Origin of the sequence: Streptomyces sp. SID14515 (assembly GCF_010548505.1) — a bacterium.
Lineage (GTDB): Bacteria > Actinomycetota > Actinomycetes > Streptomycetales > Streptomycetaceae > Streptomyces > Streptomyces caviscabies.
Window position 1 is genome coordinate 1 of record NZ_JAAGMH010000038.1, and the last position, 56,649, is coordinate 56,649.

Sequence of the window (56,649 nt, forward strand, 5' to 3'; positions counted from 1 at the left end):
GGTCCGGTGGCCGGCCGCCCACCGTGGCCACCGCCGCAGCGCCCGCCCGGCAGCCCTCGGCCGCCGCGGTCAGGTCGTCCGCCCCCGCCAGCAGGGCCGCGAGGAACCCGCCGGTGAACGCGTCGCCCGCCCCCGTCGAGTCGACCGGCTCGCGCACCGGTGGGGCGGGTACGCGGCCGATGACCTCGCCCCGGGCGGCCACCACGGCTCCCCGCGCGCCCAGGGTGACGACGACGCGCGGGAACCACCGGCTCAACTCCGCCGCCGCGGACTCGGGTCCGGGCAGCCCGGTGAGGAGCCGGGCCTCGTCCGCGTTCGGCAGCAGCAGCTCCGTCCCCTCCGCGAACTCCAGGAACCGCTTCGGCCCCAGCTCGCCGAGGAACCCGGCCGACGCCGGATCCACGCTCACCGGAACGCCCCGCTCCACGGCGGTGCGCAGGGCGAGGAGCGCGGCGGCCCGGCTCGTCGCGGCGAACAGGAGATACCCGGAGAGGTGCAGCCGCCCGACGCCGTCGAGCATCGAGGGCGCGAAGTCCTCGGCGGCGAGCCGCAGCACCGCCCCGCCGTCCGTCAGGAACGTACGCTCGGCCGCCGCGTCGACCAGCGCGATGACGGTCGCCGTCGGAAGCTCGTCGTCCACCGCCAGGAACGCCCGCACCCCCGCCCGCTCCAGCGCCCGACGGTGCCAGTCGGCGGACTCCGCACCCGCCCTGGCCAGCAGCCGCACGTCCGGACACCCCGAACGCACCGCCCAGCAGGCGACATTGGCCCCCGCGCCGCCCGGCACCGTACGGATCCGGGCCGCCGTGTCCGTGCCGTGGGCGAGCGCCGATCCGTACCGCGCCACCACGTCCGTGACCACGTCGCCCACCACCAACAGCCCACCGCCCGCCGCCGGACGGCTCACCGGGCGCCCGCCGCCGCGACGGCGATCCGCGCCGCGAGAGCCACGTTTCCGCGTACGGCCGCGAGGTTCGCCTCCAGCGACGCGCCCCCGGTCCGCCGCATCAGCTGATCCAGCAGGAACGGTGTGACGCCCTGCCCCGAGATGCCCCGCTCCCGGCACGCGTCCAGCGCCTCCGCCAGCACCCGGTCGTGCTGCGCCGGATCCAACTGATCACGCTCCGGTACGGGGTTGGCGACGATCAGCGCGGCCGCCGGGCCGCCCAGCGCCTCCTTCGCCCGGATCACCTCCACCACCTCCTCGGGGCTGTGCACCGTCCAGTCGACCGGTTCGCCCGAGCTGCTCAGGTAGAAGCCGGGGAAGTGGCCGGTGCCGTAGCCGACGATGCCGACGCCGAGGGTCTCCAGCCGCTGGAGGGTCGCCGGGACGTCGAGGATCGACTTCACCCCCGCGCAGACCACGGTGATCCCGGTGCGGGCGAGCAGCCGCAGATCGGCCGACTCGTCCTGGTTCGCGGCCCATTCCCGGTGTACGCCGCCGAGCCCGCCCGTCGCGAAGACGCCGATGCCCGCCCGTGCCGCCAGGAACGCCGTCGCGGACACCGTCGTCGCCCCGCTCGCCCCGGAGGCGAGCGCCGGGGCGAGATCGCGGTGCCCGAGCTTGCGTACCGTCGGATCACCGGCGACCCGCTCCAACAGGCCCTCGCTCAGGCCGACATGGGCCACCCCGTCCAGCACGGCGACGGTGGCCGGCACTGCTCCGGCGGACCGGACGAGGCCTTCCAGCTCCAGGGCCACGGACAGGTTGCGGGGGCGCGGCAGACCGTGCGCGATGATCGTCGACTCCAGCGCCACGACGGGCAGACCGGCGCTCAGGGCGGCGCGCACCTCCGCCGAGAGCACCGGCTCGTAGGGTTCTGGTGAGTTCTGAGGCATGCCCCATCCCTGTCGCGGGCGGCAGGGGCGCAAACCACGGACAGCGGTCCGACGGCGGACCCTAGCCACCCGGTGGCCGGAAGCGGTCGCTAAGGTGACCGGCCATGACGACAAACGACCAGGTCCCCGCTTCCTTCGCCGTGCACATCCCGGACGCCGAGCTCGTACCGGAACCGCTCGATCCGGCGCAGATCGTCTCGGGCGAGCCCGTGGTGACGGGGAAGGTGCTGTGGGAATCGCCCGACGGCAAGCAGATCCGGGGCATCTGGCAGATCACGCCCGGCGTGGTCACCGACACCGAGGCGAACGAGCTGTTCGTGGTCGTCAGCGGCCGGGCGACGGTCGCGGTCGAGGGCGGGGCGACGCTGGAGATCGGCCCGGGGGACGCCTGCGTCCTGCGCGAGGGCGACCGGACGACCTGGACCGTTCACGAGACGCTCCGCAAGGCGTACCACATCAGCCTCTGACGGCTGGTCCTGCTTCTGGTTCTGCGGAGTCGGCCGCGGCCGCGGCCCGGTGGCGCGTCAGCCGCCGACCGCTCCCGGCCGTCGCAGACCCCGGCGCAGGGCGAGCGCGGCGACCGGCAGCAGCAGGGCGGCGCCGATCGCGTTCAGCGGGCCGTAGCCCCACTGGGCCACGACCACTCCGGCCGCCGCCCCGCCGACCCCCGCCGCCGCGCTCATCGTCAGGTCCGACAGCCCCTGCACGGCCGCCTGGGCGGACTGCGGCACCGCGTCGGTGAGCAGCGCCGAACCGGCGATCATGCCGGCCGACCAGCCGAGGCCCAGCACGAACAGGCCCGCGGCGGTCTGCCCGTGCCGGGGCCCGGCGGTGCCCGCGAGCAGCGCGGCGAGGCTCAGCAGCCCGACGGCCAGCCCGATCACGGACAGCCGGCCGAACCGGTCGGCCAGCCACCCCATCACCGGCGAGAACGCGTACATGCCGGCGATGTGCCCGCTGATGACGAGCCCGATCAGCTGGAGGTCGGCGCCGTGCCGGCCCAGGTCGACCGGGGTCATGACCATGATCGACACCATGGCGGTGTGCGACACGGTGACCGTCGCCAGGGCCAGCCGCGCCATCGGCGACTCCCGCACCGCCTCGAACCCGGCGCGCAGCGACCGCTTCGGCGGACCCACCGGGCCCTCCGGGGCCAGGGCGCGGGCGGTGAGCAGCGGATCCGGGCGCAGCGCGAGCGCCACGACGAGCCCGGCCAGCAGGAACACGGCGGCCGAGCAGAGGAACGGCCCGGCCGCCTCGGGCACCGGCGTACCGCGGAACAGCCGGCTCGCCGGGGCCGAGATGTTGGGCCCCAGCACCGAGCCGATCGTGGTGGCCCAGACGACGGTGGAGATCGCCCGCCCCCGCCGCTCCGGCCCCACCAGGTCGGCCGCCGCGAACCGGGCCTGGAGACCGGCCAGGGACCCCGCGCCGAATCCGGCCATGCCGAGCAGCAGCAGCGGGAAGCTGGGCAGCATCGTGGCCAGGACCACCAGGCCACCGCCCAGCGCACCGATCAGATAGGCGAGCACCAGGCCGGACCGGCGGCCCCGGGAGGTCATCAGGGCGGCCAGCGGCAGCGACAGCAGCGCCGTGCCGACGACGGAAGCGGTCGGCGCCAGCCCGGACAGCGCCTCGGATCCGCTCACCTCGACGGCCAGCATCGGGGCCAGGGCGATACCGATGGCCACGCCGAGGCCGCCGAGTATCTGGCTGACGATGAGCACGGCCGACGTCCGGCGCTGGAGCGCGGGCAGCCCGGCGGCCGGGACCTGGGGGAGGGAGAGGGGTCGCGTCACCGGCGCAGTGTGCCACCGCCCGGCCGCAGCCGTGCACCCGGGCGAGTGAATCAAGCCCTCGCGCCGACCGGCCGGACGCTCTCCTGCGCGCCCATCCCAGCCCCTAGGGGGTGTCTTGCCGATCACGCCGGGCTCGCGTGCCCTGGCACCGCGCCTCGCCGCGTTGTCGTTGGTCGGCATGGCTCCGCCATGACTCCCTCCTCCGCCTTGCGATGCACGGCACCAGACCCCGCTCCCTGATCCGGCCTGATCGGCAAGACACCCCCTAGAACAGCGGCTCCGGCAGGACCCCCTCCAGCGCCAGCAGCTGTCGCTTGGTCTCCAGACCGCCGCCGAACCCGCCCAGGCCGCCGTCGCTCTCCACCACCCGGTGGCACGGCACCACCACCGGCAGCGGGTTGGCCCCCATGGCCGCGCCCACCGCCTGCGCCCCCTCCGGCCGGCCGACGCGCGCCGCCAGCTCCCCGTATCCGACGACCGTCCCGTAGGGCACCCCGGACGCCAGCTCGCGAAGCACCTCACGGTGGAACCCCGAGGTCAGCGACCAGTCCAGAGCGAGGTCGAAGTCCTGCCGCTCGCCCGCGAAATACGCCGCGAGCCCGCGTATGGGCTCGGCGAGCCGCGCCGAGCCGGGGGCCTCCACCGGCTCCGCGCCGAACCTGGTCCGCAACCGGTCCAGCATCCCGTCCCGTACGTCGGGACGGGCGTGGAAGGACACGCTCACCAGGCCGGTCCCGGTCGCGGCGAGCAGCAGCGGGCCGATGCCGCTGTCCACGACGGACCACTCGACGGCCGGTCCGTCACCGGTCCCGTAATCGTTCATGCCGACCACCGTACGACCGGCCACTGACAGTGCTGGTCCCGTCGGCGGAAAACCGACGGGACCGCCGACGGGGCGCCGCTGCGCCCCGGCAGGCCCGTGCGCCGGCTCAGCTCGTGGCGTCGCGCACCACGTCGGGGAAGTTGGTGATGATGCCGTCGACCCCGAAGTCACGGGCCTTCACCGCGTCCGCCGCCTTGTTGACCGTCCAGGTGTTCACCCGCAGCCGCTTGCCGTGCGGGCCCTTCAGCCGCTGGACGGCCGCCACGTAGTCGGCGCCGATCGTCGCGTACGAGGGGTTGATCTGATCGGTGAACGCCGCGTACGAGGGCAGGTCGGCCACCGCCGGGGTGCCCAGGAAGCCGGTCGTGATGTCGGGGCGCAGGGTGTGCACCTTCTTCACGCTGTCGGCGCCGAAGCTCTGGATGACCAGCCGGTCCCGTACGTGGGAGCGGTCCAGCCACCCCGACCGGCCCAGCTCCCGGATGATGTCGCGTTCGATGCCCGGGTAGGTCGCCGGGCTCTTGATCTCCAGGAGCAGCTTCTGCCGGTTGCGCTCCAGGCGGTTCAGGAACTGGGTGAGGGTCGGCACCCGGGCCCCGGTGAACTGCGCTCCGAACCAGCTGCCCGCGTCGAGCTTCGCCAGCTCCGCCGCGGTGAAGTCCTTGACCGCCCAGGGCGCCCGGTCGGGGAAGACCTGCTCGGCGTCCGTCGTGCGCTTCAGATCGGTGTCGTGCAGCACGACGAGCACGCCGTCGCGGGTGCGGTGGACGTCGTTCTCCACCCAGTCGATGCCGAGGGCGTCCGCGGCGTCGACGGCGGCGAGGGTGTTCTCCGGCGCGTAGCCCGATGCCCCCCGGTGAGCCACGACGACCGGGGCCGTCTGCCGCTCCGGGGCCTCGGGCCGCTCGGCGGGCAGCAGCAGGGCGCCGGCGCCGAGCAGGGCGGCGGCCGTGGTGGAGGCGGTTGCGGTGCGGACGAACACGGGGACTCCTCACGTCGGGAGTGTGCGGACACGCAGAGAGTGACAGCGGCCCGCCAACGCCCGGCGGGGCTGCGGTGGCCGCGGAATGAACGGAACCTTCGGTCCCGGGGACCACCGCCGGAGCACGGCAGGACACCGTGCCGATAAAATGTGCTTTCTTTGTCTGCCTGCCGGGACTCGCCCCTTGGGGACCCTCCTCGACCCCGGGCTTTCTCGAAGGGCGTGCGCGCATGCGGGGAACAGTCGACGGATTCACCTACGGCCTGGTGACTCCGGTCGCGGCCTTCCTCATGGCCGCCCTGGGAGCCGCCCTCGGACTCCGTTGCACCACCCGGTCCCTCCGTACGGCACGCTCCTGCCGGGCCGGCTGGCTGGCGCTGGGCTCGCTGTCCATCGGCTCCGGGGTGTGGACCATGCACTTCGTCGCGATGACGGGCTTCACCGTCCAGGAGGCTCCGATCTCCTACGACAAGCCCCTCACCTTCTCCGGCCTGGCCGTGGCCGTGGTGATGATCGGCATCGGCATCTTCATTGTCGGGTACCGGGGCGCGACCCGCATGGCGTTGATCACCGGGGGCACCATCACCGGCCTCGGCATCGCCTCGATGCACTATCTCGGCATGGCGGGCATGCGCATGGACGCCCGGTTCGCGTACGACACACCGCTCGTCGTCCTCTCGGTGCTGATCGCCGGAGTCGCCGCCACGGGCGCGCTGTGGGCGGCCGTCACCCTCCGGGGAGCTCTCTCCGGCCTCGGCGCGAGCATCCTGATGGCCGTCGCGGTCACCGGGATGCACTACACCGGCATGGCCGCGCTCGACGTGCACCTGCATCTTCCGCCCACCCTGCCGTCCGACCTGGCCGACGTGCTGCCCGGCGACCGGCCCGCCGAGATGATCGGCCCGATGCTGGTCGGCCCCGCCTGCTTCCTGCTCCTCGCCGCAGTCGTGCTCCTGTTCGACCCCAGGGTCATGGCGGGCGGATCCGACCCGGACCCGCGGGCCGGACACCGGCCACGGAGCCTGGTCCGCGAGGGTGCGGGAGGGGCGCGGTACCGCTGACGGGAGGGGTGCGGTACGCGTGATCCGGGGCCGTTGTCAGTGGCGGGTCGTACGGTGGTTGCATGCGGCCCGTTTCGAAGATCGAACGTTCGGTGGCGCCTTTCGAGGTCGTCAGTCCCTACCAGCCCAGCGGCGACCAGCCGGCGGCCATCGCCGAGCTCGAGCGGCGTATCCGCGCCGATGAGAAGGACGTCGTCCTGCTCGGCGCGACCGGCACCGGCAAGTCGGCGACCACCGCCTGGATGATCGAGAAGCTGCAGCGCCCCACCCTGGTGATGGCGCCGAACAAAACCCTCGCCGCCCAGCTGGCCAACGAGTTCCGAGAGCTCCTCCCGAACAACGCGGTGGAGTATTTCGTCTCGTACTACGACTACTACCAGCCCGAGGCGTACGTCCCGCAGTCGGACACCTACATCGAGAAGGACTCCTCCATCAACGAGGAGGTCGAACGGCTGCGCCACTCGGCGACGAATTCGCTGCTCACCCGGCGCGACGTCGTCGTGGTCGCCTCCGTCTCCTGCATCTACGGCCTCGGTACGCCCCAGGAGTACGTGGACCGCATGGTCCAGCTCAAGGTCGGCGAGGAGATCGACCGCGACCAGCTGCTGCGCCGCTTCGTCGAGATGCAGTACAGCCGCAACGACCTGGCGTTCACCCGCGGCACCTTCCGGGTCCGCGGCGACACCATCGAGATCTTCCCGGTCTACGAGGAGCTCGCCGTCCGCATCGAGATGTTCGGCGACGAGATCGAGGCCCTGTCCACGCTCCACCCGCTGACCGGCGAGATCATCAGCGAGGACCCCACGGTCCACGTCTTCCCCGCCAGCCACTACGTCGCCGGGCCCGAGCGCATGGAGAAGGCCGTCAGCGGCATCGAGCGGGAGCTGGAGCAGCGCCTGGCCGAGCTGGAGAAGCAGGGCAAGATGCTGGAGGCCCAGCGGCTGCGCATGCGCACCACGTACGACATCGAGATGCTCCGCCAGATCGGCACCTGCTCCGGCGTCGAGAACTACTCGATGCACTTCGACGACCGCGCCCCCGGCACCGCCCCCAACACCCTCCTCGACTACTTCCCGGACGACTTCCTCCTCGTCCTGGACGAGTCCCACGTCACCGTCCCGCAGATCGGCGCGATGTACGAGGGCGACGCCTCCCGCAAGCGGACCCTCGTCGACCACGGCTTCCGGCTGCCGTCCGCCATGGACAACCGGCCGCTGAAGTGGGAGGAGTTCCTCAAGCGGATCGACCAGACGGTCTATCTCTCCGCCACCCCGGGGAAGTACGAGCTCTCGCGCGGCGACGGGTTCGTCGAGCAGATCATCCGCCCCACCGGCCTCGTCGACCCCGAGGTCGTGGTCAAGCCCACCGAGGGCCAGATCGACGACCTGGTCCACGAGATCCGCAAGCGCACCGAGCGCGACGAGCGGGTCCTGGTCACCACGCTCACCAAGAAGATGTCGGAGGACCTCACCGACTACTTCCTGGAGCTCGGCATCCAGGTCCGCTATCTGCACAGCGACGTCGACACCCTGCGCCGCATCGAGCTGCTGCGCGAGCTGCGCTCCGGCGAGTACGACGTGCTCGTCGGCATCAACCTCCTGCGCGAGGGCCTCGACCTGCCCGAGGTGTCCCTGGTGGCCATCCTCGACGCCGACAAGCAGGGCTTCCTGCGCTCCGGCACCTCGCTCATCCAGACCATCGGCCGCGCCGCCCGTAACGTCTCCGGCCAGGTCCATATGTACGCCGACAAGGTCACCCCGGCCATGGCGCAGGCGATCGACGAGACGAACCGCCGCCGCGAGAAGCAGATCGCCTACAACACCGAGCGCGGCCTCGACCCGCAGCCGCTGCGCAAGAAGATCAACGACATCGTCGCGACCATCGCCCGCGAGGAGGTCGACACCGAGCAGCTCCTCGGCACCGGCTACCGGCAGGGCAAGGAGACGAAGACTCCGGTGCCCACGCTCGGCGCCAAGGCCGCCAAGGGCGGGGCGAAGGGCAGGGCGGCCTCGCCCGGCGCGGTGCTCAGCGACCGGCCCGCGACCGAACTGGCCGGGATCATCGAGGAGATGACCGACCGGATGCGGGCCGCCGCGGCGGACCTGCAGTTCGAGGTGGCCGCCAGGCTGCGCGACGAGGTCGGTGAACTGAAGAAGGAACTGCGTCAGATGAAGGAAGCGGGCCTCGCCTGATTTCCGGCATCGCGGCCGGCTTCGCTGCCGATTCCCGCACCGGTCCCGCCACGGGTTCGGGCGCCTCTTCCGCCGCACCGGGCAGGCCGCGCCCGGTGTGTTGCAAGACCGACACAAAAACGGACCGAGCCTGCTGCCGCCCGGGGTGGAATGCGTAGGGTGCGGGGAAACCGCACACGGATGGTTGCGGGGCAATGCCGAGAGGGGACAGCGCGTGACGGTCAATATGACCAAGGGTCAGGCCATCAGCCTGCAGAAGAGCGACGGGGGGACCCTGACCGCGGTACGGATGGGGCTCGGCTGGCAGGCGGCTCCGCGCCGTGGCCTGTTCGGCTCGCGCACCCGCGAGGTCGACCTGGACGCCTCGGCGGTGCTCTTCGCCGACAAGCAGCCGGTCGACGTCGTGTTCTTCCGCCACCTCGTCAGCGATGACGGCTCGGTCAAGCACACCGGCGACAACCTGGTCGGCGGCGCGGGCTCCGGCGGCGACGACGAGGCGATCCTCGTCGACCTCCAGCGCGTGCCGGTCCACATCGACCAGATCGTCTTCACGGTGAACTCCTTCACCGGGCAGACGTTCCAGGAGGTCCAGAACGCCTTCTGCCGCATCGTCGACGAGACCAACGGCCAGGAGCTCGCCCGGTACACGCTCGACGGTGGCGGCCAGTACACCGCCCAGATCATGGCGAAGGTGCACCGCGCGGGCAACGGTTGGCAGATGACGGCCCTCGGGAACCCGGCCAACGGCCGCACCTTCCAGGACCTGATGCCGTCGATCCTCCCGCACCTGTAGGACCCGGACCGGTCGGAAAGGACCGGCGCCGAAACGGGCGGGAGCAGCTCCCGGAGGCACCGGCCGCCGGGAGCTGCCCCACGCACAGCACGAACACGGCACGCACACACGGCACAGCACGAACACCGCACGCACGCACACGGCCGGGCACGCCGCGGCACACGGCCACGCGGGGCACCGCACGAACGCGGCATCGCACGGCACCGCGCCCACAGGCGCGCGGGCCATCGTCGAGGGGGACAGGGCAATGACGGCCGAACTGGTCCGGGGGCAGAACCACACCTTGCCCCAGACCCGTCTGGAGATCCGGGTATCGGCGGGCACGCCCGTCGTGGCCGGAGCCACCCTCGGCGACGAACGGGGCACGGTGCGCGGCGTCGAGTGGATCGCCCACCCCGGCTCGCCCCAGCTCCCCGGCCTGGAGGTCTCCCAGCAGGCGGCGGCCGACCACCGGCTCGCCGTCGACCTGGAGGCCCTGCCCGACGGAGCCCACCGGGTCACCGTGCTGCTCGCGCTCCCCGTCGGAGTCGGCGGCCCGGCGCGGTTCGGCGCGGTCCCCGCCCCGTTCGTCGCCGTCACCGGGCTCGACGGCGCCGAGATCGCCACCTTCACGCTGACCGGCCTGGACGCCGAGTCCGCCGTCTCCGCCCTGGAGCTCTACCGCCGCCAGGACGCCTGGAAGGTCCGCGCCGTCGGCCAGGGGTATGCCGGCGGGCTCGCCGAGATGCTCGCCGACCAGGGTGTGGCCGAGGCCGCCGGACTGGCCGGATCCATCCATGAGGCCGTCACCCGGAGCCTGGCCCGCTCGGTGGCCCCGCCGCCGCCCCGGACCCCGGGCGGCGACCGCGTACGGCATGCGACGGGCTCGGCGGACCACCGACCGTCCGCGCCGCCCCCGGCCCCTGAGCCGCCCGAGCCGCTGACCGACCCGGCCACCGCGGGACCGGCGCACACCGCCCAGCCGCACCCCGCCCCGGGACCGGCCGCCGCGGGGTCCACCGGTGACGGCCCCATCAACTACGCGCACCCGAGGCGGCAGCACGCCGCGCCTCCGACGCCGCCGCCCACCGCGCCCCCGGCCCAGCCAGGACAGCCCGCGCAGCCGGTCGCCGGCGACGCCACCGGCTGGTCGATGGACGAGCGCCTCTACAACCAGATCTGGGGCATGTTCGAGGACCTGGCCCGCGCCGTCGCCGCCTATCGCAGCGCCGTCGACTTCGCCGAGTCCCGGATGGACCAGGAGCTCGACCGGGCCCTGTCCGACCCGCGCAACCGGATCGGCGGCGCGGGCGACCGCGCCCGCGAGACGGCCCGCGCCAAGCGCGACGAGCTGACCTCCCGGGCCCGGGAGGCCCTCGACCGCGATCTGGCCCAGCTGGCCGCCGAGTCGGCCGTCGTCGAACCCGCGCTGCCGGCCGCGTACGCCGGGTGGGGCAACCCCGTCTGGCACGCCCATCGGGTCCCCATGGAGATACCGATGGCCCTGCGCATCGGCGACCTCCATCTTCCCGAGCGCACCGACCTGCGCATCCCGCTGCTCGTCCGGCTGCCGCTGGAGCGCGGGATCTGGGTGGACAGCGGCCGGGTGGCGTCCGAGGCGGCCGCCCTGATCGACACGGACCGGCTGCGCCGGCTGGCCATGGAGACCGCGGTCGCCCACGCGGCGCGGCTGCTCGCGGTCTATCCGCCCGGGGAGTTCGCGGTGCACGTCATCGACCCGGCGGGTTCGGCGGCCGGTCCGCTCGCGCCGCTGGTCGAGGCGGGCGTCCTCGCCGGACCGCCCGCCGCCGGACCCGGGGGAGTGGCCTCGGTCCTCGCCCATCTCACCCGGCGGGTGGACCTGGTGCAGATGGCGGTGCGGGCCGGGGCGGCCGACTCGCTGCCGCCCGACCTGGACACCGGCGAGCAGCTCCTGGTGGTCAACGACTTCCCGCACGGGTTCGACGACCGGGCCGTCACCCAGCTCCGCTATCTCGCCGACGAGGGCCCCTCGGTCGGGGTGCATCTCCTGATGGTCGCGGACCGCGAGGAGGCCAGTGCGTACGGGCCGATCCTCGACCCGCTGTGGCGTTCGCTGCTGCGGATCACCCCGGTCGCCGACAGCCATCTCGCCGACCCCTGGGTCGGGCATGCCTGGACGTACGAGCCGCTGGCGATTCCGCCGGGCAGCCGCGTCCTGGAGCAGGTCCTCGCGGCGGTGGCCGCCGCCCGCCGAGCCGCCGGACGCTGACGAGAGTCCACTCTGACCTGCGGTTTTGACGAGTTCTTTACTCTTCTCTTTACCTTTTCTTGGTGATTCCTGTACTGTTCGGGGCACGGAGGGGAGTACTCCTTACGCGACGTCCCGTCAATACGGACCGTTATCGGTCCCGGGGCGCCGGTCCAGGCGCGCACACCGTGCGCAGGGATGGAAGAGACCTCCGGCAGCGACGACGCTGATCCAGTTGCCGTAGCGAACTGCCGGAGGCGCAGTGGACGTTTCATGGACCGTTTGGGCCCTGACCATCTTTGGTCTGTCGGCCTTGATCGCCGTCGACTTCTTCATCGGGCGCAAGCCCCATGACGTGTCGACCAAGGAAGCCGGAATCTGGACGATCGTCTGGATCGCGCTGGCCGTCCTCTTCGGAGCCGGCCTCATGGTCTTCGGCGAGAGCCAGGCCTCCGGCGAATTCTTCGCGGGATTCATCACCGAGAAGTCGCTGAGCGTCGACAATCTCTTCGTCTTCGTCCTGATCATGGCGAAGTTCTCGGTGCCCTCACACCTCCAGCAGCGCGTGCTGCTGATCGGTGTGCTCATCGCCCTGGTGCTCCGGGCGATCTTCATCGCCGCCGGCGCCGCCGTGATCGCGAACTTCTCGTGGGTGTTCTACATCTTCGGCGCGTTCCTGATCTACACCGCCTGGAAGCTCATCCAGGAGGCCCGGGCCGACGAGGACGAGGAGGACTGGGAAGAGAACCGCCTCCTCAAGAAGATCGAGCACCGCTTCGGTGTCGCCGACCAGTACCACGGCACGAAGCTCTTCATCCAGAAGAACGGCAAGCGCATCCTGACCCCGCTGATGGTGGTCATGCTCGCCATCGGTATGACGGACGTGCTGTTCGCACTGGACTCCATCCCGGCGATCTTCGGCCTGACGCAGGACCCGTACATCGTGTTCACGGCCAACGCGTTCGCGCTGATGGGTCTGCGCCAGCTGTACTTCCTCATCGGCGGTCTGCTGAAGAAGCTGGTCCACCTCAGCTACGGCCTGTCGGTGATCCTCGGCTTCATCGGCGTCAAGCTGGTGCTGCACGCCATGCACGAGTCCGGGGTGAACACACCCGAGATCTCCATCCCCTTCTCGCTCAGCGTCATCGGCGGCGTCCTGGTGATCACCACGATCACCAGCCTCATCGCCAGCAAGAAGCAGGCGGCGGCCGAGGCGGAGGAGGCCGCGAAGGCCGAGACCTCCGGCCCGGCCGACGAGGAGAGCAAGAGCATCAGCGGCTGACCCGGGGCCGCCCGGAGCGGCACAGGGACACACCGGCAGCGGCCGGGGTGGAAAACGGCGAAGGCCGTCCACCCCGGCCGCTTTCGCGTGTGTACGCGGGAGAGCACGGGCGTGCGTACGCGGAAGGCGCGGGCCTGCGCACGCGGAGGGTACGGGGGTGGGTGCGCGGGCTACCAGCCGCGGGCGCGCCACTCGGGCAGCTGGGGCCGCTCGTCGCCGAGCGTCGTGTCGTGCCCGTGGCCCGGATAGACCCACGTCTCGTCGGGCAGCCGGTCGAACAGCTTCGTCTCGACGTCGCGCAGGAGGCTCGCGAACGCCTCCGGATCCTGGTGCGTGTTCCCGACCCCGCCGGGGAAGAGGCAGTCCCCGGTGAACAGATGCGGGGCGCCGTGCGGGTCGTCGTAGACCAGGGCGATCGAGCCCGGGGTGTGACCGGTCAGATGGCGGGCGGTCAGCTCGACCCGGCCGACGGTGACGGTGTCGCCGTCCTCGACCAGGACATCGGTCGGGACCGGGATGCCCTCGGCGTCGTAGCGGCCCGCGTACGTACGGGCGCCGGTCGCCCCGACCACCTCGGCCAGCGCCTGCCAGTGGTCCCCGTGCCGGTGGGTGGTGACGACGGACGCGATGCCGTCGTCACCGATCAGCGCGAGCAGGGTCTCCGGCTCGGCGGCCGCGTCGATCAGCAGCTGCTCGCCGGTCGCCCGGCAGCGCAGCAGATAGGCGTTGTTGTTCATCCCGCCGACGGCGACCTTCGAGATCATCAGATCCGTCAGTTCGTGCACGCTCGCCGGTCCGCCGACCTTCACCGCTCCGCTGTACGTCATACGGCTCAGCCTATAGCGGGGGCAGGACGGGCAGAGGGCCTCCGGCCACGGTCAGGGCGGAGCCGTCACGGCGGCCGCAGAGCCAGCCCATCAGCTCGACGGCGGGCCCCTGCACCGTCACCAGGGCGCTCGGCGGGCCGCCGCCCGTGCTCCAGGTGCGGCCGTCCCGGTCGGTCAGCGCGGTCGCGGGCACGTCCTGGTTGCCCGAGAAGCGATCCGTCAGGAACGCGATCTCCCGCGACACGAACTCCGCGGGCAGGTCCTCCAGCTCGTAGCCGATGCCGAGGTCGACGTGGTGGATCTCCACCTCGATCAGCCGCCGGAAGGGCACCCGGGCCGCGGAGTCCGTCACGCCGTTGCGCAGGGTGACCGTACGGGACCAGTCGGCCGGTTCGGCGGCGACCGCCAGGAAGCCCTCCGCGCTCTCCCGCAGGTCGGCCAGCTGCTCGGCCGCCGGGCGGGGGGCGCCGTCGGCGATGTCCGCGTCCCGGGTTTCGCTGCTCGCGTACATCGGGAGGCCCCGGAGAACATTTCCGAGCGCGTCGGCGTTACGTGACAGGTGGGCCAGAACATGGCCCCGACTCCATCCGGGCAACCGTGACGCCCCGGCGACCGAGGCGTTGTCCAGTTTGCCGACTGCGTCGAGCAGCCGTTCGGTAGCCCCGCGTACAGCTCCCAGGTCGTGCGCATGATCAATCATGCGACCGAGCCTAGCTCCGCCACTCATTCGGGTGAAGGAGTCGAAGGCCGGCCGTAAATCGAATGTGCGTGCTATACGCTCGGAATCGAAAGCTTCCTACACCGCTGTGGCGCCCCCCATACCCTGGGAGAGGGGCTCAGTTCCCCCGCTTCTCTCTAGAAAGGTGCGGACCGGCGTGGCCGACCGTCTCATCGTCCGTGGCGCGCGCGAGCACAACCTGAAGAACGTCTCGCTCGACCTGCCCCGCGACTCCCTCATCGTCTTCACCGGGCTCTCCGGGTCGGGCAAGTCGTCCCTCGCGTTCGACACGATCTTCGCCGAGGGCCAGCGCCGGTACGTGGAGTCGCTCTCCTCGTACGCCCGGCAGTTCCTCGGCCAGATGGACAAGCCGGACGTCGATTTCATCGAAGGCCTCTCCCCGGCGGTCTCCATCGACCAGAAGTCGACCTCGCGCAACCCGCGCTCGACGGTCGGCACCATCACCGAGGTCTACGACTACCTCCGGCTGCTCTTCGCCCGGATCGGCAAGCCGCACTGCCCCGAGTGCCACCGCCCCATCTCCCGCCAGTCGCCGCAGGCCATCGTCGACAAGGTCCTCGGCCTGCCCGAGGGCAGCCGCTTCCAGGTCCTCTCGCCGCTGGTGCGCGAGCGCAAGGGCGAGTTCGTCGACCTCTTCGCCGACCTCCAGACCAAGGGCTACAGCCGGGCCCGGGTCGACGGCGCCACCATCCAGCTCGCCGAGCCGCCCACGCTCAAGAAGCAGGAGAAGCACACCATCGAGGTGGTCGTCGACCGCCTCACCGTCAAGGACAGCGCCAAGCGCCGGCTGACCGACTCGGTCGAGACCGCGCTCGGCCTCTCCGGCGGCATGGTCGTGCTCGACTTCGTCGACCTCCCCGAGGACGACCCCGAGCGCGAGCGGATGTATTCCGAGCACCTCTACTGCCCCTACGACGACCTCTCCTTCGAGGAGCTGGAGCCGCGCTCCTTCTCCTTCAACTCGCCCTTCGGCGCCTGCCCCGACTGCACCGGCATCGGCACCCGCATGGAGGTCGACCCGGAGCTGATCGTCCCGGACGAGGAGAAGTCACTCGACGAGGGCGCCATCCACCCCTGGTCCCACGGCCACACCAAGGAGTACTTCGGCCGCCTGATCGGCGCGCTCTCCGAAGCCCTCGGCTTCCGTACGGACATCCCCTGGGCCGGGCTGCCGCAGCGGGCCAAGAAGGCCCTGCTCTTCGGCCACAAGATCCAGACCGAGGTCCGCTACCGCAACCGCTACGGGCGCGAGCGCGCCTACACCACCCCCGCCTTCGAGGGCGCGGTGCAGTTCGTCAAGCGGCGGCACACCGAGGCCGAGAGCGACTCCAGCCGGGAGCGCTTCGAGGGCTACATGCGCGAGGTGCCCTGCCCGACCTGTGAGGGCACCCGGCTCAAGCCGATCATCCTCGCGGTGACGGTGATGGAGAAGTCCATCGCCGAGGTCGCCGCCATGTCGATCAGCGAGTGCGCCGAGTTCCTGGGCCGCCTCAAGCTGAACGCCCGCGACAAGAAGATCGCCGAGCGGGTGCTCAAGGAGGTCAACGAGCGGCTGAAGTTCCTCGTCGACGTCGGCCTCGACTATCTGTCGCTGAACCGCGCGGCCGGCACCCTGTCCGGCGGCGAGGCCCAGCGCATCCGGCTCGCCACCCAGATCGGCTCCGGCCTGGTCGGCGTGCTGTACGTCCTGGACGAGCCGTCCATCGGCCTGCACCAGCGCGACAACCACCGGCTGATCGAGACCCTGGTCCGGCTCCGCGACATGGGCAACACGCTCATCGTCGTCGAGCACGACGAGGACACCATCAAGGTCGCCGACTGGGTCGTCGACATCGGCCCCGGCGCCGGCGAGCACGGCGGCAAGGTCGTCCACTCCGGCTCGCTCAAGGAGCTGCTGGCCAACAAGGAGTCGATCACCGGCCAGTATCTGGCGGGCAAACGGTCCATCCCGACGCCGGACATCCGCCGCCCGGTCGACCCGGCCCGCAGCCTCACGGTGCACGGCGCCCGGGAGAACAACCTCCAGGACATCGACGTCTCCTTCCCGCTCGGCGTCCTCACCGCCGTCACCGGCGTCTCCGGGTCCGGGAAGTCGACCCTGGTCAACGACATCCTCTACACCCACCTGGCCCGCGAGCTGAACGGCGCCAAGTCGGTCCCCGGCCGCCACACCCGGGTCGACGGCGACGACCTCGTCGACAAGGTAGTGCACGTCGACCAGTCGCCGATCGGCCGGACGCCCCGGTCCAACCCGGCGACGTACACCGGAGTCTTCGACCACGTCCGCAGGCTCTTCGCCGAGACGATGGAGGCGAAGGTGCGCGGCTATCTGCCGGGCCGCTTCTCCTTCAACGTCAAGGGCGGCCGCTGCGAGAACTGCTCCGGCGACGGCACCATCAAGATCGAGATGAACTTCCTGCCCGACGTGTACGTCCCGTGCGAGGTCTGCCACGGAGCGCGCTACAACCGGGAGACCCTGGAGGTCCACTACAAGGGCAAGTCCATCGCCGAGGTGCTGGACATGCCGATCGAGGAGGGCCTGGAGTTCTTCGAGGCCGTCCCGACGATCGCCCGCCACCTCCGTACGCTCAATGAGGTCGGCCTCGGGTATGTGCGGCTGGGCCAGTCCGCGCCGACCCTCTCCGGCGGTGAGGCGCAGCGCGTCAAGCTGGCGAGCGAGCTCCAGAAGCGCTCCACCGGCCGCACGGTCTACGTCCTGGACGAGCCGACCACCGGTCTGCACTTCGAGGACATCAGCAAGCTGATCACCGTGCTCTCCGGCCTGGTGGACAAGGGCAACTCGGTGATCGTCATCGAGCACAACCTCGATGTCATCAAGACCGCCGACTGGGTCGTCGACATGGGCCCCGAGGGCGGCAACGGCGGTGGCCTGGTGGTCGCCGAGGGAACGCCGGAGCAGGTCGCCTCTGTGCCCGCCAGCCACACCGGGAAGTTCCTCCAGTCCATCCTGGACGCGGACCGGATCAGCGAGGCGGCGGTGCCCTCCGGACGCGGGACGGCCCGCAAGACGGCCGCCCGCAGGACGGCCCCGGCGAAGAAGACGGCCGCAGCGGCCAAGAAGGCCACGACGGCCAGGGCGAACGCCACGACGGCCAAGGCGGCCACCGGCAAGAAGGCCGCCGCGAAGAAGACCACCCGCGCTCGCAAGGCCTGAGCGAAGGAGCGACGACGGCGGCCCCCGCAGGACGAAGGGGGTCGCCGTCGCGCGTCGGCGGGAGGCGGTCCGGCCCGGTCGCAGGGGATCCGGTCCCCGCCGGTATCGTCGGTTCTGTCACCGGCACGCGGGGCCGCCGTCGCCGCCCCGCCCGTCCGGCGACCCGATCCACCCTGGGATCCGCCGTGATCCACCCCGAACAACGACCCGTGGAGTCCGCATGCCCGGTCTGCCCGCCGCCCGCCGTACCGTGCTGAAGGGTGCCGCGCTCGCCGGTGCCGCAGGGCTGGGAGCGGCCGCCTGCTCCACCGATTCCAAGCTCGGCCACGCCAAGAACCCCACCCCCACCGCGCCCGTCGACCTCGGGGCCGCGTCCGAGGTGCCCGTCGGCGGAGCCAAGCTCTACCGCGAGCAGCGCCTGGTCGTCGTCTGCCCGGCGAAGGGCGAGTACAAGGCGTTCTCCGCCCAGTGCACCCACGGCGGCTGTGTCCTGGACAAGGTCGAGGGCACCGAGGGCCACTGCCCGTGCCACGGCAGCCGCTTCGACATGACCACCGGCCAGCCGGTGAAGGGCCCGGCCACCGTGCCGCTGCCCGCCGTCCCGGTCACCGCCGAGGGCGGAAAGCTCGTCGCGGGCCCCGACGCCTGACGGACCGCGACGCCCGGGACCCGCGCGCCGTGGCGCTCACTCCCAGTCCCAGTCGATCCCGATCAGGCCCGGCCGTACGCCCTCCTCCACCAGGTGCACGGTCCGGTGCCGCCCGGTCAGCGTGAGGTCCCCGCGGGCCCCGCGCACCGCCCCCGCCGACGCCTGGGCGAACCGGCGGCACCGCACCGGGAGCGCCCCCTCGTCGAAGCCGACCTGAAGCACGTACTGGCCGCCCCCGAAGGTGAAGCCGCGCACGTACTCGCCGCTGGCCCCACCCGTACCGTCCTCGAAGCCGTAGCCGAAGAGATACGTCTCGCCGGACCGCAGCCGGGTGTCGAAGAGCAGCTCCGCCACCAGCACCCCCGCCTCCCGGTCCCAGCGGACCCGGCCCGTCCGGCAGTTCTCCAGGGCCCGCACCACGATCCGTGACGGGTCGCAGCCGGGGTCGCCCCGGTGCACGGCGAGATAGCGGTCGACGCCGTCGCGGTGCGCCCGCACCACATGCCGCGACGAGCGGCCCGCCAGCTCGCGCCGCGCCCCGATCCGTACCCGCTCCTGGTGCCCCACGGTGTGCAGCCCGCCGTCCACGGGTGACTCCATCGCCGCGAGAAGCCGCTCCACCGAGCCCGACGCCTCCATCAGCGAGCGGTACGAACGGGCCGCCGGACGGTCGCCCTCCGCCGGGGCGTCGCCGTCGCGCAGCAGCCGCAGCAGCGAGTCGCCCGGCAGCGCGAGCACCTCCTCCAGCGCCCGCACCGCCCGCAGCGACTCGGCCCGCCGGGGGCGGCGCACCCCCTGCTGCCAGTAGCTGAGGCTGGTCACCCCGAGCTTGACGCCCCGGTGCGCCAGATGGTGCTGCACCCGCTGGAGCGGCAGCCCGCGCACGGACAGGGCGGTGCGCAACGCCAGATGGAACGGTCCGGTCCGCAGTACCTGCGTCAGTTCGGTCTCGGTCTGCCGCATGGCGGGCCTCCGGTGAACGTTCACGTGGGGAGTGGCGACACCGCCCCCGGGGGATGCGGGGGAGCAGGTGACCGGGGCGGGGCCGTTCACACGGACGCCGTGCCGTTCACACCGTGATGTCACCTCGCATTGAAGCGTGTTGACCTGCTCCGGACAACGCCGGATGCTCATCGTCAGCGTCCGGACGCGCTCCTCCGATCCCCACCCCCCCGCCTTGGGAGGAACGCCATGCGCAACCGAAGAGTCAGGCCCGGAAGGTTCTCGTTCACCGCCCTTCTGGCCGCCCTCCTGCTCGCCGTCCCCGCGGGCACCGCCACCGCCGCCCAGTCGCCCGACGGAGCCGGCTCCGCCGTCGCCGCCGCCCAGCGGCTCAACATCACCATGCAGGCACAACAGCAGAGCAACTGGTGCTGGGCCGCCGCGGGCAACACCATCGCCGCCTGGTTCGGCCGCAACTACTCCCAGAACCAGTTCTGCAACGCCTCCTTCAACCGCAACCAGAACACCCAGTGCCCCAACTGGCAGGCCACGCTCGGCAACGCCCAGACTGGTCTGTCCTGGGCCGGGGTCAGCCCCGGCAGTTACGTCACCGGCTGGCTGCGCTACCCGACCGTGCAGGCCGAGATATCCGCCCAGCGCCCCATCGAGACCCGTATCCAGTGGTCGTCCGGCGGCGGCCACATGCATGTCGTCTACGGGTACGACGACGCCAACAGCTGGGTCTACTGGGGCGATCCGTGGCCCTCCAGCAACCGCTACAACTGGGCCTCGCACGCCTGGTACGTCAACAACAACGAGTTCTCCTGGACCCACTCGCTCTACCGGATCGGGGCGTGAGGACATGAACTCCACCACCCGGCGCATCGCCGTCGCCGCCGCCCTCACCGGCGCAGCCCTGTTCACCGCCGCCGCCCCCGCCCTCGCCGACGACGGCCCGGCGGCCGCACCGAAGCTCACCGCGTCGACCCTCGAAGCGGCTCACGAGGCCGCCACCGAGCCGGCCACGCTGGACACCCTGTCCCGCTTCTTCGCCCGGGAGTCCGCGGTGAGCAGGGCGGAGGCGGCCCCCCGGATCACGGGGAAGGCGGTTCCCGTCCGTACGCTCTCCGCCGCGTTCGTCGCCGGAAAGCCCGGGGCCGCCCCGAGCACCCTGGACTACCTCGCCACCACCGCCGTCTCCGCCGACGGACAGAAGGCCTCCCTGTGGACCGTCCCGGCCGGAGCCGACAGCGGCGGCGACTGGCAGGTGGTCAACATCGCCACCGGCGACGACGAGGCCCGCTACACCGCACAGGGAGCCCGCGCCCTCCCCGGCGGCACCGTGTTCCGCGAACCGCAGATCGACGCCTGGTACGTCCACGACGGCTCCCGGGTCCTCCCGCTCGACGAGGACGCGACGACCGCCGTCGGAGCGAAGGGCACCACGCTCGACGCCTACCGGACCCGGGTGCGGAAGGCCTACGGCGACAAGCTGCCCGGCTCCGAGTACGCCCGCTCCGGCAAGGCGGGCGGCTACGGCCCCGAGGCGGTCGGCGGTCAGGCCCCCGCACCCGCCCCCGGCCCGGTCCAGGGCCCGGCCCCCGGTCAGGCGCCGGACACCGCCGCGGGCCCCGCGCTCGCCGGGGCGGCGTCCGGTTCGCCGGACACGGCCCTGACCGTCGTCTCCACCACCGCCGGAGCCGGGGCGCTCCTCGCCCTGGTGCTGTGCGGGGCGGCCGCCGTACGCCGCCGGAGCCGTACCGGGCGATCCCCGGCCACGGACGCCTGAGCGGACGGCTCCACCGGACCGCGGGCCCGCGCTCCGGGGTGCGCACACCCCACGGCACTCCGGAGCGCGGCACCGCCCCCGGTGACATCCGAGGACGACGCACTGTCACAGCCCGCAAGTAGGGTGTGAGACATGGCAGACCCCTCCAGCTACCGCCCCAAGCCGGGACAGATCCCCGACTCCCCGGGGGTCTACAAATTCCGCGACGAGCACCGCCGGGTGATCTACGTCGGGAAGGCCAAGAACCTGCGCCAGCGCGTGGCCAACTACTTCCAGGACCTGGCGAACCTCCATCCGCGTACGCGCACGATGGTCACCACCGCCGCCTCCGTCGAATGGACGGTCGTCTCCACCGAGGTCGAGGCGCTCCAGCTGGAGTATTCCTGGATCAAGGAGTTCGACCCCCGGTTCAACGTCAAGTACCGCGACGACAAGAGCTATCCCTATCTCGCGGTCACGCTGAACGAGGAGTTCCCCCGCGTCCAGGTCATGCGCGGCGCCAAGAAGAAGGGCGTGCGCTACTTCGGTCCGTACGGCCACGCCTGGGCGATCCGCGAGACCGTCGACCTGATGCTCCGCGTCTTCCCCGTCCGCACCTGCTCCGCCGGGGTGTTCAAGAACGCCGCGCGCACCGGCCGCCCCTGCCTGCTGGGTTACATCGGCAAGTGCTCGGCCCCCTGCGTCGGCCGGGTCACCCCCGAGGAACACCGCGAGCTGGCCGAGGACTTCTGCGACTTCATGGCCGGCCGCACCGGCACCTACATCCGCCGCCTGGAGAAGGACATGATGCAGGCGGCCGAGGAGATGGAGTACGAGCGGGCCGCCCGCCTCCGCGACGACGCCGAGGCCCTCAAGCGGGCCATGGAGAAGAGTGCCGTCGTCCTGGCCGACGCCACCGACGCCGACCTGATCGCCGTCGCCGAGGACGAGCTGGAGGCCGCCCTCCAGATCTTCCACGTACGCGGCGGCCGGGTCCGCGGCCAGCGCGGCTGGGTCACCGACAAGGTCGAGGCCGTCGACACCTCCGGCCTCGTCGAGCACGCACTTCAGCAGCTGTACGGGGAGGAGCGCGGCGACGCCGTGCCCAAGGAGGTCCTGGTTCCCGCCCTGCCCGAGGACACCGAAGCGGTCTCCCAGTGGCTCGCCGAGCGCCGGGGCTCCCAGGTCAGCCTGCGCATCCCGCAGCGCGGCGACAAGAAGGACCTGATGGCCACCGTCCAGCGCAACGCCCAGCAGGCGCTCGGACTGCACAAGACCAAGCGCGCCTCCGACCTGACCACCCGCTCCCGCGCCCTGGAGGAGATCGCCGAGGCGCTCGGCCTGGACACCGCCCCGCTGCGCATCGAGTGCTACGACATCTCCCACCTCCAGGGCGACGACGTGGTGGCCTCCATGGTGGTCTTCGAGGACGGCCTCGCCCGCAAGAGCGAGTATCGCCGGTTCCAGATCAAGGGCTTCGAGGGCCAGGACGACGTCCGCTCGATGCACGAGGTGATCGGCCGCCGCTTCAAGCGCTACCTCCAGGACAAGGAGCGCATGGGGGAGTGGGAGGAGCAGCCCGCGGCCGCCGGGCCCGCCGCCACCGGCCCGGTTCCCGCCGTCGCCCCGGCCGCCGACGACGGCGAGCCCCGGGAGGACGACGGCCGGCCCAAGCGGTTCGCCTACCCGCCGCAGCTCGTCGTCGTCGACGGCGGGCAGCCGCAGGTCGCCGCCGCCCAGCGCGCCCTGGACGAGCTGGGCATCGACGACATCGCCGTCTGCGGTCTCGCCAAGCGCCTCGAAGAGGTCTGGCTCCCCGGTGACGACGACCCCGTGGTCCTGCCGCGCTCCAGCGAGGGCCTCTACCTCCTCCAGCGCGTCCGGGACGAGGCCCACCGCTTCGCCATCACCTACCAGCGCGCCAAACGCGCCAAGCGCGTCCGCTCCAGCCCCCTCGACGACGTGGCCGGCCTCGGCGAGACCCGGAAGCAGGCTCTGATCAAGCATTTCGGCTCGGTGAAGAAGCTCCGGCAGGCGACAATCGACGAGATCTGCGAGGTCCCCGGGATAGGGCGAAGGACGGCGGAAGCGGTGGCCGCGGCCCTCGCCTCGACCGCTCCCGCGGCGCCTGCCGTGAACACGGCCACAGGAGAGATCATTGAAGAGGACGACGGGGGCAGCTCATGACCGAGAACAGCCACGAGACCGCACGGAACACCACGGACCCGAACGCCACAGACCTGAGCACCACAGCACCAGCAGACACCGCAGACCGAGCAGCGGACCGAGCAGACGGAGCAGCAGACGTGAGTACGAACACCCCGAACGAGACGGGTGACGCGGCCATCCCCGAGCTGGTGATCATCTCCGGGATGTCGGGCGCCGGCCGCAGCACCGCCGCCAAGTGTCTGGAGGACCTCGGCTGGTTCGTCGTCGACAACCTGCCGCCCGCGCTGATCCCCACCATGGTGGAGCTCGGCGCCCGCTCGCAGGGCAACGTGGCCCGGATCGCCGTCGTCGTCGACGTGCGCGGCCGGCGCTTCTTCGACAACCTCCGCGAATCCCTCGCGGACCTGGAGGCCAAGCACGTCACCCGGCGGATCGTCTTCCTGGAGTCCTCCGACGACGCCCTCGTGCGCCGCTTCGAGTCCGTCCGCCGCCCGCACCCCCTCCAGGGCGACGGCCGCATCGTCGACGGCATCGCGGCCGAGCGCGACCTGCTGCGCGAGCTGCGCGGCGACGCCGACCTGGTCATCGACACCTCCAGCCTCAACGTGCACGAGCTGCGGGCCAAGATGGACGCCCAGTTCGCGGGCGAGTCGGAGCCGGAGCTGCGGGCCACGGTGATGTCCTTCGGCTACAAGTACGGCCTGCCGGTCGACGCCGACCTGGTCGTCGACTGCCGCTTCCTGCCCAACCCGCACTGGGTCCCCGAGCTGCGCCCCTTCACCGGCGTCAACGAGGAGGTGTCCGACTACGTCTTCGACCAGCCGGGCGCCAAGGAGTTCCTCAACCAGTACACGGAGCTGCTCCAGCTGATCGCCGCCGGCTACCGCCGCGAGGGCAAGCGCTACGTCACCATCGCGGTGGGCTGCACCGGCGGCAAGCACCGTTCCGTCGCCATGTCGGAGAAGCTCTCGGCCCGCCTCGCGGCCGAAGGCGTCGAGACCGTCCTCGTGCACCGGGACATGGGGCGAGAGTGACCGGACGCAATCTGCGGATGCGGCGCCTGAGCCGCGCCACCTCGGCGCTCTCCGGCCGCAAGCGCGGTGCTCAGCCCAAGGTCGTCGCGCTCGGCGGCGGGATGGGCCTCTCGGCGTCCCTGGCGGCGCTGCGCCGGATCACCGGCGACCTCACGGCCGTGGTCACGGTCGCCGACGACGGCGGCTCCAGCGGCCGGCTGCGCGAGGAGCTGGGCGTGCTGCCCCCCGGCGACCTGCGCAAGGCGCTCGCCGCGCTGTGCGGCGACGACGACTGGGGCCGCACCTGGTCCCGGGTCATCCAGCACCGCTTCGAGTCCAAGGGCGACCTCCACGAGCACGCGGTCGGCAATCTGCTGATCGTGGCCCTGTGGGAACAGCTCGGCGACCATGTCCAGGCGCTCGACCTGGTCGGCAAGCTGCTCGGCGCGCAGGGGCGGGTGCTGCCGATGTCGGCCGTCCCGCTGGAGCTCCAGGCGCTGGTCAAGGGCCATGACCCCGACCTGCCCGACGCGATCGTCACCGTGCGCGGCCAGGCCACCGTCGCGCTCACGCCCGGCGAGGTGCAGTCCGTGCACGTGGTCCCGCCCGACCCGCCGGCCGTCCCGGAGGCTGTGGAAGCGGTCCTGGACGCCGACTGGGTGGTGCTCGGTCCCGGCTCCTGGTTCTCCTCCGTGATCCCGCACCTGCTCGTGCCGGAACTGCTCGACGCCCTGGTCACCACGAAGGCCCGCAAGGTCCTCTCGTTGAACCTCGCGCCCCAGCCCGGTGAAACAGAAGGCTTCTCACCGCAGCGTCATTTGGAGGTTTTGGGACGACACGCCCCTAAACTCGCCTTGGACGTGGTGCTGGCCGATGAGGCCGCCGTGCCCGACCGTGAGTCCCTCGCCGATGCCGCACAACGGCTCGGAGCCGCGGTCGAGCTGGCGCCGGTGGCATCGCCCGACGGCGTTCCGGTCCATGATCAGGAGCTGTTGGCCGCCGCGTACGACCGTATTTTTCGGATGCATGGAAGGATCGGCCCATGGCGATGACGCCAGCGGTGAAGAACGAAATCTCTCATCTTCCCGTCACCCGGACCTGCTGCAGGAAAGCAGAGGTCTCGGCGATTCTTCGGTTCGCGGGCGGGCTGCACCTGGTGAGCGGCCGGATTGTGATCGAGGCGGAGCTGGACACCGGCAACGCCGCCCGCCGTCTCAAGCGCGACATCCTGGAGATCTTCGGGCACAGCTCGGAGCTGATCGTGATGGCCCCCGGCGGGCTGCGGCGCGGCTCGCGCTATGTCGTACGGGTGGTGGCGGGCGGCGACCAGCTGGCCCGCCAGACCGGCCTGGTGGACGGCCGCGGCCGGCCGATCCGGGGGCTGCCCCCGCAGGTGGTCTCGGGGGCCACCTGCGACGCAGAGGCCGCCTGGCGCGGAGCCTTCCTCGCCCACGGTTCGCTCACCGAGCCCGGCCGCTCCTCCTCGCTGGAGGTCACCTGCCCGGGCCCGGAGGCGGCCCTCGCCCTGGTCGGGGCGGCGCGTCGGCTCTCCATCGCCGCCAAGGCCCGTGAGGTGCGCGGTGTGGACCGGGTGGTGGTCCGCGACGGCGACGCGATCGGCGCCCTGCTGACCCGGCTCGGCGCGCACGACGCGGTGCTCGCCTGGGAGGAGCGGCGGATGCGGCGCGAGGTCCGCGCCACGGCCAACCGGCTCGCCAACTTCGACGACGCCAACCTGCGCCGCTCGGCCCGCGCGGCGGTCGCCGCCGGGGCCCGGGTGGGGCGCGCGCTGGAGATCCTCGGCGAGGAGGTCCCCGAGCACCTGGCCGCCGCCGGACGGCTGCGTATGGAGCACAAGCAGGCTTCGCTGGAGGAGCTGGGCGCGCTCGCCGACCCGCCGCTGACCAAGGACGCGGTCGCCGGCCGGATCCGCCGGCTGCTGGCGATGGCCGACAAGCGGGCCCAGGACCTGGGCATCCCCGGCACCGAGTCGACGCTCAGCGAGGAGCTCGCCGACGGCCTGGTCGGCTGACCGGCCGACTCGGCGGCGCGTGCGGGACGTCGGTCCCGGACCCGCCGGGACCCAGGTCCCGGCAGGCGTGACGGAGGTCCGTGCTCCTACTGGCGAGTACGGGCCTCCGGCCGTATCCGGTGGCGTGCGGTGGCCCTCTCGATGTCACTCCCGGGCCCTTGGAGAGGTAGGGTCGGAAGCGGTCGGGGACATCCCTATACAACTCGCCGGCGTCGAAAACCGGCGTACCTAACGAGGAGATCGGTTCGTGACGATCCGCGTAGGCATCAACGGCTTCGGCCGCATCGGTCGCAACTACTTCCGCGCGCTGCTCGAGCAGGGTGCGGACATCGAGATCGTGGCTGTCAACGACCTGGGTGACACTGCGACCACGGCCCACCTGCTGAAGTACGACACCATTCTGGGTCGTCTCAAGGCAGAGGTCAGCCACACCGCCGACACCATCACCGTCGATGGTCACACCGTCAAGGTGCTCTCCGAGCGCAACCCGGCCGACATCCCCTGGGGTGAGCTGGGCGTCGACATCGTCATCGAGTCGACCGGCATCTTCACCAAGAAGGCCGACGCCGAGAAGCACATCGCGGGCGGCGCCAAGAAGGTCCTCATCTCGGCTCCGGCCAAGGACGAGGACATCACCATCGTGATGGGCGTCAACCAGGACCAGTACGACGCGGCCAACCACAACGTCATCTCCAACGCCTCCTGCACCACCAACTGTGTGGCGCCGATGGCCAAGGTTCTCGACGAGAACTTCGGCATCGTCAAGGGCCTGATGACGACGGTCCACGCGTACACCAACGACCAGCGGATCCTGGACTTCCCGCACTCGGACCTGCGTCGCGCCCGCGCCGCCGCCGAGAACATCATCCCGACCACCACCGGTGCCGCCAAGGCCACCGCCCTGGTCCTCCCGCAGCTCAAGGGCAAGCTCGACGGCATCGCGATGCGCGTCCCGGTCCCGACCGGCTCCGCCACCGACCTGGTCGTCACCCTCCAGCGCGAGGTCACCAAGGACGAGGTCAACGCCGCGTTCAAGAAGGCCTCCGACGACGGCGCCCTCAAGGGCTTCCTGACGTACACCGAGGACCCGATCGTCTCCTCGGACATCGTCGGCGACCCGTCGTCCTGCACCTTCGACTCCTCCCTGACCATGGTCCAGGAGGGCAACACGGTGAAGATCCTCGGCTGGTACGACAACGAGTGGGGCTACTCCAACCGCCTCGTGGACCTCACGGTCTTCGTCGGCGAGCAGCTCTGATCCTCGGATCGGCAGGCACATCGATGTGAGCTGAGGGGCTCGACCGGCGCAACGAAGCGCAGGTCGAGCCCCTTAGCATGTTCATCCGTCCTTGCAAGGAGTAACGGAAGACCAGATGAAGACGATCGACGAACTTCTCGCCGAAGGGGTCGCGGGCAAGCGGGTATTCGTCCGCGCCGACCTCAATGTGCCGCTGGACGGCACCACGATCACCGACGACGGCCGTATCCGCGCCGTCGTCCCGACGGTCGCCAAGCTCGCCGAGGCCGGCGCGCGCGTCGTCGTCGCCTCGCACCTCGGCCGCCCCAAGGGCGCCCCGGACCCGGCCTACTCGCTGGCGCCCGCCGCCGCCCGCCTGGGCGAACTCCTCGGCGCCGAGGTCGCCTTCGCCACCGACACGGTCGGCGAGTCCGCCCGCGCCACGGTCGCCGGCCTCGCCGACGGCCAGGTCGCCGTCATCGAGAACCTCCGCTTCAACGCCGGCGAGACCTCCAAGGACGACGCCGAGCGCGGCGCCTTCGCCGACCGGCTGGCCGAGCTCGCCGACGTCTACGTGGGCGACGGCTTCGGCGCGGTGCACCGCAAGCACGCCTCGGTCTTCGACCTCCCGGCGCGGCTCCCGCACTACGCGGGCTACCTCATCGCCACCGAGGTCGGCGTCCTGAAGAAGCTCACCACCGATGTGAAGCGGCCGTACGCGGTCGTCCTCGGCGGCGCCAAGGTCTCCGACAAGCTCGGTGTGATCGACCACCTGCTGGAGCGGGCCGACCGCATCCTGATCGGCGGCGGCATGGCGTACACCTTCCTCAAGGCCCAGGGCCACGAGGTCGGCAGCTCGCTGCTCCAGGAGGACCAGATCCCGGCCGTGCAGGAGTACCTGCGGCGTGCCGAGGACAAGGGCGTGGAGTTCGTCCTGCCCGTCGACGTCGTGGTCGCCCCCGCCTTCCCCGACCTGAAGACCAAGGCCCCGGCCAACCCCACCACCGTCGCCGCCGACGCCATTCCGGCCGGTCAGATGGGGCTGGACAACGGACCGGAGACCAACAAGCTGTACGCCTCGAAGCTCGCCGACGCGGCCACCGTCTTCTGGAACGGCCCGATGGGCGTCTTCGAGCACCCCGACTTCGCCGACGGCACCCGCGCGGTCGCCCAGGCGCTCGTCGACTCCCCGGCCTTCAGCGTCGTCGGCGGTGGCGACTCCGCCGCGGCCGTCCGCATCCTGGGCTTCGACGAGAATGCTTTCGGACATATTTCGACCGGTGGCGGTGCGAGCCTCGAATACCTCGAGGGCAAGACGCTTCCCGGGCTCGCCGCACTGGAGGACTGACCTTTCATGACCACCCGCACCCCGCTGATGGCGGGCAACTGGAAGATGAACCTCAACCACCTCGAGGCCATCGCCCACCTCCAGAAGCTCTCCTTCGCGCTGGCCGACAAGGACTTCGAGGACGTCGAGGTCGCCGTCCTCCCGCCCTTCACCGATCTGCGCACCGTGCAGACCCTGGTCGACGGCGACAAGCTGAAGATCAAGTACGGCGCCCAGGACATCTCGGCGCACGACTCCGGCGCGTACACCGGTGAGATCTCCGGCCCCATGCTCGCCAAGCTGCGCTGCACCTACGTGGCCATCGGCCACAGCGAGCGCCGCCAGTACCACGGCGAGAGCGACGAGATCTGCAACGCCAAGGTGAAGGCCGCCTTCAAGCACGGCCTGACCCCGATCCTCTGCGTCGGCGAGGGCCTGGACATCCGCAAGGCCGGTGACCAGGTCTCCTACACGCTCGCGCAGCTCGACGGCGCCCTGAAGGACATCCCGGCCGAGCAGGCCGAGTCCATCGTGATCGCCTACGAGCCGGTCTGGGCCATCGGGACCGGCGAGGTCGCCACCCCCGAGGACGCCCAGGAAGTCTGCGGCGCGATCCGCGGCCGGCTGGCCGAGCTGTACTCGCAGGAGCTGGCCGACGCCGTCCGTATCCAGTACGGCGGTTCGGTGAAGTCCGGCAACGTCGCGGCCATCATGGCCAAGCCCGACGTGGACGGCGCCCTGATCGGCGGCGCCGCACTGGACGCCGACGAGTTCGTCAAGATCGTCCGCTTCCGCGACCAGTGAGTATGCGGTAGCGCCGATCCGTCGTACCCTTGCGGGGGCCGAGGGGGTTGTCACCCTCCGGCCCCCGCTGTACGTACAGGCAGTAATCGAGAAATCCGGAAAGTAGGGACCAGCCGTGATTCTGGCGTTCCAGATCGCCCTGATCGTCTTCAGCCTGCTGCTGATGCTGCTGGTGCTCATGCACAAGGGCAAGGGCGGCGGCCTCTCCGACATGTTCGGTGGCGGAATGCAGTCCTCCGTCGGTGGCTCCTCGGTCGCCGAACGTAACCTCGACCGGATCACCGTGGTGGTCGGTCTGGTCTGGTTCGCGTGCATTGTCGTCCTCGGTCTGCTCATCAAGCTGGACAACTGACCCGTCGTCCGCGATTCCCGGTAAGGGTGTAACTCCTTTCACTGGACGCGCGTTGGGCCTTACGTAGACTGGGGCATCCTTCGAGCACCATCACGCAGGGAGTTACGACCGTGGCAAGTGGCAACGCGATCCGGGGAAGCCGGGTCGGAGCGGGGCCGATGGGGGAGGCGGAGCGGGGCGAGTCCGCGCCGCGCGCCCGCATCTCCTTCTGGTGCTCGAACGGGCACGAGACGCAGCCGAGCTTCGCCCATGACGCGCAGGTGCCGGACATCTGGGACTGCCCGCGCTGCGGCTTCCCGGCCGGCCAGGACAAGGACAGCCCGCCCGACCCGCCCCGCACCGAGCCGTACAAGACGCATCTGGCGTACGTACGCGAGCGGCGCAGCGACGAGGACGGCGAGGCGATCCTCGCCGAGGCGCTGGCCAAGCTCCGCGGCGAGATCTGAGACTCCCCCGCGGCACGGCTCCACGGACCACCCAGTCGTTTCACCGGCCGGACACCCCACGGGTGTCCGGCCGTATCGCGTTCCCGCGCCACCGCCCTCCTCCACGCCGTCCGGCTCCTCGATCAATTAGGTTTGTGGGGCAGCGGGGAAGCTGAGTGACGAGAAGAAGTGGGCTGATATCCGGGATGAACGCAGCAAGCCGAACCAAGCTCAACCAGACGCCCGAGTGGACGGCTCTCGCCGAGCACCGTGAGGGGCTCGGCGCCCCCCAGCTGCGCGAGTTGTTCGCACGGCAGCCGGACCGCGGCACCGCCTACACCCTCCGGGTCGGCGACCTCCACCTCGACTACTCCAAGCACCTGGTCACCGACGAGACGCTGCGCCTGCTGCGCGAGCTCGCCGCCGCCACCGGGGTCGCGGAGCTGCGGGACGCGATGTTCCGCGGCGAGAAGATCAACACCACCGAGGACCGGGCGGTCCTGCACACCGCGCTCCGCGCCCCGCGCGACGCGGTCGTCGAGGTCGACGGCGAGAACGTCGTGCCCGCCGTGCACGCCGTCCTCGACAGGATGGCCGGCTTCGCCGAGAAGATCCGGTCGGGGCAGTGGACCGGCCACACCGGCAAGCCGATCAAGAACATCGTCAACATCGGCATCGGCGGCTCCGACCTCGGCCCCGCCATGGCGTACGAGGTGCTGCGCTCCTTCACGGACCGCGCGCTCACCGTCCGCTTCGTCTCCAACGTCGACGGCGCTGACCTGCACGAGGCCGTCCGCGACCTCGACCCGGCCGAGACGCTGTTCGTCATCGCCTCGAAGACGTTCACGACGATCGAGACCATCACCAACGCCACCTCCGCCCGGGACTGGCTGCTGACCGAGCTGAAGGCCGGTCAGGAAGCCGTCGCCCGGCACTTCGTGGCCCTGTCGACGAATGCCGAGAAGGTCGAGGAGTTCGGCATCGACACGGCCAACATGTTCGAGTTCTGGGACTGGGTCGGCGGCCGCTACTCCTTCGACTCGGCGATCGGCCTCTCGCTGATGGTCGCCATCGGCCCGGACCGCTTCCGCGAGATGCTCGACGGCTTCCACCTCGTCGACGAGCACTTCCGCACCGCCCCGCCCGAGGAGAACGCCCCGCTCCTCCTCGGTCTCCTCGGCGTCTGGTACGGCAACTTCTTCGACGCCCAGTCGCACGCGGTGCTGCCCTACAGCCACTACCTGTCCCGGTTCACCGCGTATCTCCAGCAGCTCGACATGGAGTCCAACGGCAAGTCCGTCGACCGCGACGGCGACCCGGTGGACTGGCAGACCGGGCCGGTCGTCTGGGGCACGCCCGGCACCAACGGGCAGCACGCCTACTACCAGTTGATCCACCAGGGCACCAAGCTGATCCCCGCGGACTTCATCGGCTTCGCCGCCCCGGTCCACGACCTGCTGCCCGGGCTGATCGCCCAGCACGACCTGCTGATGGCCAACTTCTTCGCGCAGACCCAGGCCCTGGCCTTCGGCAAGACGCCCGACGAGGTCCGGGCGGAGGGCGTGCCCGAGGAGCTGGTCCCGCACAAGACGTTCCGCGGCAACCACCCCACGACGACGATCCTCGCCGACAAGCTGACCCCCTCGGTCCTCGGCCAGCTCATCGCGCTGTACGAGCACAAGGTCTTCGTCCAGGGCGCCATCTGGAACATCGACTCCTTCGACCAGTGGGGCGTCGAGCTCGGCAAGGTCCTCGCCAAGAAGATCGAACCGCTCCTGACCGGTGACGGGGGCGCGGACGCCGGGCAGCTGGACAGCTCCACCGCCGCCCTGGTCGACGCCTACCGCACCCTGCGCGGGCGCTGAGCCGATGCCACAGGGGGAGGGGACGGCGGTACGGCTGCGGCCGCCGCGCAACACGCTGAACGAGCGCGCCGTCGGCTGGTGGCGCGTCCAGTGGCTGCTGATGGCGGCTGTGCCCGTCGTGTCGCTCGCGGTACTGGGCGCGCTCATCTCCCCGGCCCGCTTCTGGCTGCTGCTGCCCGCCGCGGTCCTGGCCGCGGCGGGCACGGCGGCCGCCGTCCTCTTCCCCCTGTGGTGGTTCCGTACGCACCGCTGGGAGGTCACCGAGGACGCGGTGTACGTCCGCACCGGGTTCTTCTGGCAGGAGTGGCGGATCGCCCCGATGTCCCGGATCCAGACCGTGGACACCGTGCGCGGCCCGCTGGAGCAGCTCTTCCGGCTCGCCACCGTCACGGTCACCACCGCCTCCGCCAAGGGCGCGGTACGGATCGCGGGCCTGGACCACGAGGTCGCCGCCGACCTCGCCCAGCGGCTCACCCGCATCACCCGCGACACCCCCGGCGACGCCACATGAGCACCGTCGCCCCGCCCGCCGACTGGCACCGCCTCGACCCCCGTACGGTCCTGGTCACCGCCCTCGTCGTGGCGGGGGTCGTCGCGGGCGCGGCCATCCCGGTCACGCTCGGGCTCACCCGATGGTTCAGCCTCCCCGTCGCCGTGCTCCAGGTGCTGGCCGGAGCCGTCCTGGTCATCGGGGTCGCGGCGGGCGCCGACCGGGTCCGCTGGCACCGCACCCGCTACCGCGTCGGCGAGGAGCGCGTCGACCTTCACACCGGCCTCCTGCTCGTCAAGCGCCGCTCCCTGGCCCGCAGCCGCATCCGCACGGTCGACCTCACCGCCAACCTGCTGCTCCGCCTCCTCGGCCTGGTCACCGTCAGGATCGGCACCGGCGAACAGGGCTCCGAGTCCACCCTCGAACTGGACCCGGTCACCCGCACCGAGGGCGAACGACTGCGCCGCCTCCTCCTGGAGCGCGCCGCCACCGCACCGCCCGGCGTCCACCGCGAGGGCGAACTGGCCGTCCTGGACCCCCGCTGGATCCGTTACGCCCCGGTCTCCTTCGTCGCCCCCATGCTCGGCGGGGCCGCCGCCGGAGCCGTGATGCAGGTCAGCGACTGGATCGGGGCCCAGGGCGAGGTCATCGAGTGGGTCGGCGACCGCTTCCGGGAGACACCGGTGCTCTGGATGATCGTCATCCTGGTCCTCGCCGCCCTGGTCGCGGGCGTCGTCGGAGCGCTCGGCCTCTGGATCGAGATGTGGTGGAACTACCGCCTGGAGCGTGAACCGGGCGGCACCCTGCGGGTGCGGCGCGGACTGTTCACCTCCCGGTCCATCTCCGTCGAGGAGGCCCGGCTGCGCGGCGTCGACCTCGTCGAGCCACTGGGCGTACGGCTGCTCGGCGCGGCCCGGCTGGACGCCATCACCACCGGCCTCGCCAAGGACCACGAGGCCAAGAACGCCGACCACAACACCCTGCTCCCGGCCGCGCCCCGGACCCGGGCCGACGCCGTCGCCGCCGACGTCCTGCGCGAGGCGGACACCCCGACCGGCGCCGCGCTCACCCCGCACCCGCCCGCCGCCCGGGGCCGCCGACTGCGCTGGTCGCTCGCCGCGGTCCTGATCCTGACCCTCCTCGGGGCCCTGCTCACGCCCGTGCTGCTGTGGATCGCGCTCGGCTGCGCGCTGGTGGCCGCCCCCGTGGCGGTGGTGCTGGCCCTGGACGCGTACCGGGCGCTCGGGCACGCGCTCTCCGGGCGCTATCTGGTCACCCGCTCCGGCACGGTCCGCCGCTCCACGGCCGCCCTGGAGCGGGCCGGGGTGATCGGCTGGACGGTCAAGCAGTCGGTCTTCCAGCGGCGGGCCGGGCTGCTGAACATCACGGCCACCACGGCCGCCGGAGGGGGCGCGTACACGGCGTACGACACCGACGCGTCCGAGGGCCTCGCCTTCGCCGCCGAGGCCGTCCCCGGCCTGCTGGAGCCCTTCCTGGAGCGCTCCCCGAAGGACGCCTGAGGCCGGTCAGCCGCCGTGCGTCGTGTCGATGACGCAGAAGCGGTTGCCCTCGGGGTCGGCGAGCACCACGAAGTCCGGGTCCGGGGGGTACAGCTCCCACGCGACCCTTTCGGCGCCGAGCCCGATCAGCCGCTCCACCTCGGCCTCCTGGGTGTCGGAGTAGAGGTCGAGGTGGACCCGGGGGACCTCCTGCACGGGCGAGGTGGAGCGACCCAACGCCACGCCGACGCCGGGCCCTTCGACCGGGACCAGCACCACCCAGTCGTCCGTGCCCGGCTCGCGCTCGGTATAGGTGAGCGCCGCCTTCCAGAAGGCGGCGGCCCTGCTCACGTCGGTCGCGCCCATCACCACGGTTCCGATATGCACCATAGGGCGAGCCTTTCACGACGAAGGCCCGGACCGCCAAGGAAAAGCGGGCCGGGCCTTCGGGCGTGAACGCTCAGGCGGAGGCGGGCGGATACAGTGCGCGCGGCAGCCGCGAGGCCGCCGCCGCGTCCAGCAGCCACAGCGTGCGGCTACGGCCGTACGCGCCCGCCGCCGGGGCCTGGATCTCCCCGGCCCCGGACAGCGCGATGGCCGCGGCCTCCGCCTTGTCCTCGCCCGCCGCCAGCAGCCACACCTCGCGCGCCGCGCGGATCGCCGGCAGCGTGAGCGAGACGCGCACCGGCGGCGGCTTCGGAGCCCCGTGCACACCGACGACGGTGCGCTCGGTCTCCCGTACCGCGGGCAGCTCCGGGAAGAGCGAGGCCACATGCGTGTCCGGGCCGACGCCCAGCATCAGCACGTCGAACGTGGGCACCGGGCCGTGGTCCTCAGGACCCGCGGCGGCGGCCAGCTCGTCGGCGTAACCGGCCGCCGCGGCATCCGCGTCGTCGCCGTACGGTCCGTCCGACGCGGGCATCGCGTGCACCCGGGCCGGGTCCAGCGGCACCGCGTCGAGCAGCGCCGCACGGGCCTGGGTGACGTTCCGCTCGGGGTCGCCCTCGGGCAGGAACCGCTCGTCGCCCCACCACAGGTCGAGCCGCGCCCAGTCGACCGCGTCCCGGGCGGGCGCGGCGGCGAGCGCGGCCAGCAGGCCGTTGCCGTTGCGCCCGCCGGTCAGCACCACCGAGGCATGGCCCCGGGAGGCCTGGGCGTCCACGATCTTCGTGATCAGCCGGGCCGCCGCGGCCTGGGCCATCAGCTCCTTGTCACGGTGGACGACCAGTTGAGGAGGCGTCACTTGGCGGCCGCCTTCTTGGCCGGAGCCTTCTTCGCGGCGGGCGCCTTCGGCTCGGCGGCCTTGTCCGCCCTCTCCGCGGCGCCCGCGACCGGCGCGGCCTTGACCTCGCCGCCCGCGTGCAGCCGGTCGACGCCGAACTTCACCGCCGAGGCGTAGGTGTTGTCCGGGTCGAGCCGGCGCAACTCCTCCGCCAGCAGCTCGGCGGTGTCCCGGCGCTTGAGCGCCACCGCGCGGTCCGGCTGGTTCTGCATGGAGAGCGTGGCCAGCGAGCCGTCGGCCCGGTCCAGGACGATGACGCCGTTCTTCGTCTCCATCCGGACCGCGGTGAGACCGGGCCCTTCGGAGTACGTGCGCTCCACCGGGACGCCGAGCCGGTCCGCCAGCCACATGGCGAGCAGTTCGCAGCTCGGGTTGTCGCTCTCGCCCTCGACGGTCGCGCCGATGACCTCGGCCGGCTGCTGGTCCAGCGCGGCGGCCAGCATCGAGCGCCACGGCGTGATCCGGGTCCAGGCCAGGTCGGTGCTGCCGGGGCTGTACGTCGCCGCCCGCACCGCCAGCTCCTCGATCGGGTGCTCGGCGGAGTAGGTGTCGGTGATCCGCCGCTGGGCCAGCGCCCCGAGCGGGTCCTTCGCCGGGTCGGCGGGCGCGCCCTCGGGCCACCACACCACGACCGGGGCGTCCGGCAGCAGCAGCGGAAGGACCACCGACTGGGCGTGGTTGGCCAGCTCGCCGTGGAGGCGCAGCACGACGGTCTCGCCGGTGCCCGCGTCGGAACCGACCCGGACCTCGGCGTCGAGCCGTGCGTCGCGGCGGGCCCGCGGCGAGCGGCTGACCCGCTTGATCACCGCGATGATCCGCGAGGGGTGCTCGCGCGAGGCGTCGCCGGCCGACTTGAGCGCGTCGTACGCGTTCTCCTCGTCGGTGACGATGACCAGCGTGAGCACCATGCCGATGGCGGGGGTGCCGATGGCCCGGCGGGCCGAGACCAGCGCCTGGTTGATCTTGCTGGACGTGGTTTCCGTGAGATCGATCTTCATGGCCGCCTCCAGCTCCGTCCGTCACGTGCGAGCATCTCGTCGGCCTCGGCCGGACCCCAGGTGCCGGCCGCGTACTGCGCGGGCTTGCCGTGCTTGTCCCAGTACTCCTCGATCGGGTCGAGGATGTTCCAGGAGAGTTCGACCTCCTGGTGGCGCGGGAAGAGGTTGGCGTCGCCGAGCAGGACGTCCAGGAGGAGCCGCTCGTACGCCTCCGGGCTGGACTCCGTGAACGACTCGCCGTACGCGAAGTCCATCGTGACGTCCCGGACCTCCATCGAGGTGCCGGGCACCTTGGAGCCGAAGCGCACGGTGACGCCCTCGTCCGGCTGGACCCGGATGACCAGGGCGTTGCCGCCCAGCTCCTCGGTGGCGCCGGACTCGAAGGGCAGATACGGGGCGCGCTTGAAGACGACCGCGATCTCCGTGACCCGGCGGCCGAGCCGCTTTCCGGTCCGGAGGTAGAACGGCACACCCGCCCAGCGGCGGTTGTTGATCGTCAGCTTGATCGCGGCGAAGGTGTCGGTCGTCGACTTGGGGTCGATGCCGTCCTCCTCCAGATAGCCGAGGACCTCTTCGCCGCCCTGCCAGGCGTGCGCGTACTGGCCGCGCACGGTGTGCTTGCCGAGGTCGTCGGGCAGCTCGACGGCGGTGAGCACCTTGAGCTTCTCGGCGACCAGCGCCTTCGGGTGGAAGGAGCCGGGCTCCTCCATCGCGGTCAGCGCCAGCAGCTGGAGCAGGTGGTTCTGGATGACGTCACGGGCGGCACCGATGCCGTCGTAGTAGCCGGCCCGGCCGCCGATGCCGATGTCCTCGGCCATCGTGATCTGTACGTGGTCGACGTAGGACCGGTTCCAGATCGGCTCGAACATCGTGTTGGCGAACCGCAGCGCCAGGATGTTCTGGACCGTCTCCTTGCCCAGGTAGTGGTCGATCCGGAAGACCTCGTTGGGCGGGAAGACGGCGTGCACGAGCTGGTTGAGCTCCTGCGCGCTGGCCAGGTCGTGACCGAACGGCTTCTCGATGACGGCGCGCCGCCAGGAGCCCTCGCTCTGGTCGGCCAGGCCGTGCTTCTTCAGCTGCTGGACGACCTTGGGGAAGAACTTCGGCGGCACGGAGAGGTAGAAGGCGAAGTTGCCGCCCGTCCCCTGCGCCTTGTCGAGCTCCTCGATGGTCGCCTTCAGGGTCTCGAACGCCTCGTCGTCGTCGAAGTTGCCCTGGACGAAGCGCATCCCCTGGATGAGCTGCTGCCAGACCTCCTCGCGGAACGGCGTACGGGCGTGCTCCTTGACGGCGTCGTGGACGACCTGCGCGAAGTCCTCGTCCTCCCAGTCGCGGCGCGCGAAACCGATGAGCGAGAAGCCCGGCGGAAGCAGGCCGCGATTGGCCAGGTCGTAGACGGCAGGCATCAGCTTTTTACGGGACAAATCGCCCGTGACGCCAAAGATGACCAGGCCCGACGGCCCCGCGATACGCGGGAGCCGTCGGTCCTGTGCGTCACGGAGCGGGTTGGCTCCGGGAACAGCAGACAAAGTGGTCAGCCCTCCGAGGGGGCGAGGCGCGAAAGCTCCGCCTCGGTCGACTTGAGCAGGTCGTTCCAGGACGCCTCGAACTTCTCCACGCCCTCGTCCTCCAGCACCTGCACGACGTCGTCGTACGAGATGCCGAGCTTCTTGATCGCGTCGAGGTCCGCGCGCGCCTGGTCGTAGCCGCCGGTGACGGTGTCACCGGTGATCTCGCCATGATCGGCCACCGCGTCCAGCGTCGCCTCCGGCATGGTGTTCACCGTGTTCGGCGCCACCAGGTCGTCGACGTACAGCGTGTCCTTGAGGGCCGGGTCCTTGACGCCGGTCGAGGCCCACAGCGGACGCTGCTTGTTGGCCCGCGCCTTGTCCAGGGCCGCCCAGCGGTCGGAGGAGAAGACCTCCTCGTACGCCTCGTAGGCCAGCCGGGCGTTGGCCAGCGCGGACTTGCCCTTGGCCGCCTTCGCCTCGTCGGAGCCGATGGCGTCCAGACGCTTGTCGATCTCGGTGTCCACGCGGGACACGAAGAACGAGGCCACCGAGTGGATCTTGGAGAGGTCCAGGCCCGCGGCCTTCGCCTTCTCCAGGCCCGCCAGGTAGGCGTCCATGACCGCGCGGTAGCGCTCCAGCGAGAAGATCAGCGTCACGTTCACGCTGATGCCCCGGCCGATCGTCTCGGTGATCGCCGGCAGACCGGCCTTGGTCGCCGGGATCTTGATGAGCGTGTTCGGGCGGTCCACCAGCCAGGCCAGCTGCTTGGCCTCGGCGGTGGTGGCCAGGGTGTTGTGCGCCAGGCGCGGGTCCACCTCGATGGAGACCCGGCCGTCCTGGCCGCCCGTCGCGTCGAAGACCGGGCGCAGGATGTCGGCGGCGTCGCGGACGTCCGCCGTCGTGATCATGCGGAGCGCTTCCTCGACGGTGACCTTGCGGGCGGCGAGGTCGGTGAGCTGCTGCTCGTAACCGTCGCCCGAGGAGATCGCCTTCTGGAAGATCGACGGATTGGTGGTGACGCCGACGACATGGCTCTGGTCGATCAGCTCGGCCAGATTGCCGGACGTGATCCGCTTGCGCGACAGGTCGTCGAGCCAGATCGCCACGCCCTCGTCGGAGAGGCGCTTGAGTGCGTCTGTCATGAGTTGCATCTCCTACTAGTCGTATATACCGGCGTCAGCGCGTGGCGGCGGCGAGAGATTCCCGCGCGGCGGCGGCCACGTTCTCGGCGGTGAAGCCGAACTCGCGGAACAGCACCTTCGCGTCGGCCGAGGCCCCGAAGTGCTCCAGCGAGATGATCCGGCCCGCGTCGCCCACGTACCGGTACCAGGTCAGGCCGATGCCCGCCTCGACGGCGACCCGCGCCTTGACCGACGGCGGCAGCACGCTGTCCTTGTACGCCTGGTCCTGCTCCTCGAACCACTCGACCGACGGCATCGAGACCACCCGGGTCGGCACCCCGGCCGCCTGGAGCTGCTCGCGCGCCTCGACGGCGACATGGACCTCGGAACCGGTCGCGATGAGCAGCACCTGCGGCTTGCCGCCTTCGGCCTCGAACAGGACGTAACCGCCCTTGGCCGCGTCCTCGTTCGCCTCGTACGTCGGCACACCCTGCCGGGTCAGCGCCAGACCGTGCGGGGCGCCCTCGCCGAACACCTTGGTGTAGCGGCGCAGGATCTCGCGCCAGGCGATGGCGGTCTCGTTCGCGTCGGCCGGGCGCACGATGTTCAGGCCCGGGATGGCGCGGAGCGCGGCCAGGTGCTCGACCGGCTGGTGCGTCGGACCGTCCTCGCCGAGACCGATCGAGTCGTGCGTCCACACGTACGTCACCGGCAGGTGCATCAGCGCGGAGAGCCGCACCGCGTTGCGCATGTAGTCGGAGAACACCAGGAAGGTGCCGCCGTAGACGCGGGTGTTGCCGTGCAGCGCGATGCCGTTCATGGCGGCGGCCATCGCGTGCTCACGGATACCGAAGTGGATCGTCCGGCCGTACGGGTCGGCCTCCGGCAGCGGGTTGCCCGCCGGGAGGAACGACGACGTCTTGTCGATCGTGGTGTTGTTCGAGCCCGCGAGGTCGGCGGAGCCGCCCCACAGCTCGGGCACGATCTCGCCGAGCGCCTGGAGCACCTTGCCGGACGCGGCACGCGTGGCCAGACCCTTGCCGGGCTCGAAGACGGGAAGCTTCTCCTCCCAGCCCTCGGGCAGCTCGCCCGCGGCGATCCGGTCGAAGGAGGCGGCGCGCTCCGGGTTGGCCGTGCGCCACGCGGCGAACGACTTGTCCCACTCGGCGCGGGCCTCGCGGCCGCGGTCCAGGGCCTCACGGGTGTGGCCGATGACCTCGTCGGAGACCTCGAAGGTCTGCTCCGGGTCGAAGCCGAGGACCCGCTTGGTCGCCGCGACCTCGTCGTCGCCGAGCGCCGAGCCGTGCGCGGCCTCGGTGTTCTGGGCGTTCGGGGCGGGCCAGGCGATGATCGAGCGGGCCGCGATGAACGACGGACGCTCGGTCTCGGCCTTGGCCGCCTGGAGCGCCGCGTACAGACCCGCCGGGTCCAGGTCGCCGCTGGGCAGCTGGTCGACGCGCTGGACGTGCCAGCCGTACGCCTCGTACCGCTTGATGGTGTCCTCGGAGACCGCGGTCTCCGTGTCGCCCTCGATGGAGATGTGGTTGTCGTCCCAGAGCAGGACCAGGTTGCCCAGCTTCTGGTGCCCGGCCAGCGAGGACGCCTCGGCCGAGATGCCCTCCTGGAGGCAGCCGTCACCCGCGACGACCCACACCATGTGGTCGAACGGGGAGGTGCCGGGGGCCGCCTCGGGGTCGAAGAGGCCGCGCTCGTAGCGGGCGGCCATCGCCATGCCCACCGCGTTGGCGACACCCTGGCCCAGCGGCCCGGTGGTCGTCTCGACGCCGGTGGTGTGGCCGTACTCCGGGTGGCCCGGGGTCTTCGAGCCCCAGGTGCGGAAGGCCTTGAGGTCGTCCAGCTCCAGGCCGTATCCGGCGAGGTAGAGCTGGATGTAGAGGGTCAGGCTGGAGTGGCCGGCGGAGAGGACGAACCGGTCGCGACCGGTCCACTCGGCGTCCGCGGGGTCATGCCGCATCACCTTCTGGAACAGGGTGTACGCGGCAGGAGCCAGGCTCATCGCCGTGCCCGGGTGGCCGTTTCCGACTTTCTGTACGGCGTCCGCGGCGAGGACGCGGGCGGTGTCCACGGCCCGCTGGTCCAAATCGGTCCACTGGAGGTCTGTGGTGGTCGGCTTGATGCTCACCCTGAGTCAGGGCTCCTCTCCACTGTCGTAAACCGGTGACTGTTACCGCACCGGGCGCTGTCGAGCCTACCCCCGTTGCCAGGCACACTTTCCGAGCACTTTCCAGGGTGTGGGCGACCCGTGGAGTTCGCCTCCCGGTGGAATGAGCGTCCGGCGAACAGTCACCCTCAACACGACCCCACCCCCGCGAAGGACGGCGTATCCGCAACGTCTAGAGTGAACGGGTTCGCGCAAGTCTTCACCGGGCCTCTCCGCCCGGAGCTTGCTGGGATTTCTCTGTCAGGGGTGTGCGTGACGGCCGTCGAGTCCCGACCCGCAGGGGTCGCCTTGACTCCCAGCCCAGGGGGCCATCGCCCGTTCGGGGCCCGTGTCAAGGCATTCGTGGCGCTTACCAAGCCACGGATCATCGAGCTGTTGCTCATCACCACCGTTCCGGTGATGTTCCTCGCCGCCCAGGGTGTACCCGACCTGTGGCTCGTTCTCACGACCACCATCGGGGGATATCTCTCCGCCGGCGGGGCCAACGCGCTCAACATGTACATCGACCGTGACATCGACGCGCTGATGGACCGTACGTCGCAGCGCCCGCTGGTCACGGGCATGGTCAGCCCCCGCGAGTGCCTCGCCTTCGGCATCGCCCTCGCGGTGGTCTCCACGCTCTGGTTCGGGCTGCTGGTCAACTGGCTCTCGGCCGCTCTCGCACTCGGCGCACTGCTCTTCTACGTCGTCGTCTACACGATGCTGCTGAAGCGCCGCACCTCCCAGAACATCGTCTGGGGCGGTATCGCCGGTTGCATGCCGGTCCTGATCGGCTGGTCCGCCGTGACGAACTCGCTCTCCTGGGCGGCCGTCATCCTCTTCGCCGTCATCTTCTTCTGGACGCCGCCGCACTATTGGCCGCTGTCCATGAAGGTCAAGGAGGACTACGCCCGGGTCGGCGTCCCGATGCTCCCGGTCGTCGCCACCAACCGGGTGGTCGCCAAGCAGATCGTCCTCTACAGCTGGGTGATGGTCGCGGTCTCGCTGCTGCTCACCCCGCTGGGCTACACCGGCTGGTTCTACACCGCGGTGGCGCTGCTGTCCGGCGGCGCCTGGCTCTGGGAGGCGCACGGCCTGCAGAACCGGGCCAAGGCCGGGGTGACCGGGGCCAAGCTCAAGGAGATGCGGCTGTTCCACTGGTCCATCACCTACGTCTCGCTCCTCTTCCTCGCCGTCGCGGTGGACCCCTTCCTCCGCTGACCCCCGCTTCCGGCGCACGGGCGGGTCGCGTGGCACAAGCCACGTGACCCGCCCGTCGCCAGTTCGGCTACCCGTCGGTAGCATCCTGTTCATGGCAGAGACGGCAGCAGACGCAGCAGAGACCGGGCAGACCTCGCGGACGGACGCCAGGAAGGCGGCGCGCGCCGATCGCAGGGCGACGAAGCTCGCCCACCAGATCGGCGCCTTCGCCAAGGAGCACGGCGGAGCGGAGGGGCAGCTCGCCTACATCGGCGAGGCCGGCGCCCGTATCGTCCTGGTCGGCCAGGACGGCGCCTGGGGCGATCTGGTGGCCCCGACCTACGCGGTGGCCGAGAGCGCGGCCGCGAAGTCCGGCATCACGATGCACGAGGAGTTCGACGGCGAGTTCGCCCTGAAGGTCCGCACCGGCCCGTACGAGTGGTCCCGGATGGCCGGGATCCAGGTCGGCGGCCCCTCCAACGACCGCTGAGGCTTCCACCCGAGACGGTGTCCCGCCGGGGGCTCACCCGTTAGGCCGTGCATACGCACGCCGTCCCAGGGAGCCCCGGATGACCGACACCGTGCCCGTGGCCGACCTGGTCGACCAGAACTGCCACGGCGTCCTGCGCACCGAGCTGGGCCTCGGCACCTTCGAGGCCCGGCTCACCGCCGCCGACGGCGCTCCGCCCGCCCCCGGCACCACCTTCTTCGACACCCAGACCGGCTTTGCCGTGCGCCGCTGGTGCCCGCCGCTGCTCGGGCTCGAAGCGCACTGCCCGCCCGCCCACTACCTGGCCCGCCGCCGGGAACTGGGCGTCGCCGAGACCTCCCGCCGCCTGCTGCGCGCCTCCGGGGTCTCCGCCCACCTCGTCGACACCGGCCTGACCGGCGACCTCACGGGACCGGCCGAGTTGGCCTCGGCCGCCGGGTCCGAGGCCCGGGAGATCGTCCGGCTCGAAGTCCTCGCCGAGCAGGTCGCCGACACCTCGGGCACCGTCGACACCTTCCTCGTCAACCTGGGCGAGGCCGTGCACACCGCCGCATCCTCCGCCGCCGCGTTCACCTCCGACGGCGCCGGCGGCCCCTTCACCGCCTCCTTCGTCGCACCCGCGCCGCCGGGCCCGGTCCGGGTGCGGGCGGCGGCCGGACGGTGGCTGGCCCGGCGGGAGGCGGAGCGCCGGGCCGCCCGCCGGGGCGCGGGGGACCGGGACCGCGGTTCGGCGCCCGTCGAGCCGGAGCTGCTGGACCATCTGCGCTGGTCCGCGGTGGCGTGCGGGCTGCCGCTCCAACTGCGCCTGGGCACCGCGGACCCGGCCCGCCTCGCCGACTTCGCCGCCGCGACCGAGGGGCACGGCTGCGACCTGGTGCTCCTGCACGGCTACCCGTACCACCGGCAGGTCGCCGCGCTGGCGGGCCGGCATCCGCACGTCTACGCCGATCTGGGGGCCGTACCGGCGCGGACCGGGGCGCGGGCGGCGGGCGTCCTGGCGGAGATCATGGAGCTCGCGCCGTTCGGCAAGCTGCTGTTCTCCAGCGGGGCGCGGGGGCTGCCCGAGCTGCATCTGGTGGGCGCGCGGCAGTTCCGCGAGGCGCTCGGACGGGTGCTGGGCGACTGGGTCGAGGACGGCGCCTGGACCCGGAAGGACGCGGCCCGGGTCGCCACGATGATCGGGTCGGGCAACGCGCGCCGGGTGTACGGGCTGCGAGAACGGTGAAGGGGCGGCGGGCCCACCGGCCCACCGCCCCTTCACCCGTCGTACGTCAGTCCGTCAGACGGCCTGCGCCGATGCCGTCTCCGGCCGCTCGGCGGACGGGCCGGGCAGCGGAGCGGGCGCGTCGTCGCCGCGCTCGCGCATGCTCAGCACCAGCCGGACCACGGCGATCAACAGGATGGCCGAGCCGAACATGTGGATGCCGACCAGGATCTCGGGGACGTCGCTGAAGTACTGGACGTATCCGATCGCGCCCTGGGCGAGCAGGACGAGCAGCAGGTCACGGGCGCGGGCCCGGGCGTCGGCGGGGGCGTCGACCACCCGCAGGGCCAGCCACATGGCGATGGCCAGGGCGCAGACCACCCAGGCCGCGATGGCGTGCACATGGGCGGCGGCCGACCAGTCCCACGGCATGCGCGGTACGTCGCTGCTGTCGCCGGCGTGCTTGCCGGAACCGGTCACCGAGGTGCCCAGCACTATCAGGACCACCGTGGTCGCCACGATCGCCCAGGCCAGGCGCCGCACCGGCAGCGGAGTCCGCGGGCGCGGCGGGCCGTCGCCCTCGCCGATCCGCACCCAGGTGATCACGGTGACCGCGAGGAGCACGTTGGCCAGCAGGAAGTGCCCGGCCACCGTCCACGGGTTGAGGCCCGCCCAGACCGTGATCCCGCCGAGGACGGCGTTGCCCAGCACGATCCAGAACTGCGACCAGGCCAGCCGGGTCACCTTGCGGCGGCGCGGCTTCATCGAACTGACGGCGATGATCGCCCAGCCGACCGCGGCCGACAGCACATAGGCCAGCATCCGGTTGCCGAACTCGATCGCGCCGTGCAGCCCCTGCTCGGGCGTCGCGAACAGGCTGTCGTCGGTGCACTTGGGCCAGGTGTCGCAGCCGAGCCCCGAACCGGTGAGCCGGACGGCCCCGCCGGTGATGATGATGAAGACGCTCATCATGACGGCGGAGAGCGCGGCGCGCTTCACCACCTTGGTGGACGGCGTCCAGCGCTTGGCGATGAGGGAGATGGGGGTTTCCACGCGGACCATCGTAGGACGGGGCTTGTGCGCGTTTTCACGAGGGGGTGGTTCGTGGCGGCTTGCCCGTGAAGATCCCCGCCGCGTGCTACTCCCAGCGGAAGAACTTCGCCGCCGCGCCGAGCCCCAGCCCCGCCCACACCGCGAGGATCCCGGCCTCGGCCCACGGCATCGACGCGCCGTGCTGGAGGACGTCCCGCAGGCCCTCGGAGAGCGCCGAGACGGGCAGCAGCCCCAGCACCGACTGCACCGCGTCCGGGAACTTGTCCAGCGGCACGATGACCCCGCCGCCGACCAGCAGCAGCAGGAAGACCAGGTTGGCGGCGGCCAGCGTCGCCTCCGCCTTCAGCGTTCCGGCCATCAGCAGGCCGAGCCCGGAGAACGCGGCGGTGCCGAGGACGAGCAGCAGCAGTACGGCGAGCGGGTTGCCGTGCGGCGACCAGCCGAGCGCGAAGGCGATGACCGTCAGCAGCACGATCTGGAGCACCTCGGTGACCAGCACCGACAGCGTCTTCGCGGTCATCAGGGCCCAGCGGGGCAGCGGGGAGGCTCCGAGCCGCTTGAGAACCCCGTAACGGCGTTCGAAGCCGGTGGCGATGGCCTGGCCGGTGAAGGCGGTGGACATCACGGCGAGCGCCAGGATGCCCGGGGCCAGGAAGTCGACCGACGCGCCCGAGCCGGTGTCCACGATGTCGACCGCGCTGAACAGCACCAGCAGCAGCGTCGGAATGATCACCGTCAGCAGCAGTTGCTCGCCGTTGCGCAGCAGCATCCGGGTCTCCAGCGCGGTCTGCGCGGCGATCATCCGGGGGAGCGGGGCGGCGCCGGGGCGCGGGGTGTACGTACCGGCGCTCATGCGCGCAGCTCCTTGCCGGTCAGTTGCTTGCCGGTCAGTTCGAGGAAGACGTCCTCCAGGGTGTGCCGCTCCACCGAGATGCCCTCGGGCATCACGCCGTGCTGGGCGCACCAGGAGGTCACCGTGGCCAGCAGCTGCGGGTCGATCGCCCCGGTGATCCGGTACGTCCCCGGCAGCGGCTCGGCGGCCTCGGAGCCGTCGGGCAGCGCCTTGACGAGGGAGCCGAGGTCCAGCCCGGTGCGTCCGGTGAAGCGCAGGGTGTTCTCCGCGCCGCCCCTGCAGAGCTGTTCCGGGCTGCCCTGGGCGATGACCCGGCCCGCGTCGATGATCGCGACGTCGTCGGCGAGGGTCTCGGCCTCGTCCATGAAGTGGGTGGTCAGCACCACGGACACCCCGTCGGCGCGCAGCTCGCGCACCAGGTCCCAGGTGGAGCGGCGGGCCTGCGGGTCGAGCCCTGCGGTCGGCTCGTCCAGGAAGACCAGCTCGGGCCGGCCGACGACCGCCATGGCCAGCGAGAGGCGCTGCTGCTGGCCGCCGGAGAGCCGGCGGTAGGTGGTGCGGCCGCAGTCGCCGAGGCCGAGGCGCTCGATCAGGGCGTCCACGTCGAGCGGGTGGGCGTGCAGCCTGGCCATGTGGCGGAGCATCTCGTCGGCGCGGGCACCGGAGTAGACGCCGCCGGACTGGAGCATCACCCCGATCCGCGGACGCAGCCGCTCCGCGTCGGCGACCGGGTCGAGCCCGAGGACGCGCACGGTGCCCGCGTCGGGGCGGCGGTAGCCCTCGCAGGTCTCGATCGTGGTGGTCTTCCCGGCGCCGTTCGGGCCGAGCACGGCCGTCACCACGCCCGACGCCACGACCAGATCGAGGCCGTTCACCGCGGTCTTCGTGCCGTACCGCTTCACCAGGCCCTTGACCTGTACGACGGGCTCGTTCTCCATGGCAAGGAAGTCTAGGCAGGCTCCGGAGAGGAGCCGCCTCCGGGGCCAGATTAGGTAACCCTAAGTGACGAACCACACCGTTGATCGTTCCGGACCGTGGTTGTCAGAGTCGAATGAATTACGCAACAATGGTGTTGTGAAATACGACGGACGGGCTCCTCAGGAGGAACTCGCGACCGGTGAGCGCTCGACGCGCAACCGGGTCGCGCGCTCCATCCTGGACCACGGCCCCTCCACCGTCGCCGATCTCGCCAAGCGCGTAGGCCTCACCCAGGCCGCCGTCCGCCGCCACCTGGACGCCCTCGTCTCCGACGATGTCGTCGAAGCCCGCGAACAGCGGGTCTACGGGGCGCGGACCCGCGGCAGGCCCGCCAAGGTGTTCGCCCTGACGGACTGCGGCCGGGACGCCTTCGACCAGTCCTACGACAAGCTGGCCGCCGACGCCCTGCGCTTCATCGCCGAGTCCGGGGGCGACGAGGCGGTCCTCGCCTTCGCCCGCGCCCGGATGGCCGCGATGGGCGAGGCGTACCGCGCCGCGGTCGAGGCCGCGGAGCCCGAAGGCCGCACCGAGGCCCTCGCCAAGGCGCTGTCGGCCGACGGGTACGCTGCTATGGCGCGAAGCGCGCCGGGCCCGCAGCAGGGCGAGCAGCTGTGCCAGCACCACTGCCCGGTGGCGCATGTCGCCGAGCAGTTCCCACAGCTGTGCGAGGCGGAGACGGAATTCTTCTCCAGCCTCCTCGGGACCCATGTGCAGCGTCTGGCCACCCTCGCCCACGGCGACGGTGTGTGCACGACGTACGTGCCACGCAGTGGCCACGCCGCACCCCCACAGACCACCCATTCAGCATCTGCAAGCACGGCCGGGAGGAACCCCGCATGACGCTCCCCACGGAGACTGCCCACCCTGAGCTCGAGGGTCTGGGTACGTACGAATTCGGCTGGGCCGACTCCGACGCGGCAGGCGCGGCGGCGAAGCGCGGTCTGTCCGAGGCTGTCGTCCGCGACATCTCGGAGAAGAAGAACGAGCCCGAGTGGATGCTGAAGCTGCGGCTCAAGGGCCTCAAGCTCTTCGGCAAGAAGCCCATGCCGAACTGGGGCTCCGACCTGTCGGGCATCGACTTCGACAACATCAAGTACTTCGTGCGGTCCACGGAGAAGCAGGCGGCCTCCTGGGAGGACCTGCCCGAGGACATCAAGAACACGTACGACAAGCTCGGCATCCCCGAGGCGGAGAAGCAGCGCCTCGTCGCCGGCGTCGCCGCGCAGTACGAGTCCGAGGTCGTCTACCACCAGATCAACGAGGAGCTGGAGGCGCAGGGTGTCATCTTCATGGACACCGACACCGCGCTGAAGGAGCACCCGGAGCTCTTCAAGGAGTACTTCGGCACCGTCATCCCCGTCGGTGACAACAAGTTCGCCTCGCTGAACTCGGCCGTGTGGTCCGGCGGCTCGTTCATCTACGTGCCCAAGGGCGTCCACGTGGACATCCCGCTCCAGGCCTACTTCCGTATCAACACGGAGAACATGGGTCAGTTCGAGCGGACGCTGATCATCGTCGACGAGGACGCCTACGTCCACTACGTCGAGGGCTGCACCGCCCCGATCTACTCCTCGGACTCGCTGCACAGCGCCGTGGTCGAGATCATCGTGAAGAAGGGCGGCCGCTGCCGCTACACGACCATCCAGAACTGGTCGAACAACGTCTACAACCTGGTCACCAAGCGGGCCGTGGCCTACGAGGGCGCGACCATGGAGTGGGTCGACGGCAACATCGGCTCCAAGGTGACCATGAAGTACCCGGCGGTCTACCTGATGGGCGAGCACGCCAAGGGCGAGACCCTGTCCATCGCCTTCGCGGGCGAGGGCCAGCACCAGGACGCCGGCGCCAAGATGGTCCACATGGCGCCGAACACCTCCTCCAACATCGTCTCCAAGTCGGTGGCGCGAGGCGGCGGCCGTACGTCCTACCGCGGACTGATCGAGATCGGCGAGGGCGCGCCGGGCGCGAAGTCCAACGTCCTCTGCGACGCTCTGCTCGTCGACACGATCTCCCGCTCGGACACCTACCCCTACGTCGACGTCCGCGAGGACGACGTGTCGATGGGCCACGAGGCGACCGTCTCCAAGGTCTCCGAGGACCAGCTCTTCTACCTCATGAGCCGCGGACTCACCGAGTTCGAGGCCATGGCGATGATCGTGCGCGGCTTCGTCGAGCCGATCGCCAAGGAGCTGCCCATGGAGTACGCCCTGGAGCTCAACCGGCTGATCGAGCTGCAGATGGAGGGTTCGGTCGGCTAGGTCCTTCCCCGAGGACCACCGGGACGGCCGTTCGCGGCCGTCCCCGCCCTACCGAATCCCCCGAGTTCTTGACTTAAGAAAGCGAGCACTACGACAGCCATGGCTGAGGCTCAGAACACTCCGGCGGGCTCCACCACCGCCGGCTCCATCGCGGTGGCCGCCGAGTCGACCGTCGCCACCCGCATGAGCGCACCCCCGTCCTTCGACGTCGCGGACTTCCCCGTCCCGCACGGCCGCGAGGAGGAGTGGCGCTTCACGCCGCTGGAGCGGCTGCGCGGGCTGCACGACGGCACCGCGGTCGCGAACGGCGGCGGCGTGAAGGTCGCCATCGAGGCGCCCGAGGGCGTCACGGTCGAGACCGTCGGCCGCGACGACTCCCGGCTCGGCAAGGCCGGCACCCCGGTGGACCGGGTCGCCGCCCAGGCCTACAGCTCCTTCGAGCAGGCCTCGGTCGTCACGGTCGCCAAGGAAGCCGTGCTCACCGAGCCGATCCGGATCGCCGTGCACGGCGAGGGCGGTGTCGCCTACGGCCACCAGCTCATCGAGCTCGGCGCCTTCGCCGAGGCCGTCGTCGTCATCGACCACACCGGTGACACGGTGCTCGCCGCCAACGTCGACTACGTCCTGGGCGATGGCGCGAAGCTGACCGTCGTCTCCGTCCAGGACTGGGACGACACGGCCGTCCACGTCGGCCAGCACAACGCGCTGGTCGGCCGGGACGCCTCCTTCAAGTCGATCGTCGTCACCTTCGGCGGCGACGTCGTGCGCCTGCACCCCCGGGTGGCGTACGCGGCCACCGGCGGCGAGGCCGAGCTCTTCGGGCTGTACTTCACCGACAAGGGCCAGCACCAGGAGCACCGCCTGCTGGTCGACCACAACACCCCGCACTGCAAGTCCAACGCGGTGTACAAGGGCGCCCTCCAGGGCGACGGCGCGCACGCCGTCTGGATCGGCGACGTCCTCATCCAGGCCGCGGCCGAGGGCACCGACACCTACGAGATGAACCGGAACCTCGTCCTCACCGACGGCGCCCGGGTCGACTCCGTGCCCAACCTGGAGATCGAGACCGGCGAGATCGTCGGCGCCGGCCACGCCTCGGCGACCGGCCGTTTCGACGACGAGCAGCTCTTCTACCTCCAGTCCCGCGGCATCCCGGCCGAGGAGGCCCGCCGTCTCGTCGTGCGCGGCTTCTTCGCCGAGCTGGTCCAGCAGATCGGCCTGCCGGACGTCGAAGCGCGTCTCATCGAGAAGATCGAGACCGAGCTGAAGGCGTCCGTCTGATGTCCTTCGTCAAAGCCTGTGCGCTGAGTGAGCTGGAGGACGACACCCCCAAGCGGGTGGAGCTCGACGGCACACCGGTCTCCGTCGTCCGTACCGAGGGCGAGGTGTTCGCGATCAACGACATCTGCTCGCACGCGAACGTCTCTCTCTCGGAGGGCGAGGTGGAGGACTGCGCGATCGAGTGCTGGCTGCACGGATCGTCGTTCGACCTCCGCACCGGCAAGCCGTCCGGCCTTCCCGCGACGCGCCCCGTCCCCGTATACCCCGTAAAGATCGAAGGGGACGATGTGCTCGTCTCCGTCACCCAGGAGTCCTGAGTCACCCATGGCAACGCTTGAAATCCGCGACCTGCACGTCACCGTCGAGGCCGACAACGCCACGAAGGAGATCCTCAAGGGCGTCGACCTGACCGTGAAGCAGGGCGAGACCCACGCCATCATGGGCCCCAACGGGTCCGGCAAGTCCACCCTCGCGTACTCGCTGGCGGGTCACCCCAAGTACACGATCACCGGTGGCACGGTCACCCTGGACGGCGAGGACGTCCTGGAGATGTCCGTCGACGAGCGGGCCCGCGCCGGCCTGTTCCTCGCCATGCAGTACCCGGTCGAGATCCCCGGCGTCTCGGTCTCCAACTTCCTGCGCACCTCCGCCACCGCCATCCGCGGCGAGGCCCCCAAGCTGCGTACGTGGGTCAAGGAGGTCAAGGAGACGATGGCCGGCCTCCAGATGGACCCGGCCTTCGCCGAGCGCAATGTCAACGAGGGCTTCTCCGGCGGTGAGAAGAAGCGCCACGAGATCCTTCAGCTGGAGCTCCTCAAGCCGAAGATCGCCGTCCTGGACGAGACCGACTCCGGCCTGGACGTCGACGCGCTCAAGACCGTCTCCGAGGGCGTCAACCGGGTCCGCGAGACCGGTGAGGTCGGCACCCTGCTGATCACGCACTACACCCGCATCCTGAAGTACATCAAGCCCGACTTCGTGCACGTCTTCGCCAACGGCCGCATCGCCGCGTCCGGCGGCGCCGAGCTGGCCGACCAGCTGGAGAACGAGGGCTACGAGGCCTACACGAAGGGTGGCGCTTCCGCGTGACTGACGCCCGACAGGGGCTCACCGGCCTCCTCGACACCGAGGCGATCCGCAAGGACTTCCCGATCCTGGACCGCACGGTCCACGACGGCAAGAAGATCGTTTACCTGGACTCCGCGGCGACCTCGCAGAAGCCGCGTCAGGTCCTCGACGCGCTCAACGAGTACTACGAGCGGCACAACGCGAACGTGCACCGCGGCGTCTACACGATCGCCGAGGAGGCCACCGCGCTGTACGAGGGCGCCCGCGACAAGGTCGCCGCCTTCATCAACGCTCCCAGCCGCGACGAGGTGATCTTCACGAAGAACGCCTCGGAGTCGCTGAACCTCGTGGCGAACATGCTCGGCTGGGCGGACGAGCCCTATCGGGTGGACCGCGAGACCGAGATCGTCACCACGGAGATGGAGCACCACTCCAACATCGTGCCGTGGCAGCTGCTCTCGCAGCGCACCGGCGCGAAGCTGAAGTGGTTCGGCATCACCGACGACGGCCGGCTCGACCTGTCGAACATCGACGAGATCATCACCGAGAAGACGAAGATCGTCTCCTTCACGCTGGTCTCCAACATCCTGGGCACCGTCAACCCGGTCGAGCAGATCATCCGCCGCGCCCAGCAGGTCGGCGCGCTGGTCTGCATCGACGCCTCGCAGGCGGCCCCGCACATGGTGCTCGACGTGCAGGCGCTCCAGGCCGACTTCGTGGCCTTCACCGGCCACAAGATGGTCGGCCCGACCGGCATCGGCGTGCTGTGGGGACGGCAGGAGCTCCTGGAGGACCTGCCTCCGTTCCTCGGCGGCGGCGAGATGATCGAGACCGTGTCGATGCACTCGTCGACGTACGCCCCGGCGCCGCACAAGTTCGAGGCCGGTACGCCCCCGATCGCCCAGGCCGTCGGCCTCGGCGCGGCCGTGGACTACCTCTCCTCGATCGGCATGGAGAAGATCCACCAGCACGAGAAGGCGATCACCGAGTACGCGGTGAAGCGCCTCCTGGAGGTCCCCGACCTGCGGATCATCGGTCCGGCGACGGCCGAGGACCGCGGGGCGACGATCTCCTTCACGCTCGGCGACATCCACCCGCACGACGTGGGCCAGGTCCTCGACGAGATGGGTATCTGCGTCCGGGTCGGCCACCACTGCGCGCGGCCGGTCTGCCTGCGGTACGGAATTCCCGCGACGACACGAGCGTCGTTCTATCTGTACTCCACGCCCGCCGAGGTCGACGCTCTGGTGGACGGTCTGGAGCACGTCCGGAACTTCTTCGGCTGAGGGCTGACTGGTGAAGCTGGAATCCATGTACCAGGAAGTGATCCTGGACCACTACAAGCACCCCCACGGGCGCGGCCTGCGGGACGGCGACGCCGAGGTGCACCACGTCAATCCGACGTGCGGTGACGAGATCACGCTCCGGGTGAAGTACGACGGCGAGACCATCGCCGACGTGAGCTACGAGGGCCAGGGCTGCTCCATCAGCCAGGCCAGCGCCTCCGTGCTGAACGAGCTGCTCGTCGGCAAGGAGCTGTCCCAGGCGCAGAAGATCCAGGACACCTTCCTGGAGCTGATGCAGTCCAAGGGCCAGCTGGAGCCGGACGACGCGATGGAGGAGGTGCTGGAGGACGCCGTCGCGTTCGCCGGCGTCTCCAAGTACCCCGCCCGGGTCAAGTGCGCGCTGCTGAGCTGGATGGCGTGGAAGGACGCGACGGCCAAGGCGCTGTCCGAAGGGAAGACCGCATGAGCGACAACGAGACCGTGACCATGAAGCCGGCCTCCGAGGAGGAGGTCCGCGAGGCGCTCTACGACGTCGTCGACCCCGAGCTGGGCATCGACGTCGTCAACCTGGGCCTGATCTACGGCATCCACGTCGACGACGCCAACATCGCCACCCTCGACATGACCCTGACGTCCGCGGCCTGCCCGCTGACCGATGTCATCGAGGACCAGGCGAAGTCCGCCACGGACGGCATCGTCAACGAGCTCCGGATCAACTGGGTCTGGATGCCGCCGTGGGGCCCGGACAAGATCACCGACGACGGACGCGAGCAGCTCCGCGCGCTCGGCTTCAACGTCTGATCCCGCGCCCCTGAGCGCAACGCGAACGGCGAAAACGGCCGTGCCCACCGGTGACATCCGGTGGGCACGGCCGTTTTCGCCGTTCCCGGTCGCTCAGACGTGCGGTTGTGCGGGCCTCCTCATGGTGCGGATCCCGCTCCGGACCTCTCCGGCACAGGCCAGCGCGATGCCCGCGCAGACCGTGACGGACACCGCCGCGACCAGGCTGTCCGGCCCCAGGGATTCCTGGAGCGCCATGATCGCGAATGTCGCCGCCATGACCACCTCGGCGACCGCGAGCGTCCCGAGCCATCCGGTCCGTACGCCACCGGGCACCCGGGCCCGCAAGCTCTCCCGGCCCAGCAGGGCCGCACCGCCGGCGGCCAGCAGCACGACCACCAGGAGCAGCCCGGTGAACAGCGCGTCGCCGACGGGGGACGGGTCCGTGTGGTCGATCGCGGCGGCGCCGGGGCCCGACACGGCGAACAGCACCCCGAAGAAGCCGACGTAGGCGACCTGGAGGAGCAACAGGACGGGGGTGACCCCGTGGACGAGCAGCCGTTTCACGCGTAACTCCAGGGTGTGCCGGACAGGGCGGTGGTGCGGGTGACCGCCGGGTGCGCGGGCCGCACCCTCAGCGGGCCGCACCCTCAACGGCTCAGACGTGGGTGGGCGGCGGCGGGCCGTACTGCTCGGGCAGGATCGCTCCCGCCGCCTCGGCCAGCACCGGGCCCAGGTTCTCCGTGCGCATCCGGCGGTCGACGTACAGCAGGCCGACGACCAGCGGCGGGAAGATCGCCGTGAACAGCTGGGCGATCATCTGGCTGACGAACGACAGCAGGATCATCCCGCCGAACACGGCGATGAGTTGCCCGCCGCTCGGGTCGGCGTCGATGTCCGCGGGGTCGAACAGCCCCGGAAGCATGCCGACCATCTGGAACGGCATCTGGATCATGTAGCCGATCATGGACGCCATCGCGTAGGCGAGCAGGCCGACGCCGAAGACCCGCCACCAGCTGTCCCGCACCAGCTGGGCCGAGCGGCGCAGGGCCGCGAACGGGCGCTGGTTCTCGAAGACCACGACCGTCGGGGCCAGGGAGAACCGCACCCAGAACCAGATCGCCACCGGGGCGACGAGCAGCGTGCCGAGGATGCCGAACCACATCAGCGGCAGGATGCCGCTCTCGTCCCCCAGCGAGATGATGTAGATCATCAGCCCGACGAAGGCGATCATGAAGAGCACCATCGGGATGATCGCGATCAGCCCGGTCAGGAACACCGTGCCGATGATCGACCAGACCCGCGACCACGAGCGGCTCCAGACGGCGCCGAAGCGGATCGGGCGGCCCAGGACGGCCTCCTGCAGCACCACCGGGACCGCCGCCTGCACCACGGCCGAAGCCAGCAGATAGGCGATCGTGCCGAGGACCATCAGAACGCCGAACGCGACCCCCAGCGGGACCAGTTCCGACGCGTCCGGCGAGCCCGCGGAGTGGGACGTCAGCTCGTCCCACTGGCTCGCTACGGCGGAACCGGCCACCACCAGTGCGACGAGCATCACGAGCGTCGCCGCGCCGAAGAGCGTCAGAGCCATGCCGACCAGCGGCTTCCAGTACCGCCCGAGCGTCGAGAAGGCGCCGCTGAGCATGTCCGAGATCCTCAGCGGCGCCAGGGGTATCACCCCGGGCTTGGGCGGTGCGGACCACCCGCTGTTCCACCCGCCGTTCCAGCCTCCGGCCGGTCCCTGCGCGCCTCCGTCGAAGGGTCCCCCACCGTGAGGCGCGCCCCCGTGCGGGCCACCGCCCCACCCTGCGTCCTGCGCCACTGCGTCTCCGTCGTGTCGTCGGCCCGTACCGCCGGGCCGTGTTGTCGGTCGGCACACCGTAGCGCCCCTGGCGTGGGCCGATGATATGTACGGCCGTACGCAACGTTGGGTACAGTCGTACACATGGGATACGCATACGGACTGCTGGCCGCCGCCATCGCGGCGGAGGTGGCCGGGACGACGGCCATGAAGTACAGCGAGGGCTTCACCCGGCTCTGGCCCTCGCTCGGCACCGCGGTGGGCTACCTCATCGCCTTCACCCTGCTCGCCCAGACCCTCAAGACCCTCTCCGTGGGCACCGCGTACGCCATTTGGGCCGGGGTCGGCACCGCGGCCGTGGCCCTCATCGGGATCCTGTTCCTGGGGGAGTCCAGCGGCCTGGTCAAGATCGCGGGCATCGCCCTGATCGTGGCCGGGGTCGTCGTCCTCAATCTGGGAGGGGCCCACTGATGGCCCGGCGGTACGACCCCGAGCGGCGGACGCGGATCATCGACGCGGCGCTGCGGGTGATCGCGGCCGACGGCATGGCCGGGCTCAGCCATCGCACCGTGGCCGCCGAGGCCGATGTGCCGCTCGGCTCGACCACGTACCACTTCGGCTCCCTCGACGAACTCCTGGTCGCCGCCCTGCGCCGGTGCAACGAGAACTTCGTCCAGGCCCTGCGCGGCAGCGAGATCCTGGCCGCGCCGGGGCCCATATCGGAGGGGCCTGACGGAGCCGCCGCGCCCGCCGCGCCCGTCGGCCTCGCGGACGAGCTGGCCCGGCTGCTGGACCGGTGGTTCGCGGGCGAGCGCGGGGCGATCGAGCTGGAGTACGAGCTGTACCTCGCGGCCCTGCGCCGCCCCGCGCTGCGCCCCGTCGCCGCCGAGTGGGCCGAGGAGGCCGTCGAGCTGCTGTCCCGCCGCACCGACCCGGAGACCGCGCGGGCCCTCGTCGCGCTGATGGACGGCGTCTGCCTCCAGGTCCTGCTGACCGGCGGCACGTTCGACGCGTCCTACACCCGCGAG

The 56,649-nt window shown here is 71.1% G+C and carries 54 protein-coding genes (1 of these 54 only partly in view); 35 read left to right on the forward strand and 19 right to left on the reverse strand.

Features of this window, described 5'->3' with window-relative positions; genetic code table 11:
• On the reverse strand, positions 1-907 hold a 907-nt coding region (locus tag G3I54_RS06885; RefSeq protein ID WP_164612148.1), incomplete at its 3' end, for a PfkB family carbohydrate kinase.
• Positions 904-1,839: a pseudouridine-5'-phosphate glycosidase gene (locus tag G3I54_RS06890; protein WP_164612149.1), complete on the reverse strand. Its 936-nt coding sequence runs from the start codon at positions 1,837-1,839 to the stop codon at positions 904-906. The genes G3I54_RS06885 and G3I54_RS06890, both read right to left, overlap by 4 nt.
• Positions 1,840-1,943: 104 nt before the next feature.
• Here G3I54_RS06890 and G3I54_RS06895 point away from each other — a divergent pair, with 104 nt between their 5' ends.
• Positions 1,944-2,306, forward strand: coding sequence for a cupin domain-containing protein (locus G3I54_RS06895; protein ID WP_065480753.1), 363 nt, complete (start codon positions 1,944-1,946; stop codon positions 2,304-2,306).
• Positions 2,307-2,363: 57 nt separating this feature from the next.
• Here the strand turns inward: G3I54_RS06895 and G3I54_RS06900 are convergent, their stop codons facing one another.
• From G3I54_RS06900 to G3I54_RS06910, 3 genes are all read right to left on the reverse strand, one after another.
• Positions 2,364-3,638, reverse strand: coding sequence for an MFS transporter (locus tag G3I54_RS06900; protein WP_343240280.1), 1,275 nt, complete (start codon positions 3,636-3,638; stop codon positions 2,364-2,366).
• 265 nt (positions 3,639-3,903) lie between these two features.
• A complete protein-coding gene (locus G3I54_RS06905) occupies positions 3,904-4,461 on the reverse strand; it encodes a methylated-DNA--[protein]-cysteine S-methyltransferase (protein WP_164612151.1) in 558 nt (185 codons plus the stop codon).
• Positions 4,462-4,567: 106 nt separating this feature from the next.
• Positions 4,568-5,443 carry a glycerophosphodiester phosphodiesterase family protein gene (locus G3I54_RS06910; RefSeq protein ID WP_164612153.1) on the reverse strand — a complete coding sequence of 292 codons (876 nt, stop codon included), beginning with the start codon at positions 5,441-5,443 and terminating at the stop codon, positions 4,568-4,570.
• 230 nt (positions 5,444-5,673) lie between these two features.
• On the opposite strand from G3I54_RS06910, the gene G3I54_RS06915 reads away from it, so the two are divergent.
• From G3I54_RS06915 to G3I54_RS06935, 5 genes are all read left to right on the forward strand, one after another.
• Complete coding sequence (locus G3I54_RS06915; protein WP_164612155.1) at positions 5,674-6,504, forward strand: MHYT domain-containing protein; 831 nt, start codon at positions 5,674-5,676, stop codon at positions 6,502-6,504.
• Between the two features lie 62 nt (positions 6,505-6,566).
• A complete protein-coding gene (gene uvrB / locus G3I54_RS06920; protein ID WP_164612157.1) occupies positions 6,567-8,696 on the forward strand; it encodes an excinuclease ABC subunit UvrB in 2,130 nt (709 codons plus the stop codon).
• Positions 8,697-8,910: 214 nt separating this feature from the next.
• Positions 8,911-9,489, forward strand: coding sequence for a TerD family protein (locus G3I54_RS06925; protein WP_164612159.1), 579 nt, complete (start codon positions 8,911-8,913; stop codon positions 9,487-9,489).
• A gap of 247 nt (positions 9,490-9,736) precedes the next feature.
• Positions 9,737-11,719 carry a TerD family protein gene (locus G3I54_RS06930; RefSeq protein WP_164612161.1) on the forward strand — a complete coding sequence of 661 codons (1,983 nt, stop codon included), beginning with the start codon at positions 9,737-9,739 and terminating at the stop codon, positions 11,717-11,719.
• Between the two features lie 241 nt (positions 11,720-11,960).
• The gene (locus G3I54_RS06935; RefSeq protein WP_164612163.1) at positions 11,961-12,980 is read left to right on the forward strand and encodes a TerC family protein; all 1,020 of its coding nucleotides are present in this window, start codon (positions 11,961-11,963) and stop codon (positions 12,978-12,980) included.
• 170 nt (positions 12,981-13,150) lie between these two features.
• Here the strand turns inward: G3I54_RS06935 and G3I54_RS06940 are convergent, their stop codons facing one another.
• Both G3I54_RS06940 and G3I54_RS06945 read right to left on the reverse strand, forming a co-directional pair.
• Positions 13,151-13,807 (reverse strand): MBL fold metallo-hydrolase, encoded by a 657-nt coding sequence (locus G3I54_RS06940; RefSeq protein WP_164612165.1) that lies wholly within the window; start codon positions 13,805-13,807, stop codon positions 13,151-13,153.
• Between the two features lie 10 nt (positions 13,808-13,817).
• Positions 13,818-14,507, reverse strand: coding sequence for a maleylpyruvate isomerase family mycothiol-dependent enzyme (locus G3I54_RS06945; protein WP_164612167.1), 690 nt, complete (start codon positions 14,505-14,507; stop codon positions 13,818-13,820).
• A 175-nt stretch (positions 14,508-14,682) separates the two neighbouring features.
• Between G3I54_RS06945 and uvrA the strand changes: the two genes are divergently transcribed.
• The gene (gene uvrA / locus G3I54_RS06950; RefSeq protein WP_164612169.1) at positions 14,683-17,721 is read left to right on the forward strand and encodes an excinuclease ABC subunit UvrA; all 3,039 of its coding nucleotides are present in this window, start codon (positions 14,683-14,685) and stop codon (positions 17,719-17,721) included.
• 220 nt (positions 17,722-17,941) lie between these two features.
• Positions 17,942-18,370: a Rieske (2Fe-2S) protein gene (locus tag G3I54_RS06955; protein ID WP_030079520.1), complete on the forward strand. Its 429-nt coding sequence runs from the start codon at positions 17,942-17,944 to the stop codon at positions 18,368-18,370.
• Positions 18,371-18,406: 36 nt separating this feature from the next.
• Here G3I54_RS06955 and G3I54_RS06960 read toward each other — a convergent pair whose 3' ends face one another.
• Entirely contained in the window at positions 18,407-19,333 is a 927-nt protein-coding gene (locus tag G3I54_RS06960) for a hypothetical protein (protein ID WP_164612171.1), read from the reverse strand.
• Between the two features lie 228 nt (positions 19,334-19,561).
• Between G3I54_RS06960 and G3I54_RS06965 the strand changes: the two genes are divergently transcribed.
• The 14 genes from G3I54_RS06965 to G3I54_RS07030 all read left to right on the forward strand — a co-directional run bounded on the left by G3I54_RS06965 (position 19,562) and on the right by G3I54_RS07030 (position 34,314).
• Positions 19,562-20,170 carry a papain-like cysteine protease family protein gene (locus G3I54_RS06965; protein WP_164612173.1) on the forward strand — a complete coding sequence of 203 codons (609 nt, stop codon included), beginning with the start codon at positions 19,562-19,564 and terminating at the stop codon, positions 20,168-20,170.
• Positions 20,171-20,174: 4 nt separating this feature from the next.
• Complete coding sequence (locus G3I54_RS06970) at positions 20,175-21,101, forward strand: hypothetical protein (protein ID WP_164612175.1); 927 nt, start codon at positions 20,175-20,177, stop codon at positions 21,099-21,101.
• 132 nt (positions 21,102-21,233) lie between these two features.
• Positions 21,234-23,267 carry an excinuclease ABC subunit UvrC gene (gene uvrC, locus G3I54_RS06975; protein ID WP_164612177.1) on the forward strand — a complete coding sequence of 678 codons (2,034 nt, stop codon included), beginning with the start codon at positions 21,234-21,236 and terminating at the stop codon, positions 23,265-23,267.
• Complete coding sequence (gene rapZ, locus G3I54_RS06980) at positions 23,264-24,283, forward strand: RNase adapter RapZ (RefSeq protein ID WP_203685618.1); 1,020 nt, start codon at positions 23,264-23,266, stop codon at positions 24,281-24,283. Before uvrC ends, rapZ begins: the two co-directional genes overlap by 4 nt.
• The gene (gene yvcK, locus G3I54_RS06985; RefSeq protein WP_164612179.1) at positions 24,280-25,314 is read left to right on the forward strand and encodes a uridine diphosphate-N-acetylglucosamine-binding protein YvcK; all 1,035 of its coding nucleotides are present in this window, start codon (positions 24,280-24,282) and stop codon (positions 25,312-25,314) included. The genes rapZ and yvcK overlap by 4 nt, the downstream gene beginning before the upstream one ends.
• Complete coding sequence (gene whiA, locus G3I54_RS06990; RefSeq protein ID WP_032790781.1) at positions 25,305-26,294, forward strand: DNA-binding protein WhiA; 990 nt, start codon at positions 25,305-25,307, stop codon at positions 26,292-26,294. The genes yvcK and whiA overlap by 10 nt, the downstream gene beginning before the upstream one ends.
• 247 nt (positions 26,295-26,541) lie before the next feature.
• Complete coding sequence (gap, locus tag G3I54_RS06995) at positions 26,542-27,552, forward strand: type I glyceraldehyde-3-phosphate dehydrogenase (protein WP_103535505.1); 1,011 nt, start codon at positions 26,542-26,544, stop codon at positions 27,550-27,552.
• Positions 27,553-27,667: 115 nt separating this feature from the next.
• The gene (locus tag G3I54_RS07000; protein ID WP_164612181.1) at positions 27,668-28,879 is read left to right on the forward strand and encodes a phosphoglycerate kinase; all 1,212 of its coding nucleotides are present in this window, start codon (positions 27,668-27,670) and stop codon (positions 28,877-28,879) included.
• Between the two features lie 6 nt (positions 28,880-28,885).
• Positions 28,886-29,662, forward strand: a complete 777-nt coding sequence (gene tpiA / locus G3I54_RS07005) for a triose-phosphate isomerase (protein WP_164612183.1) — start codon at positions 28,886-28,888, stop codon at positions 29,660-29,662.
• A gap of 115 nt (positions 29,663-29,777) precedes the next feature.
• Positions 29,778-30,014: a preprotein translocase subunit SecG gene (gene secG, locus G3I54_RS07010; protein ID WP_103535508.1), complete on the forward strand. Its 237-nt coding sequence runs from the start codon at positions 29,778-29,780 to the stop codon at positions 30,012-30,014.
• 110 nt (positions 30,015-30,124) lie between these two features.
• Positions 30,125-30,460 carry an RNA polymerase-binding protein RbpA gene (locus tag G3I54_RS07015; protein ID WP_078566397.1) on the forward strand — a complete coding sequence of 112 codons (336 nt, stop codon included), beginning with the start codon at positions 30,125-30,127 and terminating at the stop codon, positions 30,458-30,460.
• A gap of 185 nt (positions 30,461-30,645) precedes the next feature.
• Entirely contained in the window at positions 30,646-32,304 is a 1,659-nt protein-coding gene (gene pgi / locus G3I54_RS07020; protein ID WP_164612185.1) for a glucose-6-phosphate isomerase, read from the forward strand.
• 4 nt (positions 32,305-32,308) lie between these two features.
• A complete protein-coding gene (locus tag G3I54_RS07025) occupies positions 32,309-32,815 on the forward strand; it encodes a PH domain-containing protein (RefSeq protein ID WP_164612187.1) in 507 nt (168 codons plus the stop codon).
• Positions 32,812-34,314 carry a PH domain-containing protein gene (locus G3I54_RS07030; RefSeq protein WP_164612190.1) on the forward strand — a complete coding sequence of 501 codons (1,503 nt, stop codon included), beginning with the start codon at positions 32,812-32,814 and terminating at the stop codon, positions 34,312-34,314. The genes G3I54_RS07025 and G3I54_RS07030 overlap by 4 nt, the downstream gene beginning before the upstream one ends.
• 6 nt (positions 34,315-34,320) lie before the next feature.
• On the opposite strand, the gene G3I54_RS07035 is transcribed toward G3I54_RS07030, so the two are convergent.
• The 6 genes from G3I54_RS07035 to tkt form a co-directional block, all read right to left on the reverse strand.
• Entirely contained in the window at positions 34,321-34,683 is a 363-nt protein-coding gene (locus G3I54_RS07035; protein ID WP_047176050.1) for a VOC family protein, read from the reverse strand.
• A 70-nt stretch (positions 34,684-34,753) separates the two neighbouring features.
• Positions 34,754-35,536 carry a 6-phosphogluconolactonase gene (gene pgl / locus G3I54_RS07040; protein WP_164612192.1) on the reverse strand — a complete coding sequence of 261 codons (783 nt, stop codon included), beginning with the start codon at positions 35,534-35,536 and terminating at the stop codon, positions 34,754-34,756.
• The gene (opcA, locus tag G3I54_RS07045; protein ID WP_164612194.1) at positions 35,533-36,573 is read right to left on the reverse strand and encodes a glucose-6-phosphate dehydrogenase assembly protein OpcA; all 1,041 of its coding nucleotides are present in this window, start codon (positions 36,571-36,573) and stop codon (positions 35,533-35,535) included. The genes pgl and opcA overlap by 4 nt, the downstream gene beginning before the upstream one ends.
• Entirely contained in the window at positions 36,570-38,102 is a 1,533-nt protein-coding gene (gene zwf, locus G3I54_RS07050) for a glucose-6-phosphate dehydrogenase (protein WP_164612196.1), read from the reverse strand. The genes opcA and zwf overlap by 4 nt, the downstream gene beginning before the upstream one ends.
• A gap of 5 nt (positions 38,103-38,107) precedes the next feature.
• On the reverse strand, positions 38,108-39,226 hold the full coding sequence (gene tal, locus G3I54_RS07055; protein WP_164612198.1) for a transaldolase: 1,119 nt from the start codon (positions 39,224-39,226) through the stop codon (positions 38,108-38,110).
• Between the two features lie 34 nt (positions 39,227-39,260).
• A complete protein-coding gene (gene tkt, locus G3I54_RS07060) occupies positions 39,261-41,348 on the reverse strand; it encodes a transketolase (RefSeq protein WP_164612200.1) in 2,088 nt (695 codons plus the stop codon).
• A gap of 285 nt (positions 41,349-41,633) precedes the next feature.
• Between tkt and G3I54_RS07065 the strand changes: the two genes are divergently transcribed.
• From G3I54_RS07065 to G3I54_RS07075, 3 genes are all read left to right on the forward strand, one after another.
• A complete protein-coding gene (locus tag G3I54_RS07065) occupies positions 41,634-42,587 on the forward strand; it encodes a heme o synthase (RefSeq protein ID WP_164612202.1) in 954 nt (317 codons plus the stop codon).
• 91 nt (positions 42,588-42,678) lie between these two features.
• The gene (locus G3I54_RS07070; RefSeq protein WP_164612204.1) at positions 42,679-43,056 is read left to right on the forward strand and encodes a hypothetical protein; all 378 of its coding nucleotides are present in this window, start codon (positions 42,679-42,681) and stop codon (positions 43,054-43,056) included.
• Positions 43,057-43,135: 79 nt separating this feature from the next.
• Positions 43,136-44,281 carry an amidohydrolase family protein gene (locus tag G3I54_RS07075; protein WP_164612205.1) on the forward strand — a complete coding sequence of 382 codons (1,146 nt, stop codon included), beginning with the start codon at positions 43,136-43,138 and terminating at the stop codon, positions 44,279-44,281.
• A gap of 54 nt (positions 44,282-44,335) precedes the next feature.
• Here the strand turns inward: G3I54_RS07075 and G3I54_RS07080 are convergent, their stop codons facing one another.
• The 3 genes from G3I54_RS07080 to G3I54_RS07090 form a co-directional block, all read right to left on the reverse strand.
• Positions 44,336-45,322 carry a COX15/CtaA family protein gene (locus G3I54_RS07080; protein WP_164612207.1) on the reverse strand — a complete coding sequence of 329 codons (987 nt, stop codon included), beginning with the start codon at positions 45,320-45,322 and terminating at the stop codon, positions 44,336-44,338.
• Between the two features lie 76 nt (positions 45,323-45,398).
• Positions 45,399-46,166: an ABC transporter permease gene (locus G3I54_RS07085; RefSeq protein ID WP_164612208.1), complete on the reverse strand. Its 768-nt coding sequence runs from the start codon at positions 46,164-46,166 to the stop codon at positions 45,399-45,401.
• Positions 46,163-47,104, reverse strand: a complete 942-nt coding sequence (locus G3I54_RS07090) for an ABC transporter ATP-binding protein (RefSeq protein ID WP_164612210.1) — start codon at positions 47,102-47,104, stop codon at positions 46,163-46,165. Before G3I54_RS07090 ends, G3I54_RS07085 begins: the two co-directional genes overlap by 4 nt.
• Positions 47,105-47,240: 136 nt before the next feature.
• Between G3I54_RS07090 and G3I54_RS07095 the strand changes: the two genes are divergently transcribed.
• The 8 genes from G3I54_RS07095 (at position 47,241) to G3I54_RS07130 (ending at position 53,838) form a co-directional block, all read left to right on the forward strand.
• Entirely contained in the window at positions 47,241-47,984 is a 744-nt protein-coding gene (locus G3I54_RS07095) for a metalloregulator ArsR/SmtB family transcription factor (protein WP_164612212.1), read from the forward strand.
• Positions 47,981-49,402, forward strand: a complete 1,422-nt coding sequence (gene sufB, locus G3I54_RS07100; protein WP_007448476.1) for a Fe-S cluster assembly protein SufB — start codon at positions 47,981-47,983, stop codon at positions 49,400-49,402. The genes G3I54_RS07095 and sufB overlap by 4 nt, the downstream gene beginning before the upstream one ends.
• Positions 49,403-49,501: 99 nt before the next feature.
• Positions 49,502-50,683, forward strand: coding sequence for a Fe-S cluster assembly protein SufD (gene sufD, locus G3I54_RS07105; RefSeq protein WP_164612214.1), 1,182 nt, complete (start codon positions 49,502-49,504; stop codon positions 50,681-50,683).
• The gene (locus G3I54_RS07110) at positions 50,683-51,000 is read left to right on the forward strand and encodes a bifunctional 3-phenylpropionate/cinnamic acid dioxygenase ferredoxin subunit (RefSeq protein ID WP_003969893.1); all 318 of its coding nucleotides are present in this window, start codon (positions 50,683-50,685) and stop codon (positions 50,998-51,000) included. Before sufD ends, G3I54_RS07110 begins: the two co-directional genes overlap by 1 nt.
• 7 nt (positions 51,001-51,007) lie before the next feature.
• A complete protein-coding gene (gene sufC / locus G3I54_RS07115; protein ID WP_007448470.1) occupies positions 51,008-51,772 on the forward strand; it encodes a Fe-S cluster assembly ATPase SufC in 765 nt (254 codons plus the stop codon).
• Positions 51,769-53,037, forward strand: coding sequence for a cysteine desulfurase (locus tag G3I54_RS07120; RefSeq protein WP_164612216.1), 1,269 nt, complete (start codon positions 51,769-51,771; stop codon positions 53,035-53,037). Before sufC ends, G3I54_RS07120 begins: the two co-directional genes overlap by 4 nt.
• A gap of 10 nt (positions 53,038-53,047) precedes the next feature.
• Positions 53,048-53,503 (forward strand): Fe-S cluster assembly sulfur transfer protein SufU, encoded by a 456-nt coding sequence (sufU, locus tag G3I54_RS07125; RefSeq protein WP_063804482.1) that lies wholly within the window; start codon positions 53,048-53,050, stop codon positions 53,501-53,503.
• A complete protein-coding gene (locus tag G3I54_RS07130) occupies positions 53,500-53,838 on the forward strand; it encodes a metal-sulfur cluster assembly factor (protein ID WP_007448467.1) in 339 nt (112 codons plus the stop codon). The genes sufU and G3I54_RS07130 overlap by 4 nt, the downstream gene beginning before the upstream one ends.
• A 93-nt stretch (positions 53,839-53,931) precedes the next feature.
• On the opposite strand, the gene G3I54_RS07135 is transcribed toward G3I54_RS07130, so the two are convergent.
• A complete protein-coding gene (locus tag G3I54_RS07135) occupies positions 53,932-54,384 on the reverse strand; it encodes a hypothetical protein (protein WP_164612218.1) in 453 nt (150 codons plus the stop codon).
• 91 nt (positions 54,385-54,475) lie between these two features.
• On the reverse strand, positions 54,476-55,465 hold the full coding sequence (locus tag G3I54_RS07140) for a hypothetical protein (RefSeq protein ID WP_164612219.1): 990 nt from the start codon (positions 55,463-55,465) through the stop codon (positions 54,476-54,478).
• A gap of 300 nt (positions 55,466-55,765) precedes the next feature.
• On the opposite strand from G3I54_RS07140, the gene G3I54_RS07145 reads away from it, so the two are divergent.
• Positions 55,766-56,092: a multidrug efflux SMR transporter gene (locus tag G3I54_RS07145; RefSeq protein WP_097867846.1), complete on the forward strand. Its 327-nt coding sequence runs from the start codon at positions 55,766-55,768 to the stop codon at positions 56,090-56,092.
• Positions 56,092-56,649, forward strand: partial view of a TetR family transcriptional regulator gene (locus G3I54_RS07150; protein ID WP_164612221.1) — the 5' portion only. 51 nt of this gene lie beyond the right edge of the window; the window shows 558 of its 609 coding nt (coding positions 1-558); its start codon is at positions 56,092-56,094; the stop codon falls past the right edge of the window. The genes G3I54_RS07145 and G3I54_RS07150 overlap by 1 nt, the downstream gene beginning before the upstream one ends.

Excerpts from the sequence above, each read along its gene's own strand:
- G3I54_RS06890 (WP_164612149.1), bottom strand. The coding sequence starts at position 1,839 with ATGCCTCAGAACTCACCAGAACCCTACGAGCCGGTGCTCTCGGCGGAG.
- G3I54_RS06895 (WP_065480753.1), top strand. The coding sequence starts at position 1,944 with ATGACGACAAACGACCAGGTCCCCGCTTCCTTCGCCGTGCACATCCCG.
- G3I54_RS06905 (WP_164612151.1), bottom strand. The coding sequence starts at position 4,461 with ATGAACGATTACGGGACCGGTGACGGACCGGCCGTCGAGTGGTCCGTC.
- G3I54_RS06915 (WP_164612155.1), top strand. The coding sequence starts at position 5,674 with ATGCGGGGAACAGTCGACGGATTCACCTACGGCCTGGTGACTCCGGTC.
- uvrB (WP_164612157.1), top strand. The coding sequence starts at position 6,567 with ATGCGGCCCGTTTCGAAGATCGAACGTTCGGTGGCGCCTTTCGAGGTC.
- G3I54_RS06930 (WP_164612161.1), top strand. The coding sequence starts at position 9,737 with ATGACGGCCGAACTGGTCCGGGGGCAGAACCACACCTTGCCCCAGACC.
- G3I54_RS06940 (WP_164612165.1), bottom strand. The coding sequence starts at position 13,807 with ATGACGTACAGCGGAGCGGTGAAGGTCGGCGGACCGGCGAGCGTGCAC.
- G3I54_RS06945 (WP_164612167.1), bottom strand. The coding sequence starts at position 14,507 with ATGATTGATCATGCGCACGACCTGGGAGCTGTACGCGGGGCTACCGAA.
- G3I54_RS06955 (WP_030079520.1), top strand. The coding sequence starts at position 17,942 with ATGCCCGGTCTGCCCGCCGCCCGCCGTACCGTGCTGAAGGGTGCCGCG.
- G3I54_RS06960 (WP_164612171.1), bottom strand. The coding sequence starts at position 19,333 with ATGCGGCAGACCGAGACCGAACTGACGCAGGTACTGCGGACCGGACCG.
- G3I54_RS06965 (WP_164612173.1), top strand. The coding sequence starts at position 19,562 with ATGCGCAACCGAAGAGTCAGGCCCGGAAGGTTCTCGTTCACCGCCCTT.
- G3I54_RS06970 (WP_164612175.1), top strand. The coding sequence starts at position 20,175 with ATGAACTCCACCACCCGGCGCATCGCCGTCGCCGCCGCCCTCACCGGC.
- uvrC (WP_164612177.1), top strand. The coding sequence starts at position 21,234 with ATGGCAGACCCCTCCAGCTACCGCCCCAAGCCGGGACAGATCCCCGAC.
- rapZ (WP_203685618.1), top strand. The coding sequence starts at position 23,264 with ATGACCGAGAACAGCCACGAGACCGCACGGAACACCACGGACCCGAAC.
- whiA (WP_032790781.1), top strand. The coding sequence starts at position 25,305 with ATGGCGATGACGCCAGCGGTGAAGAACGAAATCTCTCATCTTCCCGTC.
- G3I54_RS07000 (WP_164612181.1), top strand. The coding sequence starts at position 27,668 with ATGAAGACGATCGACGAACTTCTCGCCGAAGGGGTCGCGGGCAAGCGG.
- tpiA (WP_164612183.1), top strand. The coding sequence starts at position 28,886 with ATGACCACCCGCACCCCGCTGATGGCGGGCAACTGGAAGATGAACCTC.
- pgi (WP_164612185.1), top strand. The coding sequence starts at position 30,646 with ATGAACGCAGCAAGCCGAACCAAGCTCAACCAGACGCCCGAGTGGACG.
- G3I54_RS07025 (WP_164612187.1), top strand. The coding sequence starts at position 32,309 with ATGCCACAGGGGGAGGGGACGGCGGTACGGCTGCGGCCGCCGCGCAAC.
- G3I54_RS07030 (WP_164612190.1), top strand. The coding sequence starts at position 32,812 with ATGAGCACCGTCGCCCCGCCCGCCGACTGGCACCGCCTCGACCCCCGT.
- G3I54_RS07035 (WP_047176050.1), bottom strand. The coding sequence starts at position 34,683 with ATGGTGCATATCGGAACCGTGGTGATGGGCGCGACCGACGTGAGCAGG.
- opcA (WP_164612194.1), bottom strand. The coding sequence starts at position 36,573 with ATGAAGATCGATCTCACGGAAACCACGTCCAGCAAGATCAACCAGGCG.
- tal (WP_164612198.1), bottom strand. The coding sequence starts at position 39,226 with ATGACAGACGCACTCAAGCGCCTCTCCGACGAGGGCGTGGCGATCTGG.
- G3I54_RS07070 (WP_164612204.1), top strand. The coding sequence starts at position 42,679 with ATGGCAGAGACGGCAGCAGACGCAGCAGAGACCGGGCAGACCTCGCGG.
- G3I54_RS07075 (WP_164612205.1), top strand. The coding sequence starts at position 43,136 with ATGACCGACACCGTGCCCGTGGCCGACCTGGTCGACCAGAACTGCCAC.
- G3I54_RS07080 (WP_164612207.1), bottom strand. The coding sequence starts at position 45,322 with ATGGTCCGCGTGGAAACCCCCATCTCCCTCATCGCCAAGCGCTGGACG.
- G3I54_RS07085 (WP_164612208.1), bottom strand. The coding sequence starts at position 46,166 with ATGAGCGCCGGTACGTACACCCCGCGCCCCGGCGCCGCCCCGCTCCCC.
- G3I54_RS07090 (WP_164612210.1), bottom strand. The coding sequence starts at position 47,104 with ATGGAGAACGAGCCCGTCGTACAGGTCAAGGGCCTGGTGAAGCGGTAC.
- sufB (WP_007448476.1), top strand. The coding sequence starts at position 47,981 with ATGACGCTCCCCACGGAGACTGCCCACCCTGAGCTCGAGGGTCTGGGT.
- sufD (WP_164612214.1), top strand. The coding sequence starts at position 49,502 with ATGGCTGAGGCTCAGAACACTCCGGCGGGCTCCACCACCGCCGGCTCC.
- G3I54_RS07110 (WP_003969893.1), top strand. The coding sequence starts at position 50,683 with ATGTCCTTCGTCAAAGCCTGTGCGCTGAGTGAGCTGGAGGACGACACC.
- sufC (WP_007448470.1), top strand. The coding sequence starts at position 51,008 with ATGGCAACGCTTGAAATCCGCGACCTGCACGTCACCGTCGAGGCCGAC.
- G3I54_RS07130 (WP_007448467.1), top strand. The coding sequence starts at position 53,500 with ATGAGCGACAACGAGACCGTGACCATGAAGCCGGCCTCCGAGGAGGAG.
- G3I54_RS07140 (WP_164612219.1), bottom strand. The coding sequence starts at position 55,465 with ATGCTCAGCGGCGCCTTCTCGACGCTCGGGCGGTACTGGAAGCCGCTG.
- G3I54_RS07145 (WP_097867846.1), top strand. The coding sequence starts at position 55,766 with ATGGGATACGCATACGGACTGCTGGCCGCCGCCATCGCGGCGGAGGTG.